55 protein-coding genes and 1 tRNA gene (2 of these 56 only partly in view) are annotated in these 55595 nt (G+C 67.8%); 26 read left to right on the forward strand and 30 right to left on the reverse strand.

The window, feature by feature from the left end:
- A protein-coding gene (locus ASC55_RS11350; RefSeq protein ID WP_162243053.1) for a GH92 family glycosyl hydrolase crosses the window boundary here: on the forward strand, nucleotides 1–4017 show its 3' portion. Its footprint begins 2010 nt before the window's first position; 4017 of the gene's 6027 nt are visible here — the last part of the coding sequence; the start codon falls outside the window, past its left edge; the stop codon is at nucleotides 4015–4017.
- Between the two features lie 69 nt (nucleotides 4018–4086).
- Here ASC55_RS11350 and ASC55_RS11355 read toward each other — a convergent pair whose 3' ends face one another.
- Together ASC55_RS11355 and ASC55_RS11360 are read right to left on the reverse strand one after the other, a co-directional pair.
- Complete coding sequence (locus tag ASC55_RS11355; protein ID WP_055875471.1) at nucleotides 4087–5205, reverse strand: M24 family metallopeptidase; 1119 nt, start codon at nucleotides 5203–5205, stop codon at nucleotides 4087–4089.
- 20 nt (nucleotides 5206–5225) lie between these two features.
- Entirely contained in the window at nucleotides 5226–5672 is a 447-nt protein-coding gene (locus tag ASC55_RS11360; protein ID WP_055875474.1) for a DUF1801 domain-containing protein, read from the reverse strand.
- 120 nt (nucleotides 5673–5792) lie between these two features.
- Between ASC55_RS11360 and ASC55_RS11365 the strand changes: the two genes are divergently transcribed.
- Both ASC55_RS11365 and ASC55_RS11370 read left to right on the forward strand, forming a co-directional pair.
- On the forward strand, nucleotides 5793–7388 hold the full coding sequence (locus tag ASC55_RS11365) for an amidohydrolase (protein WP_055875477.1): 1596 nt from the start codon (nucleotides 5793–5795) through the stop codon (nucleotides 7386–7388).
- Between the two features lie 44 nt (nucleotides 7389–7432).
- Entirely contained in the window at nucleotides 7433–7855 is a 423-nt protein-coding gene (locus ASC55_RS11370) for an NUDIX hydrolase (protein WP_055871579.1), read from the forward strand.
- Between the two features lie 49 nt (nucleotides 7856–7904).
- On the opposite strand, the gene ASC55_RS11375 is transcribed toward ASC55_RS11370, so the two are convergent.
- Nucleotides 7905–8360 carry an aminoacyl-tRNA deacylase gene (locus ASC55_RS11375; protein WP_017829936.1) on the reverse strand — a complete coding sequence of 152 codons (456 nt, stop codon included), beginning with the start codon at nucleotides 8358–8360 and terminating at the stop codon, nucleotides 7905–7907.
- A 56-nt stretch (nucleotides 8361–8416) separates the two neighbouring features.
- Nucleotides 8417–8917, reverse strand: a complete 501-nt coding sequence (locus ASC55_RS11380) for a hypothetical protein (protein ID WP_055871970.1) — start codon at nucleotides 8915–8917, stop codon at nucleotides 8417–8419.
- 147 nt (nucleotides 8918–9064) lie between these two features.
- Here ASC55_RS11380 and ASC55_RS11385 point away from each other — a divergent pair, with 147 nt between their 5' ends.
- Entirely contained in the window at nucleotides 9065–9622 is a 558-nt protein-coding gene (locus tag ASC55_RS11385) for a peptidylprolyl isomerase (RefSeq protein WP_021201367.1), read from the forward strand.
- A gap of 21 nt (nucleotides 9623–9643) precedes the next feature.
- Nucleotides 9644–10534, forward strand: a complete 891-nt coding sequence (locus ASC55_RS11390) for a rhomboid family intramembrane serine protease (RefSeq protein ID WP_055875480.1) — start codon at nucleotides 9644–9646, stop codon at nucleotides 10532–10534.
- 151 nt (nucleotides 10535–10685) lie between these two features.
- Here ASC55_RS11390 and ASC55_RS11395 read toward each other — a convergent pair whose 3' ends face one another.
- Nucleotides 10686–10925, reverse strand: coding sequence for a cell division protein CrgA (locus tag ASC55_RS11395; protein ID WP_017829940.1), 240 nt, complete (start codon nucleotides 10923–10925; stop codon nucleotides 10686–10688).
- A gap of 103 nt (nucleotides 10926–11028) precedes the next feature.
- On the opposite strand from ASC55_RS11395, the gene ASC55_RS11400 reads away from it, so the two are divergent.
- From ASC55_RS11400 to ASC55_RS11405, 3 genes are read left to right on the forward strand one after another with little or no spacing between them, the layout of a single operon-like run.
- Nucleotides 11029–11823, forward strand: a complete 795-nt coding sequence (locus tag ASC55_RS11400; protein ID WP_055875483.1) for a class E sortase — start codon at nucleotides 11029–11031, stop codon at nucleotides 11821–11823.
- A gap of 28 nt (nucleotides 11824–11851) precedes the next feature.
- Nucleotides 11852–12007, forward strand: coding sequence for a hypothetical protein (locus ASC55_RS17640; protein ID WP_017829942.1), 156 nt, complete (start codon nucleotides 11852–11854; stop codon nucleotides 12005–12007).
- On the forward strand, nucleotides 12004–12636 hold the full coding sequence (locus ASC55_RS11405; protein ID WP_055875485.1) for an anthranilate synthase component II: 633 nt from the start codon (nucleotides 12004–12006) through the stop codon (nucleotides 12634–12636). The genes ASC55_RS17640 and ASC55_RS11405 overlap by 4 nt, the downstream gene beginning before the upstream one ends.
- A 30-nt stretch (nucleotides 12637–12666) precedes the next feature.
- On the opposite strand, the gene pknB is transcribed toward ASC55_RS11405, so the two are convergent.
- From pknB to ASC55_RS11440, 7 genes are read right to left on the reverse strand one after another with little or no spacing between them, the layout of a single operon-like run.
- Entirely contained in the window at nucleotides 12667–14355 is a 1689-nt protein-coding gene (gene pknB, locus ASC55_RS11410) for a Stk1 family PASTA domain-containing Ser/Thr kinase (RefSeq protein ID WP_055875489.1), read from the reverse strand.
- A gap of 45 nt (nucleotides 14356–14400) precedes the next feature.
- Nucleotides 14401–16134, reverse strand: a complete 1734-nt coding sequence (locus tag ASC55_RS11415) for a protein kinase domain-containing protein (RefSeq protein WP_235563315.1) — start codon at nucleotides 16132–16134, stop codon at nucleotides 14401–14403.
- Nucleotides 16131–17585 carry a peptidoglycan D,D-transpeptidase FtsI family protein gene (locus ASC55_RS11420; RefSeq protein ID WP_055871591.1) on the reverse strand — a complete coding sequence of 485 codons (1455 nt, stop codon included), beginning with the start codon at nucleotides 17583–17585 and terminating at the stop codon, nucleotides 16131–16133. The genes ASC55_RS11415 and ASC55_RS11420 overlap by 4 nt, the downstream gene beginning before the upstream one ends.
- Nucleotide 17586: 1 nt before the next feature.
- Complete coding sequence (locus tag ASC55_RS11425; protein ID WP_017829947.1) at nucleotides 17587–18972, reverse strand: FtsW/RodA/SpoVE family cell cycle protein; 1386 nt, start codon at nucleotides 18970–18972, stop codon at nucleotides 17587–17589.
- Nucleotides 18969–20270, reverse strand: coding sequence for a PP2C family protein-serine/threonine phosphatase (locus ASC55_RS11430; RefSeq protein ID WP_017829948.1), 1302 nt, complete (start codon nucleotides 20268–20270; stop codon nucleotides 18969–18971). The genes ASC55_RS11425 and ASC55_RS11430 overlap by 4 nt, the downstream gene beginning before the upstream one ends.
- 7 nt (nucleotides 20271–20277) lie before the next feature.
- The gene (locus ASC55_RS11435) at nucleotides 20278–20796 is read right to left on the reverse strand and encodes an FHA domain-containing protein FhaB/FipA (protein ID WP_055875493.1); all 519 of its coding nucleotides are present in this window, start codon (nucleotides 20794–20796) and stop codon (nucleotides 20278–20280) included.
- Complete coding sequence (locus tag ASC55_RS11440; RefSeq protein ID WP_055875496.1) at nucleotides 20793–21518, reverse strand: FhaA domain-containing protein; 726 nt, start codon at nucleotides 21516–21518, stop codon at nucleotides 20793–20795. Before ASC55_RS11440 ends, ASC55_RS11435 begins: the two co-directional genes overlap by 4 nt.
- Nucleotides 21519–21662: 144 nt before the next feature.
- On the opposite strand from ASC55_RS11440, the gene ASC55_RS11445 reads away from it, so the two are divergent.
- Nucleotides 21663–21745 (forward strand) — tRNA-Leu (locus tag ASC55_RS11445).
- 91 nt (nucleotides 21746–21836) lie between these two features.
- On the opposite strand, the gene ASC55_RS11450 is transcribed toward ASC55_RS11445, so the two are convergent.
- Entirely contained in the window at nucleotides 21837–22334 is a 498-nt protein-coding gene (locus tag ASC55_RS11450) for a MarR family winged helix-turn-helix transcriptional regulator (protein WP_157559440.1), read from the reverse strand.
- Nucleotides 22335–22413: 79 nt separating this feature from the next.
- On the opposite strand from ASC55_RS11450, the gene ASC55_RS11455 reads away from it, so the two are divergent.
- The 3 genes from ASC55_RS11455 (at nucleotide 22414) to ASC55_RS11470 (ending at nucleotide 26121) form a co-directional block, all read left to right on the forward strand.
- The gene (locus tag ASC55_RS11455) at nucleotides 22414–24525 is read left to right on the forward strand and encodes an MMPL family transporter (protein ID WP_055875502.1); all 2112 of its coding nucleotides are present in this window, start codon (nucleotides 22414–22416) and stop codon (nucleotides 24523–24525) included.
- Between the two features lie 335 nt (nucleotides 24526–24860).
- Nucleotides 24861–25337, forward strand: a complete 477-nt coding sequence (locus ASC55_RS11465; protein WP_055875507.1) for a MarR family winged helix-turn-helix transcriptional regulator — start codon at nucleotides 24861–24863, stop codon at nucleotides 25335–25337.
- A complete protein-coding gene (locus tag ASC55_RS11470; RefSeq protein ID WP_055875510.1) occupies nucleotides 25330–26121 on the forward strand; it encodes a hypothetical protein in 792 nt (263 codons plus the stop codon). Before ASC55_RS11465 ends, ASC55_RS11470 begins: the two co-directional genes overlap by 8 nt.
- Before the next feature lie 81 nt (nucleotides 26122–26202).
- Here ASC55_RS11470 and ASC55_RS11475 read toward each other — a convergent pair whose 3' ends face one another.
- Nucleotides 26203–27396 (reverse strand): MFS transporter, encoded by a 1194-nt coding sequence (locus tag ASC55_RS11475; protein WP_055875512.1) that lies wholly within the window; start codon nucleotides 27394–27396, stop codon nucleotides 26203–26205.
- A 78-nt stretch (nucleotides 27397–27474) separates the two neighbouring features.
- On the opposite strand from ASC55_RS11475, the gene ASC55_RS11480 reads away from it, so the two are divergent.
- A complete protein-coding gene (locus ASC55_RS11480) occupies nucleotides 27475–27918 on the forward strand; it encodes a winged helix-turn-helix transcriptional regulator (RefSeq protein WP_055875518.1) in 444 nt (147 codons plus the stop codon).
- 24 nt (nucleotides 27919–27942) lie between these two features.
- Here the strand turns inward: ASC55_RS11480 and ASC55_RS11485 are convergent, their stop codons facing one another.
- A complete protein-coding gene (locus ASC55_RS11485; protein ID WP_055875522.1) occupies nucleotides 27943–28914 on the reverse strand; it encodes a GNAT family N-acetyltransferase in 972 nt (323 codons plus the stop codon).
- Nucleotides 28915–29060: 146 nt separating this feature from the next.
- Here ASC55_RS11485 and ASC55_RS11490 point away from each other — a divergent pair, with 146 nt between their 5' ends.
- Nucleotides 29061–29699: a hypothetical protein gene (locus ASC55_RS11490; RefSeq protein WP_055875525.1), complete on the forward strand. Its 639-nt coding sequence runs from the start codon at nucleotides 29061–29063 to the stop codon at nucleotides 29697–29699.
- A gap of 30 nt (nucleotides 29700–29729) precedes the next feature.
- Here the strand turns inward: ASC55_RS11490 and ASC55_RS11495 are convergent, their stop codons facing one another.
- The 4 genes from ASC55_RS11495 to ASC55_RS11510 all read right to left on the reverse strand — a co-directional run bounded on the left by ASC55_RS11495 (nucleotide 29730) and on the right by ASC55_RS11510 (nucleotide 32807).
- Nucleotides 29730–29990: a hypothetical protein gene (locus tag ASC55_RS11495; RefSeq protein ID WP_055875529.1), complete on the reverse strand. Its 261-nt coding sequence runs from the start codon at nucleotides 29988–29990 to the stop codon at nucleotides 29730–29732.
- Nucleotides 29991–30297: 307 nt separating this feature from the next.
- Nucleotides 30298–31101, reverse strand: a complete 804-nt coding sequence (locus ASC55_RS11500) for an SDR family oxidoreductase (protein ID WP_055875535.1) — start codon at nucleotides 31099–31101, stop codon at nucleotides 30298–30300.
- On the reverse strand, nucleotides 31098–31601 hold the full coding sequence (locus tag ASC55_RS11505) for a MarR family winged helix-turn-helix transcriptional regulator (RefSeq protein WP_055875537.1): 504 nt from the start codon (nucleotides 31599–31601) through the stop codon (nucleotides 31098–31100). Before ASC55_RS11505 ends, ASC55_RS11500 begins: the two co-directional genes overlap by 4 nt.
- Before the next feature lie 54 nt (nucleotides 31602–31655).
- Nucleotides 31656–32807 carry a calcium:proton antiporter gene (locus tag ASC55_RS11510; RefSeq protein ID WP_055875540.1) on the reverse strand — a complete coding sequence of 384 codons (1152 nt, stop codon included), beginning with the start codon at nucleotides 32805–32807 and terminating at the stop codon, nucleotides 31656–31658.
- A gap of 256 nt (nucleotides 32808–33063) precedes the next feature.
- Between ASC55_RS11510 and ASC55_RS17785 the strand changes: the two genes are divergently transcribed.
- Nucleotides 33064–33198: a hypothetical protein gene (locus ASC55_RS17785; protein ID WP_017829963.1), complete on the forward strand. Its 135-nt coding sequence runs from the start codon at nucleotides 33064–33066 to the stop codon at nucleotides 33196–33198.
- Between the two features lie 57 nt (nucleotides 33199–33255).
- Here ASC55_RS17785 and ASC55_RS11515 read toward each other — a convergent pair whose 3' ends face one another.
- The 3 genes from ASC55_RS11515 to ASC55_RS11525 form a co-directional block, all read right to left on the reverse strand.
- Nucleotides 33256–34239: a Clp protease N-terminal domain-containing protein gene (locus ASC55_RS11515; RefSeq protein WP_055875543.1), complete on the reverse strand. Its 984-nt coding sequence runs from the start codon at nucleotides 34237–34239 to the stop codon at nucleotides 33256–33258.
- Nucleotides 34236–34481, reverse strand: a complete 246-nt coding sequence (locus ASC55_RS11520; RefSeq protein ID WP_055871634.1) for a hypothetical protein — start codon at nucleotides 34479–34481, stop codon at nucleotides 34236–34238. Before ASC55_RS11520 ends, ASC55_RS11515 begins: the two co-directional genes overlap by 4 nt.
- An 88-nt stretch (nucleotides 34482–34569) precedes the next feature.
- Nucleotides 34570–35394, reverse strand: coding sequence for a shikimate 5-dehydrogenase (locus ASC55_RS11525; RefSeq protein ID WP_268775991.1), 825 nt, complete (start codon nucleotides 35392–35394; stop codon nucleotides 34570–34572).
- Between the two features lie 623 nt (nucleotides 35395–36017).
- Here ASC55_RS11525 and ASC55_RS11530 point away from each other — a divergent pair.
- Nucleotides 36018–36224: a cold-shock protein gene (locus ASC55_RS11530; RefSeq protein WP_017203899.1), complete on the forward strand. Its 207-nt coding sequence runs from the start codon at nucleotides 36018–36020 to the stop codon at nucleotides 36222–36224.
- A 134-nt stretch (nucleotides 36225–36358) separates the two neighbouring features.
- On the opposite strand, the gene ASC55_RS11535 is transcribed toward ASC55_RS11530, so the two are convergent.
- Nucleotides 36359–37024 carry an HAD hydrolase-like protein gene (locus tag ASC55_RS11535; RefSeq protein ID WP_055875546.1) on the reverse strand — a complete coding sequence of 222 codons (666 nt, stop codon included), beginning with the start codon at nucleotides 37022–37024 and terminating at the stop codon, nucleotides 36359–36361.
- Nucleotides 37025–37169: 145 nt separating this feature from the next.
- On the opposite strand from ASC55_RS11535, the gene ASC55_RS11540 reads away from it, so the two are divergent.
- Nucleotides 37170–37595 carry a hypothetical protein gene (locus ASC55_RS11540; protein WP_055875549.1) on the forward strand — a complete coding sequence of 142 codons (426 nt, stop codon included), beginning with the start codon at nucleotides 37170–37172 and terminating at the stop codon, nucleotides 37593–37595.
- A gap of 11 nt (nucleotides 37596–37606) precedes the next feature.
- On the opposite strand, the gene nucS is transcribed toward ASC55_RS11540, so the two are convergent.
- Together nucS and ASC55_RS11550 are read right to left on the reverse strand one after the other, a co-directional pair.
- Nucleotides 37607–38302, reverse strand: a complete 696-nt coding sequence (nucS, locus tag ASC55_RS11545; RefSeq protein ID WP_055871644.1) for an endonuclease NucS — start codon at nucleotides 38300–38302, stop codon at nucleotides 37607–37609.
- Between the two features lie 57 nt (nucleotides 38303–38359).
- On the reverse strand, nucleotides 38360–39235 hold the full coding sequence (locus ASC55_RS11550; RefSeq protein ID WP_055875552.1) for a GAP family protein: 876 nt from the start codon (nucleotides 39233–39235) through the stop codon (nucleotides 38360–38362).
- 115 nt (nucleotides 39236–39350) lie between these two features.
- Between ASC55_RS11550 and ASC55_RS11555 the strand changes: the two genes are divergently transcribed.
- Nucleotides 39351–40547, forward strand: coding sequence for a sensor histidine kinase (locus ASC55_RS11555; RefSeq protein ID WP_055871650.1), 1197 nt, complete (start codon nucleotides 39351–39353; stop codon nucleotides 40545–40547).
- Entirely contained in the window at nucleotides 40544–41191 is a 648-nt protein-coding gene (locus ASC55_RS11560) for a response regulator (RefSeq protein ID WP_055875555.1), read from the forward strand. Before ASC55_RS11555 ends, ASC55_RS11560 begins: the two co-directional genes overlap by 4 nt.
- Before the next feature lie 3 nt (nucleotides 41192–41194).
- On the opposite strand, the gene ASC55_RS11565 is transcribed toward ASC55_RS11560, so the two are convergent.
- Complete coding sequence (locus ASC55_RS11565; protein WP_055875558.1) at nucleotides 41195–42433, reverse strand: MFS transporter; 1239 nt, start codon at nucleotides 42431–42433, stop codon at nucleotides 41195–41197.
- A gap of 60 nt (nucleotides 42434–42493) precedes the next feature.
- Here ASC55_RS11565 and ASC55_RS11570 point away from each other — a divergent pair, with 60 nt between their 5' ends.
- Nucleotides 42494–43555 carry a LacI family DNA-binding transcriptional regulator gene (locus ASC55_RS11570; protein ID WP_055875561.1) on the forward strand — a complete coding sequence of 354 codons (1062 nt, stop codon included), beginning with the start codon at nucleotides 42494–42496 and terminating at the stop codon, nucleotides 43553–43555.
- Between the two features lie 21 nt (nucleotides 43556–43576).
- Here the strand turns inward: ASC55_RS11570 and ASC55_RS11575 are convergent, their stop codons facing one another.
- Entirely contained in the window at nucleotides 43577–45076 is a 1500-nt protein-coding gene (locus tag ASC55_RS11575) for a hypothetical protein (protein WP_055875563.1), read from the reverse strand.
- A gap of 119 nt (nucleotides 45077–45195) precedes the next feature.
- Between ASC55_RS11575 and ASC55_RS11580 the strand changes: the two genes are divergently transcribed.
- The 6 genes from ASC55_RS11580 to mnhG are packed head-to-tail and all read left to right on the forward strand — an operon-like array spanning nucleotide 45196 to nucleotide 51553.
- Nucleotides 45196–48165 carry a Na+/H+ antiporter subunit A gene (locus ASC55_RS11580; RefSeq protein WP_055875566.1) on the forward strand — a complete coding sequence of 990 codons (2970 nt, stop codon included), beginning with the start codon at nucleotides 45196–45198 and terminating at the stop codon, nucleotides 48163–48165.
- Nucleotides 48165–48764 carry a Na(+)/H(+) antiporter subunit C gene (locus ASC55_RS11585; RefSeq protein WP_055875570.1) on the forward strand — a complete coding sequence of 200 codons (600 nt, stop codon included), beginning with the start codon at nucleotides 48165–48167 and terminating at the stop codon, nucleotides 48762–48764. Before ASC55_RS11580 ends, ASC55_RS11585 begins: the two co-directional genes overlap by 1 nt.
- Nucleotides 48761–50311 carry a Na+/H+ antiporter subunit D gene (locus tag ASC55_RS11590; RefSeq protein ID WP_017829978.1) on the forward strand — a complete coding sequence of 517 codons (1551 nt, stop codon included), beginning with the start codon at nucleotides 48761–48763 and terminating at the stop codon, nucleotides 50309–50311. Before ASC55_RS11585 ends, ASC55_RS11590 begins: the two co-directional genes overlap by 4 nt.
- Nucleotides 50311–50901 (forward strand): Na+/H+ antiporter subunit E, encoded by a 591-nt coding sequence (locus tag ASC55_RS11595; protein ID WP_055875573.1) that lies wholly within the window; start codon nucleotides 50311–50313, stop codon nucleotides 50899–50901. Before ASC55_RS11590 ends, ASC55_RS11595 begins: the two co-directional genes overlap by 1 nt.
- The gene (locus ASC55_RS11600) at nucleotides 50898–51167 is read left to right on the forward strand and encodes a monovalent cation/H+ antiporter complex subunit F (RefSeq protein ID WP_055875576.1); all 270 of its coding nucleotides are present in this window, start codon (nucleotides 50898–50900) and stop codon (nucleotides 51165–51167) included. The genes ASC55_RS11595 and ASC55_RS11600 overlap by 4 nt, the downstream gene beginning before the upstream one ends.
- A complete protein-coding gene (mnhG, locus tag ASC55_RS11605; RefSeq protein WP_046748040.1) occupies nucleotides 51164–51553 on the forward strand; it encodes a monovalent cation/H(+) antiporter subunit G in 390 nt (129 codons plus the stop codon). The genes ASC55_RS11600 and mnhG overlap by 4 nt, the downstream gene beginning before the upstream one ends.
- Before the next feature lie 15 nt (nucleotides 51554–51568).
- Here the strand turns inward: mnhG and ASC55_RS11610 are convergent, their stop codons facing one another.
- From ASC55_RS11610 to argG, 3 genes are all read right to left on the reverse strand, one after another.
- A complete protein-coding gene (locus tag ASC55_RS11610) occupies nucleotides 51569–52330 on the reverse strand; it encodes an alpha/beta fold hydrolase (protein ID WP_141385580.1) in 762 nt (253 codons plus the stop codon).
- A gap of 60 nt (nucleotides 52331–52390) precedes the next feature.
- Nucleotides 52391–55057, reverse strand: coding sequence for a penicillin acylase family protein (locus ASC55_RS11615; RefSeq protein WP_055876142.1), 2667 nt, complete (start codon nucleotides 55055–55057; stop codon nucleotides 52391–52393).
- 329 nt (nucleotides 55058–55386) lie between these two features.
- On the reverse strand, nucleotides 55387–55595 hold the 3' portion of the coding sequence (gene argG, locus ASC55_RS11620; protein WP_055875579.1) for an argininosuccinate synthase. The gene runs 1237 nt beyond the window's last position; the window shows 209 of its 1446 coding nt (coding positions 1238–1446); its start codon lies off the right edge, out of view; its stop codon occupies nucleotides 55387–55389.

Below are 55595 nucleotides of genomic sequence, written 5' to 3' on the forward strand. Positions count from 1 at the left end.
GGGGCCAGCGACACCCAGCTCGTCACCCTCTACTCGAGTCTCTACCGACTGAATCTGTACCCGAACTCGCAGTTCGAGAACACGGGTACCGAGACAGACCCCGTCTTCAAGTACGCGAGCCCTGTGTCGGCGACGACCGGGCAGGCCAGCGACACCCAGACCAACGCCAAGATCGTCGACGGCAAGGTCTATGTGAACAACGGCTTCTGGGATACCTATCGAACCGCGTGGCCGCTGTACTCGTTGCTCTACCCCGAGGTGACAGAGGAGCTCGTCGACGGCTTCGTGCAGCAGTATCGCGACGGCGGCTGGGTCGCCCGATGGTCCTCCCCCGGCTATGCGGATCTCATGACCGGCACGAGCTCCGACGTCGCCTTCGCGGAAGCGTATCTCGCCGGCGCCCTCAGCACCGATACGGCACTCGAGGCGTACGACGCCGCGGTCAAGAACGCCACGGTGCTCCCGGCATCCAACGCCGTCGGCCGCAAGGGCCTCGGCCAGTCGATCTTCCTCGGGTACACCGAGGAGACGACGCACGAGAGCGCATCGTGGGGTCTCGAGGGCTACATCAACGACTTCGGGATCTCGGAGATGGCGAAGGCCCTCTCCGAGGACCCGAACACCCCGGCCGATCGCGTGGCGCAGCTCGAGGAGGAAGCCACGTACTTCGAGGCGCGCGCCGAGCACTACGTCGAGATGTACAACCCCGAGGCGGGCACGTTCACCTCCCGCAATGCCGACGGCACCTGGACCTCGGGCGCCGACTTCGACAAGAAGGCCTGGGGCGGTGCCTTCACGGAGGCGAGCGCCTGGACCTTCGGGTTCCATGCTCCGCACGACGTGGACGGCCTGGCCGCCCTCTACGGCGGGCGCCAGGGACTCGTCGACGTGATGCACGACTTCCTCACCACGCGAGAGAAGGCCGACTACTCCGGCATCCACGAGGCGAGGGAAGCGCGCGACGTGCGACTCGGGATGCTCGGCATGTCGAACCAGATCGCACATCACATCCCCTACGTGCTCGCCGAAGCCGGTGACCCGTCGGGGGCGCAGGAGCTGATCCGCGACATCCAGGACCGTCTCTTCGTGGGTTCCGACATCGGCCAGGGGTATCCGGGCGACGAGGACAACGGCGAGTTCTCGGCCTGGTACGTGTTCTCGGCGCTGGGCTTCTACCCGCTCGAGGTCGGCTCCGGCGACTACACCATCGGCTCACCGCTCTTCGACAGTGCGACGCTCTCGATCGGTGACAAGGAACTGGTGATCAACGCTCCCGGAGCATCCGCGGGCGACAAGTACGTCGCAGGCGCCAGCATCAATGGCACGGCGATCACCGAGACGACGTTCGACGGCGACCTGGTGCGCGACGGCGGCACGCTCGACTTCACCATGAGCGCGACGCCTTCGACCTGGGGCGCCAAGGACCTCGACGAGAAGCTCGACGTGCCCACCACGCTGGTGGATGCGACGAAGGTCGGCCGCGGAGTTCTGGCGGCGACTGACGGCACCCCCGTCGGTGCTCTGGCCGACGACAGCATGAACTCGAAGGTCTCGTTCTCGGGCGACACCGCCGAGCTCGTCTGGACCTCGCAGTCCGGACCCGTCTCCATCGGTCAGTACACGCTCACCAGCGCGGCGAAGACGAATGCCCCGTCCAGCTGGAAGCTGGAGGGTTCGCTCGACGGCAGCACGTGGACCGAGCTGGACAGTCGCTCCGGTGAGTCGTTCACGTGGGACTCGCAGACGCGCCCCTTCACGGCCGCGAACCAGGATGGCTACACGAGCGTGAGAGTGACGTTGAAGACGGATGCGGCGACGCTGGCACTGTCGGAGATCGAGCTCTTCGCCTCCGCCTCGGCGGCAGACGGATTGTCGATCGCGCCCGGTGCGCCGCAGCGTGTGGCGGTCGACCGCGAGTTCTCCGGCCCGCTCGCGACCGTGGTCGGGACGGAGACCGAGGCCTCCGGCTACACCGTCACCGTCGACTACGGTGATGGCGCTCCGGTGGATGAGGTGAAGCTGATGCGCGACGACCTCGGCGGATGGAAGGTGAGTGCGCCGCACACCTTCACGGTGCCGGGCACTTACTCGGCCGCCGTCACGGTGCGGGACTCGGCAGGTGCGGTGGCTCAGACCACCGCGACGGTCACCGTGTTCCGAGACGAGACGCTGAACGGCGCCTTCAACAACGTCTGCATCGGCGACCTCGGTGTCACGGCTGCGAACTGCGATTCACAGGGCCACGGCTACTTCCGCGACAAGATCAACGCCGACGGGTTCGTGCAGGGTCAGACCCTCACGGTCCCCGGGACGACGCTGACTTACGACCTCCCGGCGATCCCGGCGGGGGCTCCCGACAACATCACAGGTGAAGGACAGACGGTCAAGGTGTCGTTCGGTAGCGGCGCGAAGCAGATCGCGTTCATCGGAACGGCCACCGAGAGCAATCGCGACTCCATCGCGACGCTGCACTTCACCGACGGCTCGACGCAACAGGTGACGATCAGCCTCGGCGACTGGGTCGGTGCATCAGGGAATCCGTACAAGAGCAATACCGTGCTCGCCGTCTCGGAGGGACGCCTCTCGGGAACCGGTGCTGAGGGGTCGGTCAAGAACACCGCCATCTATGCCACGGCTCCGATCGATCTCGCGGTGGACGAGGACGGTGTCGCCAAGGTCGTCGAGTCGCTCACGATGCCGAAGGAGGCCGGCTCGCTCAACGATGGACGCGTGCACATCTTCGCGATCGCTTCCGATGGCGAGCGTGCGGCCATGGAGCCGTTGAGCGTCACGGCTGGCGCTGTGGGAGAGCAGATCGCGGGCGAGGAGTTCGAGGCGTCCCTCGCCGTCATCGCGGGCGGACAGGGTGAGACCTCGGCGGTCGTGAACTGGGGAGACGGCTCACCCGTCGCGCCGGTGTCGATCGTGGACGGCGCCGTCACCGGCACCCACACCTACTCCGTCGCCGGCGCCTATGCGGTGACGGTGACGGCGGACGACGGGGTGCGGTCGGCTGGGGCGCAACTCGAGATCGCGGTCGTCGATCCCGAGCCCGAGTACACACCCGAGATCCAGGTGACTCCCACGGCGACGCCGGGCGACACCGTGACGATCACCGGAACGGGCTTCGCGCCGAAGGAGAACGTCTCTATCCGCATCGACGATGAGACCCCGGTACAGACATCGGCCGACGAGAGCGGTCGTCTCGATGCCGACCTGATGGTGCCGGTCGATGCGATCGATGGTTCCCACCCGGTGATCGCGCTCGGCGAGGTCTCTCAGGTCGAGGCTCGTGCCTCTGTTCTGGTCGCTGCCGATCCGCAGGCCCCGCGCAAGACCTCGGTGGCGCTCGCGGCCGGGGCCGACGATCCGGTTGCCGGCGAGTCGATCCCCCTGGTGGCGACGGTGAAGCCTGCGGGTGCCGCCGGCAAGGTCGACTTCTTCGAGGGGGACGATGTCGTGGGCTCGGCCGAGGTCACCGGCGGTACGGCCACTGCCGATGTCACCATTGCGACCTCGGGCGTGCACACCTACGTGGCGCGCTTCATCCCGTCCGACGAGACGGCCTACCGTGGCTCGGAGTCGTCACCGCTCACGATCGACGCGCGCGACACCCCGGTGCTGCAGGCGGAGCTCGTGATCGGAGCGAGCACGGTGGCGCAAGGCGGCACCGTGCAGGTGACGGGGCGGGGATTCGGCTCCGGAGAGACCATCTCGCTCACGCTCCACTCCGAGCCCCTCCACCTGGCTGAGGTCGTCGCCGACGCGAACGGTGCGTTCCGCGTGGAGGTGACGATCCCGGCAAAGGCGGAGGTCGGTGACCACACGCTGATCGCCGTGGGAGCACGCACAGGACTGACAGCACAAGGAGACCTCACTGTCACGGCCGCGACTGGCGCAGGTGGCGGTCTCGCCGGCACCGGTGGTGCGGTTCCGGCCGCGGTGATCGCGATCCTGTTCCTGCTCGTGGTGACCGGGGGTGTGCTCGTGACCCGTCGGCGCCGCATGGAGTCCTGACCCCTTGCGAGAAGAGGCCGCCCTCCCCGTGATCGGGGAGGGCGGCCTCTCAGGCTGATCGAGCGAGGCTCAGATCACAGAGGTGAGCTCGTGCGGCGCGACGTTCAACCGCTCTCCCCCGTCGGCCGTGACCACGACGATGTCCTCGATGCGGGCACCCCATTCGCCGGCGAAGTAGATGCCGGGCTCGATGCTGAACGCCATGCCCTCGCGCAGCACCAGATCGTTGCCCGGGGCGATGTAGGGCTCCTCATGCACCGAGACGCCGATGCCGTGCCCCGTGCGGTGCAGGAAGGCCTCACCCAGGCCCGCCTCGGCGAGCACGCTTCGCGCTGCGGCATCGACCTCGGCTGCGGTGATTCCTGGACGCACGGCATCCACGGCCGCCTGCTGCGCCCGCACGAGAACTGCGATGCGCTCAGCCGCTGCGGCGTCGGGGGCGCCGACGGCGTAGGTCCTGGTGCTGTCGGAGTTGTAGCCGCTCGGCACCGCGCCGCCGATGTCGACCACGACCACATCGCCGCTCTCGATCACCCGGTCCGAGACCTCATGATGCGGGTCGGCGCCGTTCGGACCCGACCCGACGATCACGAACTCGACCGTGCGGTGGCCCTCGGCGACGATGGCCTCGGCGATGTCGGCGGCCACCTGGCGCTCGGTGCGTCCTGCCCGCAGCCACTCGTGCACGCGGCGGTGCACCGCGTCGATGGCGTCGGCTGCTCGACGCAGTTCTGTGATCTCTTCGGCGTCCTTGATCATCCGCCCCTCCCGCAGCACCGGAGTCGCGAGCTCGAGGCGCACGCCCAGTCGTTCGCCGATCGGGATGACGTGCAGGGCGGGAAGGGCGTCGGAGACACCCACGCGCGATGCGGTGCCCACGGTTGCGGTGACCAGTGCATACGGGTCTTCACCGTCGACCCAGTCGGCGATGGCGAGTCCGAGCTCGCCCACCGCGGTGGTGCGCACCTTCGCCAGCTCCATCCTCGGCACCACGACCGTCGGGGTGACGCCGGGTCCGAGCACCAGAGCTGTGAGTCGCTCGATCGTGTCGCCCTCGACGCCGACCAGATACTGCAGATCGGGGCCCGGTCCCACGATGATGGCGTCGAGCCCGGCCTCGGCGGCGAGGGAGGCGGCACGGGCGAGGCGGGCGGCGTAGACGGCGGCGGTGAAGGGCAGTGTGCTCACGGGCTCCACGCTACTGCGCGTCAGCTGATCGCGACACGGATGCGCTCGGCCAGGAAAGCGAGGTCTGCCTCCGTGAGATCGGTCACCGCATACGCGGTAGGCCAGACGGTGCCGTCGTCGAGGTTCGAGATCGGCTCGAAGCCGAAGGTGCCGTAGCGCACCTTGAACTTGCTCGCCGGCTGGAAGAAGCAGAGCACCTTCCCGTCGCGACCCCACGCCGGCATCCCGTAGTACGTGCGAGGGACGAGCTCGGGGGCGACCTCGGAGACGAGAGCGTGCAGCTTGTTCGACAGAGCCTGGTCTTCGGGAGTGAGCTTCTCGATGGCCTCCTTGAGGTCGGCCTCCCCCGCTGCCCGCAGCTCTTCCGGTGACTTCTTCGCCCCGGAACGCCGTGTGCGGGCCTCCTTCGCGGCAGCCTGCATGGCCTCGCGTTCCTCGGCGCTGAAGTTCTTCTCGTTCTCGGCCATGATCGGTCCTCTCGATGTGCTGCCGGTGTGGTGCTCACACTACGGAGGAAGGACACGGATGCGCTTCTCGATTCCTGATCGATCCCTCGCCGCGCCGCGCCCGAGTGCCAGACTGACGCCATGACGACAGTCTTCACCGGCCGCATCCGCCCGTTCGCGCCGAGCACAGACATCGAAGTCGAAGCCATGGCGGTCGACGACGCCACGATCGTGGCCGTGGGTTCGGCGGAGGAGATTCGCCGCACCTACCCCGACGCCGAGATGGTCGCACTCGACGGATGGGTCATGCCCGGGCTGATCGAGCCGCACGGGCATCCCGGGTTCGCCGCGATCCTGCTCTCGGACCTGGTCGTCGACCTCCGCCCCGTGGTCGTGCCCCGGGCCGAGGACGTCCTCGCAGCTCTGCGCACGGCGGTCGCGGAGGCCGACGGGGAACCCGTCTTCGCGAACGGATGGGACTCGCTGCTGCAGCGCGGACTCCCCGATCCCGACATCCGCTTCCTCGACGAGCTCGCCGGCCGTGTTCCTCTCGTCGTGATCCACAACTCCGGGCACTCGGTCTACTTCAACACCGCCGCCGCGCTCGCTGCGGGCATCGACCGCACCACACCCGATCCGGTCGGCGCCTCGTTCGGTCGTGATGCCGAGGGGGAGCTCACCGGCGTCGCGCTCGAGGCGGCTGCGGTCGAGATGGTCGTCGCCCCGATGCTCGCCACGGCGCAGGAGCATCTCCCCCGCATCCTTCCTGCGCACCTGCGCGATCTGGCCGCGCGCGGCATCACCACCGTGTCCGACCTGTCGTGGAATCGAGGACTCGATCCGCTCATCGACGCCCTGCGCGCGAAGGGTGCGATGCCGGTGCGCCTGCGGTGGTACGAGATGTCCCGTCCGGGTGGGATGCCCTCCTCACGAGGCGGCGGCGATGCGTTCTTCCGCCAGACGGGCGTGAAGACGTGGTCGGACGGCTCTCCGTGGGTCGGCAACATCGCCACGTCCTTCCCCTATCTCGACACCCCGGCGACCCGTGCGCTCGGACTCGAGCCCCACCACATCGGGCGGGCGAACTACACCTCGGACGAGCTCTCGGCCATCGCCGAGCCCTATGCCGCCGCGGGCTGGCAGCTGGCCTGTCACGCGCACGGGGACCGCGCGATCGATGCGACCCTCGACGTCTACGCGCAGATCATCGCGCGGCACGGACTCACCGATCATCGGTTCCGGCTGGAGCACTGCGGCGCCATGACGCCGGCGCAGTTCGAGCGCGCGGCGTCTCTGGGAGTCACGGTCAGCCTGTTCGTGGACCACATCACGTACTGGGGCGAGGTGCTCGTCGATGACCTCTTCGGTCCGGAACACGGGGGCGCATGGGCGGATGCTGGCGCCGCGTTCGCAGCCGGTCACCGCGTGACGTTCCACAACGACGGGTGGGTCACCCCCGACGAGCCCTTCCGCAACATGGCAGTCGCCGAGACCCGCACCACCCGCAACGGGTATCGCATGCCCGGCGGCTCACCGGTCACCAGGGATCAGGCGCTCCTCGCGCACACGGTGAACGCGGCCTGGCAGCTCTTCAGCGAGCACGAGGTGGGTGCCCTCGCCCCCGGCCTCTTCGCGGACTTCATCGTGGTGGATCGCGACCCGGTCACGGTGTCCTCCGAAGACCTCGCCGCGACGCAGGTGAAGTCCACGTACGTGGCCGGTGTGCGAGTGGTCTGACGCGCTGTCATCGAGCGTCTTCGCCGACGGATAGTGTGTGATCCATGGACCTGCGTGTCGCGGCGTACGCGGTCGTCACCGATGACGACGGGCGGTTGCTGCTCGCGCGCTGGACCGAGGGCCGCCGCGTGGCGTGGACGATGCCGGGCGGCGGGCTGGAGGCCGGTGAGTCGCCGGAGGACGCGGTGCGTCGCGAGCTTCGCGAGGAGACCGGCTACACGGTCAAGGTCGGCGAACTGCTCGGCATCCATTCCCGGGTGATCCCCGCCGGTCGTCGCGTGCAGAAGGCCGCGGATCCGCTGCATACCCTGCGCATCGTGTACCGTGCCGAGGTGACGGGTGGCAAGCTCCGGTTCGAGACCGGCGGTTCGACCGACATGGCCGAGTGGTTCCCCCTGAAGACGGTCGCGGAGCTGCAGCGCGTCAAACTGGTCGACATCGCGCTCAGGATGGCCGGCATCCTCTGACCGACCCTGTCGACGTGCGGCGCTCGTGCCGCGAACGCGGCGATGAGGATCAGCGCTCTTCGGGCACCGAGATGTCGGCGACGATGGCGCCGTATGCGGCGATCAGGTCGTCCGCCTCGACGAACAGGCTGTACCCATGGGCACCCGCGCCCATGGCGATCCGCTCACCGACGATCGACTCGTCGGCGTAGATCGGCCAATCCGTGGTGCTGCCGATCGGGACGATGGTTCCCCGTTCGTAGCCGGTCGCCGCGAGCGCCAACTCGGGCTCGGGCAGGCGCAGTTTGTTCACACCGACCAGAGCACGCAGCTTGGGCCAGGAGATCGATCGACCACCCGGCACGAGCGCGAACAGGAACGTGTCATCCGAACGCTTCACGACGAGGGTCTTCACGATGCCCGACGCCGGGATGCCGAGCAGTTCTGCTGCCTCGAAGAGGCTGCCGGCGGCGGGTCGTTCGCGGATCTCGATCTCGAGCCCCCGGGCCGCGGCCGCCTCCCTCACCCGGGCATGCTGATCGCCTCCGTCACCAGAGGCGACGGAGGCGGGGTCAGACGGCTTCACGCGTCGGGTGCGGCGAGCGGGTCGTCCGCGACCCAGAGCTCATCGTCCGCGCGCAGCGTCTGCCATGCGGCGTAGAGCACACCGACCGCCGCGGCAGCACCGAGGATGATCGCGATGATGGAGCCCAGGCCGGGGCCCGACTTCTGCGGCGCGGTCGCCTTGCGCACCTTCACGGCGACGCCGTGGCGCTTGGCGTTGGCGACGTCCCACGCGGTGAGAGCAGTTCCGACCACTCCGCCCACGATCGGCACGAACTTGTCGTCGACGACGTGCTTGCCGATCTTCACGCCGCGGTCGACGACCGGGGCGACACGGCGGTTGTACGTGTCCTGGATGACCGGCACGACCTGCTCACGATTGAGGTTGCCGAGCTGACGGCCGGCCTCACGGGCGACATCGGCGGCGTGACCGACGAGCACCTGCTGGTTCTCCCAGAGCTGGTTCGCGTCGTTCTGAAGACGACGCAGTTCCTTCTTCCGCTTGCGGCTGAGGCTCACGATGCTCTCCTGTCCATTGGAGTACGGGTTCCCCATCTTGCCACGAGAGGCTGGAAGCCGGGCGGGAATCGCCCGCCCCTTGCTTCTTCGACCGAACAGGGGTAGTCACCACGGCCAACTCACCGGAAGCTCTGCGAGAATGTTGACATGGCTCACGCTTCTCATGTCGCAACCCTGCACACCAACCACGGTGACATCGTCATCAACCTCTTCGGTGACCACGCCCCGAAGACGGTCAAGAACTTCGTCGGCCTGGCCGACGGCACCCAGGAGTGGACCGATCCCGCCACCGGCAAGCCCGGCGAGGGACCTCTCTACAAGGACGTCATCTTCCACCGCATCATCCCGAACTTCATGATCCAGGGCGGCGACCCGCTCGGACAGGGCGTCGGCGGCCCCGGCTACAACTTCGACGACGAGATCAACATGGAGCTCAACTTCAACGAGCCCTACATCCTCGCGATGGCCAACGCGGGCCTGCGTCGCAACGCCATCACGGGCAAGCCCGAGGGTACCAACGGGTCGCAGTTCTTCATCACGACCGACCCGACCCCGTGGCTGCAGGGCAAGCACACGATCTTCGGCGAGGTCGCCGATGACGCCTCCAAGGCCGTCGTCGACGCGATCGGCGCTGTGCAGACCGGTGCGGGCGACCGCCCCGTCGAGCCGGTCGTGCTGCAGTCGATCGACATCGTCGCGGCCTGACGACAGCTGCGGCCGATCCGGATGACCACGCCTGAGTTCACGAGCAATCGCGACAACTTCTGCTACCGGCATCCGGATCGGCAGAGCTTCGTGCTCTGCCAGCGGTGCATGCGCACCATCTGCCCCGAGTGCCAGACACAGGCGCCCGTGGGCGTCATCTGCCCGGAGTGCATGAGCGCCGATCGCAAGAACCGCACTCCCGCGCAGAAGAAGGCGGCACGACGCTGGCGCGGCGGCGGCGCCACCATGGCGATGACCCGCGGCGGCAAGCCGGTCGTGACCTACGCGCTGCTCGCGGTCACCTCGTTCATCGGCCTGGTTCAGTTGATCCCGGGGTTCAAGGAACCGATCATTCAGGCTCTGGGATTCTTCGCCCCGTTCCTGTACCCGAATCTCTTCGCCGTGCCCTTCGAGCCCTGGCGTCTTCTCACCGTGCTGCTCGTGCACGGGAGCTTCATCCACCTGGCGCTCAACATGCTCGCCCTGTGGATGCTGGGTCAGAGCCTTGAGCCCATGCTCGGCCGCACCCGGTACCTCGCTCTGTATCTGATCAGCGGTCTCGGGGGATCGGTGATGGTCGCCATCCTCGCGCCGGGTTCGTGGACCGTGGGAGCCTCCGGGGCGATCTTCGGACTCCTGGCTTCTCTGCTGATCATCGGCCGCCACATCGGCGCGAACGTTACCGGGATCCTCGTCATCCTCGGCATCAACTTCGCCTTCGGCTTCTTCGCCGGGGGTATCTCATGGCAAGCCCACCTGGGTGGAGCCATCGTCGGCGCCCTCGTCGCCCTCATCTACGTCAAGACGAAGCGCCGAGAACAGCGCACCCTGCAGATCGTGCTGCTGTCCGCGGTGGTCGTCCTGTTGATCGTCGTCGTGGCGTTCGTGCCGCCGCTCATCCTTTTGTCCTGATCCCGAGTTGTTAACAGGGTTGTTAACCCCTGTGAATAACACCGGTGTAATTCTCCCCAGGCTGTGGATGGACCTGTGGATAACTTTCGCTCCAGATATGAGAAAGGCCCTCTCGCATCGCGAGAGGGCCTTTCTGGAAGAAGGGGGAGGGTCAGCGCCAGCGGGTGGTCATGAGGAAGCCGATCAGCGCGATGCCGAGGCCGATGGCCAGGTTCCAGTTCGACAGACCCGGGATCGGGTACTGCATGCCCGAGATGTAGAAGACCAGGATCCACACGAGGCCCAGCAGCATGAAGCCGATCATCACCGGCTTGAACCACACGGCGTTGGGAGCGGCCTCGCCTTCGGCGCGCTCGACGGCGGGTTCTTCAGTCTTGCGGTCACGTGCCATTCCGTCATTGTACCCATCAGAGCTGTCCTCCGCCGAGGCACATATGCCCGCACAGACGGGGAGGCCTCGGCGTCCGCCCAGCGTTCCCGGATATGATCACCGCATGACTGCATCCGTCGTGCCTGGGGGGCGACGTCCGCGGCGGCAGCGACCACGCTCTCGCGCGACGTTCGCGAGTGTACTCGGCGAGCTCCTCCTCACCGCCGGCGTGGTGGTCCTCCTCTTCGTGGCCTGGCAGATGTGGATCGGCGACATCATCATCAGCGCCCAGAAGAACGATGAGGGTGCCGCTGTCTCGCAAGCCCTCGCACAAGCCGAGGCACCAGAGCTCCCGCCGGTCGTCGAGGGTGAAGACGGTGTCACCACATACGTCCCGCCGGTCCCCGCAGCTCCGGCCGACGCCCAGTGGTTCGGACAGATGCACATCCCGCGATTCGGCGCGGACTACAACTTCGGGATCTTCGGGGGCACGAGCCGCGCACGCACCCTGGATCAGCAGGGCATCGGCGTCTACACGAACTCGAAGATGCCCGGCGAGGTCGGCAACTTCTCTCTCGCCGGACACCGCACCACCTGGGGCAAGCCGTTCAACCAGCTCGACAAGCTGCAGCTCGGCGACGCCATCGTCGTGGAGACGGCCGACGGCTGGTACACCTACCGCTTCCGCACCCTCGAATACGTGAAGCCCACGCAGACGGACGTGCTCGCGGATGTGCCGCAGATGCCGGAGCAGCAGACCGGAGAGCAGTACATCACCCTCACCGCCTGCTCCCCGCTCTACTCCCTCGCCGAGCGCATCGTCGCCTACGGGGTCTTCGAGAGCTTCCAGCCGCGCGCTGAGGGCCCGCCGACCGCTCTGACCGACCCGCCGCCCCCGCCGGCCGCACCATCGGTGTGATCGTGGACGTCGACAAGGGAGAAGACTGATGTACGCCGCAATCTGGCGCCTGCTGCCCGGTCCGTGGTGGCTGCGTGTGCTCATCCTCGTGGTCGTCATCGCCGCCGTGCTCTACGGACTGTTCTGGTATGTCTTCCCCTGGGTGAGCCCGATCATCGCTCCGGGCGAGGTCGACGTCGAATGACGCGAGTGCTCGTGGTCGACAACCACGACAGCTTCGTGCACACCCTGGTCGGATACCTGAGCGAGCTCGGCGCCGAGACCGTGATGATCGAGTCCGACGCCACCGACGCCGCACAGCTCGAGCACATGCTCCCCGCATACGACGCGGTGATGCTCTCACCCGGGCCGGGCACCCCGGCCGACGCCGGTGCCTCGCTCGACGCGGTGCGCATCGCCACGCGGCTGCGCATACCGACCCTCGGTGTGTGCCTCGGGCATCAGACGATCGGTGAGGCCTTCGGGGCACCGGTGATCGCCGCGCCGGAGCTCATGCACGGCATGGTGTCGGCGGTCACGCACGACGGCTCCCCGCTGTTCGACGGCGTCCCCTCTCCGTTCGACGCGGGTCGCTATCACTCGCTGGCGCTCGCGGCGTCCGACCTGCCCTCCGATGTCATCGTGACCGCCTGGACCGAGAACGGCACGGTGATGGCCCTGGCGCACCGTGACCTGCCGCTGTGGGGTGTGCAGTTCCATCCGGAGAGCGTGCTCACCGAGGGAGGCTACCGGCTTCTGGCGAACTGGCTGGAGCTGTGCGGGGACGAGAATGCCGTGGCGCGCGCAGAGGACCTGCACCCGCTGTCGAGGTGACGGCGGGGTCGGCTCCCCGATCTGCGACCGCTATCCGGTGCAGAAGAAGATCTGCACCGACGAGCCGACGGGAACGTCACCCGGAGCCACCGACATCGAGTGGACGGTCGCCGGCTGTGTGGCCGGGCACTCCGCCGTCTCGGCCGGCACGGCGACCAGACCGAGATCGCCGAGGTTGGTCGTGGCGGCATCGACGGTCCAGCCGACGAGGTCGGTCAGCGTCACCTTGCCGCTGGCCACGACCAGGTTGATGACGGTTCCCGGATCCAATTCGGTCTCGGCCTTCTCACTGGCGGAGATGACGGTGTTCGCCGCCAAGGCCTTGTCGTTGCGTTGGATGACGGTGCCGAGCTCGAGCCCTGCCGCCTTCAGCGCGTTTGTGGCATCGCTGAGCGCCATGCCCTCGATCTTGGGCATGACCACGGTCTCTTCGCCCGCGGAGACGTACAACGTGACCGTGGATCCCTCCTCCACCGAGACGCCCGCTTCGGGGTCGGTGCGGATCACGTTGCCTTCGGCGACCTCGGAGCTCGTCTCGATCACGATCTTCGACGAGAGGTCGAGCCCTGCGAGGTCGTCCTGCGCGCGTTCCGAGGAGACGTTGACGAGGTTCGGGATGATCCGTGAGCTGCTCGACACCTCAGGGGGCCGCATGCTGATCGTGACGACCCAGAACAGCACGGAGGCCAGCAGCACGGCGAGCAGAGCCACGCCCGCCCAGATCCACGCGACCGGCGGACCGGACTGGGTTCTGGTCATGGTCGTGTCGGTGCTGAGCTGACGCAGCGACCGCGCGGTCTCCTGCGCCTGCCGCGGGCTCGCGCCGTAGAGCTCGCTGGTCAGCGCTCCGAGTTCCTTGCGGGTCGGAGCGTTTCCCGTCATGGCGGAATCCAAGGCCGCGCGGAAGTGCGCGGCATCCGGGTATCGCTGGTACGGGTCCTTCGCGAGCGCGCGGAGCACGATCGGGTCGAGGGTGCGGGGAGCTTCCTCGTTCACCTCGGTCGGAGGAACGGGGGTCTCGCTGACGTGCTGGTAGGCGACGGCCACCGGTGACTCGCCCCGGAAGGGCTGGCGGCCCGTCAGCAACTCGTACAGGACGACACCGGTGGAGTAGAGGTCGGCTCGAGCGTCGACGGGCTCGCCCTTCGCCTGCTCCGGCGAGAAGTAGGCGGCGGTCCCGATGATCTGGGTGGTCTCCGCCACGGTCGACGACGAGTCGGAGACGGCTCGGGCGATCCCGAAGTCCATCACCTTGACCTGACCCTTGTCGGTGACCATCACGTTGCCCGGCTTGATGTCGCGGTGCACGACACCGGCGCGATGCGAGTAATCGAGCGCCTCGAGGATGCCGTCGACGTAGCGCACCGCGTCGGCCACCGGCACGGGGCCGGCGGAGATGATGTCCTTGAGCAGGGTGCCCTTGACGAGCTCCATGACGATGTAGGGCGGCTCGTCGGAGCCGATCTCACTCGTCGACGGGTCGCCGGCGTCGAAGACGCGGACGATCGACGGATGCGACATGCGCGACGCAGCCTGCGCCTCGAGCCGGAATCGGTTGCGGAAGGCGGTGTCACGCGCCAGTTCGGGGTCGAGGACCTTGATCGCGACCTCGCGCCCGAGCGTCAGGTCGTACCCCCGGTACACCTTCGCCATTCCGCCATGCCCGATGAGCTCGTCGACGCGGTACCGGCCCGCGATGACTCGTGGCTCTGTGGACACGGATGACCCCCCTGGAAACTACTCTTGCTGAAACTGAACTACAGGTTACCCGTCGGTGCCGGTGTCCCCATCGCCGGGATTCGCTGCCGCGGTGATCGTGACCGAGAGCGGCGGAGAGGCGGCCGAGGTGCGCTGGTCGCCACCGGAGCACATGCCCTGGTAGGTGACGATGAGCTGCTGGCCCTCGGCGTCGGCGATCTTCACCTGCGTGTTGCGCTGGGTCGGCTGGAAGTTCGGTCCGCCCGAAACGAACGAGCCGTTCTGCACCGAGACGACGTAGCCGGAGAGGGTCGTGCCGCTGGGGCAGGTGAAGCCGGTACCCCAGGAGATCGTCACCGTGGAGCCGGCGACGGGGTCACCGGTGATGGTCGGGGCATCGCTCGGCGTCGGCAGACCGGCGCGAGCGGCGTAGACCGTCAGGGTGATCGGCTGGGTGGTCTCGACGTTGCCGGAAGGCGCGACGCGGTACACCGTGCCGACCTCGGCATCGGTGGGCGCCGGGTCGCCGTCGACGCAGGTGATCTCGCTGTTGAAGCCGGCTTCGGTCAGCGTGGCGGTGGCCGCCCCGCAGTCCTTGCCGTTCAGGTTCAGCGCGGTCACATCGACGCGGGTCACCTCGGGTGTCGGAGTCGGCGTCGGCGTCGGGGTGCGGGATGCCGACGCGCTGGGCGAGGCCGAGGGCTTGTCGTCGCCGTTGCCCTGGTTCGCCAGCATCGCCCACACCGTTCCGCCGAGCACGATGACCAGCAACGCGATCAGGGCGATCAGCGGCCAGGTCCACGGGCTGCGCTTCTTCTTCTTCTCCTCTTCCGCAGCGTCCTCGGTGGGCAGCTGAGCGGTGGTGGGGAGGATGCGCGTGGTGCCGTCGTCGCCAGAAGCGTTCAGAAGCCTGGTCGCGTCGTCGCCGCCGGCGATGCCGCCGGTCGCGATGGCGGGAACGGCGATGGCCGCCGAGTTCAGATCTCCGCGACGCAGGGCCTGGGCCGCGCGTGCCACCGTCGCCGATGACGACGGACGGTCACTGGGCTTCTTGGCGATCATGGCCATGACCAGGTTCTGCACCGGGATCGGAACGGTGGGAGGCAGGGGCGGCGGCTGCTCGTTGATCTGCGCCATCGCGATCGCCACCTGCGACTCGCCGGTGAACGGACGCTTGCCTGCCAGGCACTCGTACGCGACGATGCCCAGCGAGTAGGTGTCGGTCGCGGGCGATGCCGGGTGTCCTGATGCCTGTTCGGGCGAGAGGTACTGCACGGTGCCCATGACCTGACCGGTCGCGGTGAGCGGCACCTGGTCGGCGATGCGGGCGATACCGAAGTCGGTGATCTTGACGCGGCCGTCGGGCGTGATCAGCAGGTTGCCCGGCTTGATGTCGCGGTGCACGAGGCCGGCGGCGTGAGCCGCCTGCAGAGCGGAAGCCGTCTGGGCCACGATGTCGAGCGTCTTGTCGGCGCTCAGCGCGCCGTCGCGCTCGAGCACGGTCGAGAGCGCCTCGCCGGGCACCAGCTCCATCACGAGGTAGGCGCTGCCGTTCTCCTCGCCGTAGTCGAACACGCTGGCGATGCCCTCATGGTTGACGAGAGCGGCGTGACGGGCCTCGGCCCGGAAACGCTCGAGGAACCCGGGGTCCCCCATGTACTCGTCCTTGAGGATCTTGATGGCGACGGTACGTCCGATGACGTGATCCGTCGCTTCCCACACCTCGCCCATGCCACCGATCGCGATACGCGACTGCAGCTCGTAACGACCACCGAACGACACACCCTGCGTCGGCCTCATCTGCCCAGCACCGCCTCTATGACCTTCTTCGCAATCGGAGCGGCGATGGTGTCGCCGCTACCTGATTGTCCCTGTCCGCCGCCGTCTTCGACGACGACCGCTACTGCGACCGCGGGGTCGTTCGCCGGCGCGAAGCCGGTGAACCACAACGTATGCGGCCTGTTTCCGTTCTCTGCGGTGCCCGTCTTACCGGCCACGTCGATCCCGTCTATTCTTGCACCCTGGGCCGCGCCCGTAGCGACGCTCGCGACCATGGCCGCGGTCACGTTGTTCGCCACGTCGGCCTCCATCGCCCGTCCGAACTCGCTGTCCTGGAACGCCTTGATGACGGAGAGGTCGTTCCCGATCACGGCGTCGACCATGCGCGGGTTCATCACGACGCCGTCGTTCGCGAGTCCGGCAGAGACCATGGCCATCTGCAGCGGGGTCGCGGTGACCTTGCCCTGGCCGAATCCGGTCAGCGCGGTCTGGGCGTCATCGAGGGCGCGCGGGTAGCTCGAGGCCGTCGAGGTCAACGGCGTGTCGAACGTCTGGTTGAACCCGAGCTTGTCCGCCATCTCGCGGATGGTGTCGTCGCCGAGCTCCACGGCGAGCTCGGCCATCGGGATGTTGCAGCTGAGCCTGATCGCCTCGGCGATGGTGACCGTCTCGCCGGGGCCGCAGGTGCCGCCCCAGGCGTTGGAGACGCGGTTCGTCGAACCGGGCAGGGTGTAGGAGATCGGGTTCGGCAGCGTCGAGTCGGGAGTCCAGTTGCCTGTCGCGTAGGCAGCGGCCGCGACGACGACCTTGAACGTCGAACCGGGAGGGTTCAGATCTCCCGCGATCGCCCGGTTAGACAGCGGCTTGTTCGCATCGGCGACAAGCTGGTCGTACGTCGCGTTCGCCGCATCCGCGTCGTGCGTCGCCATCAGGTTGGCGTCGAAACCCGGGGTCGAGACCATCGCCAGGATGCGTCCCGTCTTCGGGTCCATCGCGACGACCGCGCCCTTGAGCCCGTCGAGGGCCTCGTAGGCAGCCCGCTGCGCCGCGGTGTTCAGGGAGAGCTCCACGCTGTAGCCGCGCTGCGGCTGGCCGGAGAGGATGCGCTCGACCTCGCCGAGGAACGCGTTCGAGCCGGTGCCGGAGAGCTCGGCGTTCATGGCCCTCTCGATGCCGGTGCTCGAGCCCAGAGCCGGGTTGAAGTACCCGGTCACCGGCTCCCACATCGGGGCATCGGTGTAGACGCGCTGGAACTGGTACCGGTCGTCGCTGGGCACCGAGCTGGCGATCGCGACACCGTCGACGATGATCGACCCTCGCTGGATCTCGTAGCTGTCGAGCCGGGTGCGCTTGTTGTTGCTGTTCTGGGCCAGCGCGTCCGCCTCGACGACCTGGATCCAGCTGGTCGCGGCGAAGAGGGCGATGAACATGAACAGCATGATGATGCTGAGACGGCGGAGTTCCTTGGTCATGTCAGCCGATCACCACCCGGGGCTGACGGCGCACCCCGTCGGAGATGCGCAGCAGCAGCGCCACGATGAGCCAGTTGGCCACGAGGGAGGAGCCGCCCGCCGCGAGGAACGGTGTGGTCAGACCGGTCAGCGGGATGAGGCGGGTGACACCACCGACCATGATGAACACCTGCAGCGCGATCGTGAACGAGAGCCCGGTGGCCAGCAGCTTGCCGAAGTCGTCCTGTCCCGCGAGGCCGATGCGCATGCCACGGCTCACGAACACCATGTACAGGCAGAGGATCGCGAACAGCCCTATCAGTCCGAGCTCTTCGCCGAGGCTGGTGATGATGTAGTCGCTGTGGGCCAGAGGTGTGACCTCCGGGCGGCCCTGGCCCCAGCCGGTGCCCATGAGTCCACCGCGTGCAAGCCCGAAGAGCCCCTGCATGGGCTGGTACCCGGCGCCGTCGGGGTCGACCTGATCGGCATCGAACAGGAACAGCCAGTTGATGAAGCGGCCCTGCACATAGCTGAGGATCTGCGTCGCGAGGGCGACACCGGCGACCACGAGGGCGAGGCCGATGAGCACCCAGCTGGTCTTGCCCGTCGCGACGTAGAGCATCGCGACGAACATGCCGAAGATCAGCGTTCCCGTGCCGAGGTCGCGCTGGAACACGATGATCCCCAGCGAGATGAGCCAGACGACGAGCACGGGGCCGAGCTCGCGCATGCGGGGCCAGGTGATGCCCATCACGCGCTTGCCGACGGAGGTCAGGCTCTCGCGGGTGCGCACCAGATAGCCGGCGAAGAAGATGGCCAGGCAGATCTTGGCGAGCTCACCCGGCTGGAAGGCGAACGCACCGCCGAGCGACACCCAGACGGCCGCGTTCGCGTCCGGGATGCGCAGGCCGGGCACGAACGGCAGCAGCAGGAGCAGGATTCCGGCGAGGCCGAAGATGTAGGTGTACCGGAACAGGATGCGGTAGTTGCGCAGCAGGATGACCACCGCGATCGCACCCGCGAGCGAGATCGCGGTCCACGCGAGCTGCTTGGTCGAGTAGGCGTTCCAGCCGGTGTTCTTGAAGGCGATGTCGATCCGATAGATCATCGCGATGCCGAGGCCGGTGAGCAGGGTCGCGATGGGCACGACGAACGGGTCGGCGTCTGACGCGACGAAGCGCAGCACGATGTGCAGGGCGAAGGCGAGAGCGGCGAGGCCGCCACCGATCGCCAGGATCATCGGGTCGATCACGCCGAGTGCGCCCAGCTGCACGAGCGTCAGGGCGGCGCCGCTGATCGCGCACGCGAACAGCAGCAGCCAGAACTCGCGGTTGCGCTGGTTCTGCGGCATCCGGATGCGCTTGAGGGCCTTGATGACACTGGTGTCGGCCGCGACGTCGGTGCTCATCCCTCACCGCCTTCGGGGGTGTCGACAGGCGTCGGCATGGGCGTGGGCAGCGGGGTCTCGATCGTGTTCGCGTCGGCACCCGCCTTGAGGCGGTCCACGATCGCCATCGCGTCGGAGAGGGAGCGCGCGGTGATGGTGCGCTCGACCGATGCCCGCTGGTACGGCGGCAGGTTCGCGAGGAGGATGTCGGTGTCCTGGATCGGGGTCGACAGCGTGATCGGTCCGATGTTCTGCTGCACGCCCTGGAAGATCACCACGCTGTCCTCGTCGGCGCCGATGAAGTAGCGCGTCTGGGTCCAGCTGTACGCGGCGAAGGCGGTCACGCCCAGCATCGCGATCACCACGAGAGCACCGGCGATCCAACCGAGTCGGCGGCGCTTGGCTCGACGACGATCCTCTTCGATGAGCTCCTCGAGGTACTCGGGGGCGGGCTCGAAGTGGCTCGGCTCGTTCGCGGCCTGGCGCACCGGGTGCAGCCAGTTGCCGCGGGGAGGGCGCACCGGGGGCACGTACACGCCGTCGGGGTTCGAGGCCGAGCCCACGATCGTGGGCGTGCCCGAGTGGATCGGGTGCTGACCGCCGACGTCGACCAGGACGATCGTGACGTTGTCGGGCGCTCCGCCGTCGAGCGCCTGCTTGAGGAGGTTGTCGGCGGTGCGTCCTGGAGCGAGGCCGAGCTGCATGGCCTTGAGGATGTGGGGTTCGTCGACCACGCCGGAGAGTCCGTCGGAGCAGAGCAGCCAGCGGTCGCCGGGTTGCGTGTGCATGACGAACATGTCGAGCTCGGGGTCGGAGTCCATGTCGCTGAGCACGCGCATGAGCACGGAGCGGCGGGGGTGGTAGCGCGCCTCTTCCGGGGTGATGCGGCCCGAGTCGACCAGGCGCTGCACGAAGGTGTGGTCGGCGGTGATCTGCGTCAGGGCGTCGTCGCGGTAGAGGTAGATGCGCGAGTCGCCGATGTGGCCGATGACCGCGTACTCGTCGACCATGATGATCGCGCTGACGGTGGTTCCGAGACCGGCGAGCTCCGGTCGATCCTTCGCGGCACGGATGAGGTCGCCCGCTGCCGTGGTGGCCGCGGCCTGCAGTGAGGCTTGCGCGTCTTCCGTCGACGCATACGGCTGGTCGAGGGGCTCCAGACGCTGGATCGCGATGCTCGAGGCGACGTCACCACCGGCGTGGCCGCCCATGCCGTCGGCGACGACGAAGAGGTTCGCTCCGGAGTAACCGGAATCCTGGTTGTTGGAGCGGACCTTCCCAGTGTGGGAGATCGCGACGCTCGAGCCTTCGAAGACCATGCCGGCGTCAGGCTCGCAGCTCGAAGGTCGTGGCGCCCACCTTGATGGGCGTGCCGAGCGAGAGGGCGACGGGCGAGCCGGAGACGCGCTGGCCCGCGACGAAGGTGCCGTTGGTGGAGTCGAGGTCCTGGATCGCCCAGCTGTCGCCGCGCAGCATCAGGCGCGCGTGGTGACTGGACGTGTAGTCGTCACGGATCACGAGAGCGGACTCACTGGAGCGGCCGATCGTGAGGGAGTCGGCGCTGAGCGGCAGCTCGAGGCCCGCCTTGGGGCCTGAGGTGATCACGAGGCGCTTGGCGGTCGCGACCGTCGCCGGTCCGGTCGACGGGCGGGCGGATGCCGGCTTCGAAACGGGGGCCGCGGGTGCACCCGCCGCCGCAGGTGCCCCTGCCGTCGCCTCGACGGGGAGCTTGCGCACTCGCACACCGAAGAGGTCGGCGCGCAGCGAGTACACGACACCGAACACGAAGAACCACATCAGGAGGAGGAACCCGATGCGCAGGAGAAGAAGGATCAGTTCACTCAACCGAGGGCTCCGAACGCTCGGGTGGCGTCGTCGCCTCTGGTCGCAGGACGCGAGGGTGCGGCCACGGGGACGATGCGGAACACCAGGTCGGTGCGTCCGATCGTGATCGTCGTGTCTGTCGGGAGGGCGGCTTCGCGCAGCTTCTGCCCGTTGACCTTCGTGCCGTTGGTGGAACCGAGGTCGCGCATCATGGCGCGCTCGCCGTCCCACAGGATCTCGACGTGCTTGCGGCTCGACCCCGCGTCAGCGATCGTGATGTCGGCATCCGAGCCTCGACCGATCACGGTGCGGGCGCGGGAGATGGAGTGGCGACGACCGTCGACGTCGACCACGGCCTGCCAGCTGACGCGGCCCTCGACGGTGCCCGAGCTCACGCGCACCGTGCCGGTGGCGACCTTCTCGTCGGCTTCGAGGCTGATCGAGAGCGGGCCCGCGAAGCTGTAGCCCTGCGACGTGGCGTGCGTGGTGAGAAGAGCGTGCAGCTCGTCCGTAAGGGCGCCGCCGAGCCCGCGCATCCGCTCCGCATCGTCGGCGCTCAGACGCACCACGAAGCTGTTGGGCGCGATGATGCGATCGCGGCTCACGACCGCGGCCTTCGTGTCGGCTTCACGCCGCAGCGCCGAAGCGATCTCCACAGGCTGGATGCCGCTACGGAAGGTCTTGGCGAACGCGCTGTTAACTGCGCGTTCGAGACCCTTCTCAAAGCTGTCAAGTAGTCCCACTGGGCTCCTCTGGCATGCCGACTGGTAGACACATCGTAGCCAGGTGTCCTGGGGGAACGCCGCCGATGGCCCTCCAGGCATGTGCAACGAGGCCGAAAACGCATGATATCTTTGGGAAGTTGAGTTCTTCGGAACGAGACACTCGCGCGAGTGGCGGAATGGTAGACGCGCTGGCTTCAGGTGCCAGTGTCCGTAAGGACGTGGGGGTTCAAGTCCCCCCTCGCGCACAGCGAGATGAAGGGCCCGGTCCATGGATCGGGCCCTTCGCTTTTCCGGAAACGCCGATCGATCGGGGCCACCCTGCGGCTTCGGCGCCCTTCATTCGGAGTCCGATGATCCCGAACGGGCGTGCCGCCGCAGAGACTCGCTGACCTGCCGCAGGTAGCGGGTGATCACGTCTTGTTCGGCCGGCGTGAAGGCGTCCAGTTCGGCGTCGATCCCCATGATCATGGGGATCAGGCGACCCATCGCCTTGTCACGCGACGCGCGCCGCGGAGCTACGAGGATTCCTCGGCGGTCGTTCGGGTGGGGTTCTCGGGAGACGTGATCGAGCGCGACGAGGCGGTCGACGGACGTGGTGGTCGCGCCCGCAGAGAGCCCCACTCTCCGCGCGAGCTCGGTCGGCGCCAGAGGACCGCTCATGAGCAGGTGCTCCATCACCTGCAGATCGGTGGGGTTGACCCCGAGTTCATCCGCGAGGGAGGACTCGAAGAGTTCGCTGAGTTCGATGAAGTCCCGAAGCAGGGCCGTCGCCGGACGGGCAGGGATGAAGTCCGCCCCGTCGGCGTCGAAAGGTGGCACCCCGCTCGATTGCATGACCTCCACGATATCGCTACTATCTTTCGATAGTCATATAGTTTGATGATCGAACTACTATCCAAGGTTGGGACTTTTCATGGGCGTACTCACACGGTTCCTGACGTCGGCGAAGACATCGTGGATCATTCTCGTGATCACGGCGCTCGCCGCAACCGCGCTGTTCGCCCTCGCCGGCAGCGAGGAGTCCGAGACAGCCCCGTCGGTCGGTCTGCCCTCTTCCGCCGAATCCGTCAAGGTCGATCAGTTGCTCGAAGAGTTCCCCAGCGCCGACGCGACCTCGGCGCTGCTGGTCTTCGCCTCCGAAGACGGCGTGCTCGACGAGAAAACGCTCTCCCTCATCGATCAGAAGGCATTCGGCGATCTTGCCGCGCTCGCCCTCGACGGCGCCGTACCGCCCGCTCAGGTCTCCGACGACGGAACGGTCGCCCTCGTGGTGGTGCCTCTCGAGCCGGAGCCCGACGTCGCGGAGCAGACTGCGCGCGCGCAGGAGATCCGCGACATCGCCGCGGCGGATCTGGAGGGAGTTCGCGTCTATCTCACGGGCGCTGAAGGCTTCGAGGTCGACATCGCCGCCGTGTTCGACGGGGCGGACTTCACCCTTCTCCTCACCACCGTCATCGTCGTCGCCGTTCTGCTGCTCATTACCTACCGCAGTCCATGGCTGTGGATCGTCCCCCTCGTCGTCATCGGCCTGGCCGACGCACTCGCGGGGATCGTCGCACGACAGGTTGCCAGCGCCGTCGGCATCCAGCTCGATGCGTCGATCACGGGCATTCTCTCTGTGCTCGTCTTCGGCGCAGGGACGAACTATGCGCTCCTCCTGATCGCCCGCTACCGTGACGAACTGCGTCTGCATGAGAGTCGCAGAGAGGCTATGCAGCGGGCCCTTCGCGGAGCCGGTCCCGCCATCATCGCCAGCGGCTCGACGGTCGCACTGGCACTGCTCACCTTGCTCCTCGCCGAGATCGCGGGCAACCGTGCGCTGGGGCTGGCCTGCGCCGTCGGCATCGTCGTCGCGATGTTCTTCGCGCTCTTCGTGCTGCCCGCTGCTCTCGTGCTCTTCGGCCGCGGCCTGTTCTGGCCCTACATCCCGCGGTTCCAGTCGCCCGACGCGATCTCCCGCAGCGTCTGGGGGAAGCTCGGTCGCGGAGTGTCGAAGCGTCCGGTCGTGGTGGCGACGGTCGGGTTCGTCGTTCTCGGCGCGATGGCCAGCGGGTTGCTGTTCGTGCAGACCGGACTCTCCCAGAATGACCGCTTCCTGCAGAAGCCCGAAGCGGTGCAGGGCCAGGAGGTCCTCGCCGAGGCGTTCTCCGCTGGAACCACCTCCCCCGCCATCGTCGTCGTTCCTGTCGAGGACGCCGAGGCGGCGACCACCGCTCTCGCGGATCTCGACGGTGTCGACGCGGCGAGGCCGGGAGAGGCGACGGATGAGTTCGCGCGGATCGATGTCACCCTCGACGCCAGCGCCGAGACCGACGCGGCTTTCGCCACCGTCGAACGCATGCGCGAAGCGCTCGACGACGTCGGATCGGGCGAAGGGCTCGTCGGAGGGCTCGACTCGCAGGCGCTCGATGTCGCCGAAGCCCAGGCCCGGGATCAGGCTCTCCTCATCCCCCTCATCCTCGCGTTGGTCTTCGTCGTGCTCGTGCTCCTTCTTCGGGCCTTCGTCGCGCCGCTGCTACTCCTGATCGCCGTCGTCGCCAGCTTCTTCTCGGCGATCGGGGTGAGCTGGTGGTTGTTCCAGTCGCCACTCTTCGGATTCCCCGCCATCGATACGAACGTGCTGCTGTTCAGCTTTCTGTTCCTCGTCGCGCTCGGTGTCGACTACAGCATCTTCCTCGTCACCCGTGCGAAAGAGGAGGCCGCCCGACTCGGCACCAGCCAGGGCATGATTCGTGCTCTCGCCGCGACGGGCGCCGTGATCACCAGCGCCGGCATCCTCCTCGCCGCGGTGTTCGCCGTCCTGGGCGTTCTCCCCCTCATCACGCTGACGCAGATCGGCGTCATCGTCTGCATCGGCGTGCTCATCGACACACTCCTCGTGCGAACGGTCATCGTTCCTGCACTCGCGTTCATCACTCGGGACAGGTTCTGGTGGCCCCGCCGACCCGCTCTGACCGATGCCGAGGCCGCCCGACAGGGCGCCGACGCACTCGCGCCTGAACAGCCCCACGCGCTCTCCCGTTGACGGGGGACGCCCATGCGCGGTGGTGGAACATCCGCCTGCGGTACGACGACGCCCCTCCCTCAGACCGATGCGTCGAGCAGTCGGCCCGGCGACGATGGGAGGGTCCCCTCCCCTAGAGAAGGCGTCCCGTGACCTCACGCACCCCAGCCCTCGATTCGCTCGCGCTCGCCGCCGTCGGTCTCAGCACCTCGGCGCTCGCGCTCGCCGCCTGTGCTTCCCCCGCCCCTGCCGAAACCTCCCCTGCGGGTGTCGGATCGTTCGATGCCGAGAGGGTCGGGAACTCGCCGGAAGAGGCGCGGTCCGAGATTTCGTAAGCCGCCTAGTAATCTGGGGGGATGACGGATGCACTGGGGACCAAGCAGGCGCTCCTGCTGTCGCGACTCGGCGGCGACGAGTCTGCGCGCTTGGTGATGACGGTGCTCACGACCGCGCGGCGGATCGACGCGGCCTGCGCGGAGCTGCTCGCTCGACACGATCTGTCGGAGGGGCGGATGGCGGCCCTCCTCGCGGTCTCCGCCGAGGAGGGGATCACGCCACGGCTGCTGGCGACCCGGCTCGCCGTGACCTCGGCGACCGTCACGGGACTTCTGGATCGACTCGACCGCGACGGGTTGATCGAGCGACACCCGCACCCGACAGACGCGCGCACGCACACGCTCGTGACGACCCTCGCCGGGGAGCGGCTCATCGCCGAGCTGGTCCCGGTCTACGCCGAATGGCTCCGTCAGCTCGGGACCGGGATCAGTGCCGCCGATCGCGACCACGCTGCCCTCGTCTTGGCTGCGATGCAGCGGAACCTCGGCGATGAGTAGAACAGTGGGAGGACGGGCGGCCCGCACATCGCCCGGGGTCGACGCGGAGCACCTGAGCGCACTCGACGCGGGCCTGGCAGCGTCGAGGACGCTGTCCGACGCTCTTGCGATCGATCACACGACTCTGTTCCGCAACGTCTTCCCGGACGCCGACGCTGCCCTGAGTGCCGAAGTCGCCGCGGCGCAGCAGCTGGGCATCCTCAAGCGGATGACCCGCATCGGTGCCGCCCTCGCGATCCGGTGTGATTCCGCCGAGGTCGACGACATGGCCGCGCACCCGTCCGACACCGTGCGCGGGTGGGCGTGCTTCCTCATCGCTGCGCAGCCGTCCGCCACCCCGGTCGTGTTGCTCGATCGACTCCGACGGTTCGCCGACGATGAGCACTTCGCGGTCCGCGAGTGGGTGTGGATGGCAGCGCGCCCTGTGCTCGTCACCGACCTCGACGCCAGCATCGATATGCTCGCCGCGTGGACCGGCGACCCTTCCGAGCGCGTTCGCCGATTCGCCAGCGAAGCGCTGCGGCCGCGAGGCGTGTGGGCCGCCCACATCGCTGCGCTCAAGAAGCAGCCGGAGCGCGGAGAGCCGATCCTGCATCCGCTGCGCGACGATCCATCCCGCTACGTCCAGGATTCCGTCGCCAACTGGATCAACGACGCGGCGAAGACCCGTCCGGACTGGGCCGTTGAACTCTGCGACCGCTGGGGCGCCGCCAGCGACGATGTCGCCACCGCTCGCATCATCACGCGCGCGCTGCGCTCTCTCGATCGTTCTTCCGCGGGGTGAACGGCGAGGGGGCCTCTTCGAATCCGACCGATTCGTTGCGTGCCGATCCCCGCTGTGGCCGGAGTCGTGCACGAAACGCGATCAGCGCGATGCCCGAGCCGGCTCGGACTCACCCCGTCGAGTGTCGCGCACAGAGAGGGTGCCGAGAGCCCAGGCCGCGAGGCCTGCGGCAGCGAAGGCCGCGCCGAGAACCACGGAACCCGTCCACCCCGATGTGCTGAAGGCCAAGGTGGTCGTGGCCGCGCCGACGGCTGATCCCAGGGAGTAGAAGATCATGTACCCGCCGATGGCCGTCGAAACGCGGTCGGGGTGCAGCACGGTCAAGATGTGTTGGTTGCTCACATGGGCGGCCTGCACGGCGAAATCGAGCACGACGATGCCGACGATCACCATGGTCAACGACCAGGGGAGCTGCCCGATCAGCGCCCAGGATGCGACCAGGGCGAGGAGTGCGAGACCGGTGACCCTGTTGGCCTTGCCGGCGTCTGCCCAGTGGCCCGCGCGCACGGCACCCAGGGCGCCCGTCAGGCCGGCGAGGCCGAAGAGTCCGATCTGGGTCTCGGTGAGATGCCAGGGCGCAGATGTCAACGGAAGCGCCATCCCGCTCCACAGTGTTCCGAACGACGCGAAGAGGAAGAACGCGATCGCGCCGCGACTTACGAAGACAGGGTCGCTGAGGAGGCGACCGAGACCGCTGACGAGCTCTGTGTACGGACGGGCGGGCCGGCGCGCATCACTCGGAAGGGCGAGGAGGGCCATGGTTCCCAGAATCACGGCCAGCAGCGCCAGAGAGATGTAGACGCTGCGCCATCCCCAGATGTCGGTCAGTGCCCCGGCGATCAGTCGCGAGCCGAGAATGCCGACCACGACCCCCGATGTCACGAATCCCAGGTTGCGCCCTCGTTCCGCGGGGTCGGAGACCGCCGCAGCATAGGCCACGGTCGTCTGGACCACGACCGCGAAGAGTCCGGAGAACGCCAGCCCGGCGTAGGCCGCCCATGCCATCGGGGCGGCGGCGACCACGATCATGCCGATCCCCACCAGGCCGAGATGGAATGCGATCAGTCGTCGTCGGTCGAGTCGGTCGCCGAGTGGGACGAGCACGACGAGTCCGACGAGGTAACCCAGCTGTCCGACGGAGACGAGCCAGCCCAGCGCGTCGGGCGCAACACCGAGATCTCGCCCGATCTCGGTGAGGATGGGCTGCGCGGCGTACACGGACGCGACGGCGACGGCACAGATCGCGGCCAGCAGAATCTTGGTCTTGAGGTACACAGGTGTCCTTTGGTTGCATATTGCTACCGAATGAACCGTAGGGCATAATGGTTTCAAATCGCAACTCTTGGAGATGTCATGGGTGAATCCACCGGAATTCCGCAGTGGACCGATCCGAACTGCCCGGTCGCTCGGGCGACCGACCTGGTCGGCGACCGCTGGAGCATGCTGATCATCCGGGATGCGATGGACGGAGCCCGCACGTTCACCGACTTCCAGCAGCGCACGGGTATCGCGCGCAACATGCTCGCCGATCGCCTCCGCAGACTCGCCGGGTACGGGATCATGACTCGCGTCGAGGCCCCGGCCGGCAAGCGGAAGCACTACGAGCTGACCGCTGCCGGAGAGGAGCTTTTCCCTGTCATCCTCGCCCTGCGACACTGGGGAGAGGAGCATGCTTTCGCCGAAGGAGAGGCGCATTCGGTCCTGGTCGATGCCGCCGGTGCGACCGTGGCTGCGACCGAGCCGGTCGGTACAGACGGCAACCCGCTGACGAGCCGGAACACCCGCGTCGTGAGGTGAGTGCGTCCTGAACCGGGGAGATCGTCAGCCCAGCGGGCCCTCGAGGATGGTGAGTACATCGACCTCTTCGAATCCGACCGATCTGTTGAGGGCGAGCATCGGCGCGTTCGTCAGGGCCGTGTAGGTCTGCAGAAACCGCGAGTCCGAGCTCTCCGGGAGGCTCATGAGACGACGGAGGTTGGCGACCTTCAACGCGCGGCCGATCCCACGACCACGAACCCGTTGCGCGACGAAGGTGTCGTCCTGAAGGACGATCTTCGGATCCGGCCGCGACAGCAGGATCTCGGTGTACCCCACGGCCTCCCCGTCCGCGCGCGCCACGCTCCGCACCAGGGCATACCCCTGTTCGGACATGCGCTCCTCGTTCCGGCGAACGGCCGCGACGTCGGCGGGCGCGGGGGTCCGTGTCAGGTCGCCCATCGGCACGTCCTCCGACATGTGAGCGCGAAGCCTCGCCCAGTCATCGAGCAGCTCATCCGGACACGCGCCCACCCAGGAGACGATGTCGACGTCTGCGAGTGCAGTCGGGAGCCGGTCGAGTGTCTTCGTGGAGACCGGGAGATCGACCACCTGGCGACTCTCGCGGACGCCCACCTGGAGCCCTTCGGAGCGTGCGAACGAGACCCCGGCATCGGAGTACGTCTCGGTGCGCATCATCGTGGCGGTGCCGCGCAGCGCGTTGCGGATTGCGTGGAGCAGTGCACGGGCGACGCCGCGGTGGCGGAAGGCGTCGAGAACCGCGATCTCGACGTCGGCAGGTTCGCCAGGATGCACGTGCGCTTCGGCCGCCCCGACCGGCACCTCGTCGATCTCCGCGAGCAGCAGCACTGAGCGGCGAGTCGGATGCGGGCTCTGGAACTGCAGGCGCGTCGCCTCGTCGCTGCGGGACCACACCTTCTGCCGCCCGGCCGAGTAGCCGTCTCGGAGGATGCCGTTCCACCTCAGAAGCTCAGCGACGTCGCGAGGATCGACATCCCTGATCCGGATGTTGCTCAAAGGTCACGACGCTCTCGGTGTTCGCAGACGGACAGGTGCACGATCCAGGTTGCCATACCGCCGAGTCGTTCTCCCCTCTCGTGCGGCCGCGGGGTATCTGAGATGGTGGATGCGGGATGTGCCCCTGAGTGACGAAAGGGTGAGCGATGAGCGGACCTGATCTCCCGGTGATCGGGGTCGAGGACGCGTCATCACGGTGGTCGACGTGGTGGCTGGCATCCGGAGCGCTGTTCATCACGTCGGCCCTGTTGGCCGCGTTCCGCAGTCTTCCCGGGACGCTCGACGTCGATGCCCTCGCGATCATCTCGACCGCATCGACCTTGGCCTTCAGTCTCGCGCTGGTCGCCGCTGGTATCGGTGCTGCGCGCCGCGATGGCACTCTTCGACTTTCCAGAGGGGGGATCGTCGCCTTGTTCCTCCTCGCCGTCTGGCTCCCTGTGGGGCCGCCACTTCTGATGGTTTCGTTCGACTTCACCTCGGCGGTGCCGGTCTACGTGAACGCCCTCGTGAAGTTGGGGCTGTGCGGTGCGATCGTCGCCGGGGTGCTCCGCAGTTCGCTGGCGAAGCCGTGGCGGTTCATCCCTGCGATCGCGCTCGCCGCCGTGGTGCTGGGGTCGTTGATGGAGGTCGCGATGATGTCGGGCAGTGTCTCCGACCAGAACGCGATGATCCTCGTCTCCAATGTGCTGATCCTGACGTGCATCCTCGCCACCGGGGCGCTGGGTGCCGTTGCGCTCAGGGCTGCTCGCGCACGGGCGGGCTCGGTGGCCGTGTTCGGAGGATGACCGTCCTCACGGCACCCGCTCGTAACCCGCTCAGGGCGAGGTGCGCACACCCAGCTCGCTGGTGTCGCGGAGCCCGTGCGCGTCGAGGTAGGCACGGATCGTCTCGTGGACGATGCGGATCTGTGCTTCGTTCCCCATCGCGGCCCGCATGGCGTCCATCGTGGGTGCCGGCTTGCCGTTCACCCGGTCCAGCGCCTCCCAGACGATGTCTTCGCGGGAGCCGCGGCCCATCGAATGCGGCATCGAGCTGAACACCGGGTTGGGCTTCCAGTCGTTTCGGTTCTCCTCCATCAGTGATTCCTCTCCTGTCTTCGGGTGCCCCTGAATGCGGGCGCACTCGGTCCTGTGCGCGGGCACGCCGAACACACGCGGGGTGGCGATGCTGCCCCCGGTGGACGACGCGCTGTCCGGCGGCCAGGCCCTTCCCCAGTGAGGCCGGATGCCGGTGGGAAGAAGGGGATGTGGTCGTCCGGTTCTCTTCGAGAGTACACCTTATTTTGAGTCGCTAAAAATAAGGAGATGACGGGACAAGAGGAGGATGCTGAAAAAGGCCCGGTCCGCAGCGGGATCGGGCCTTTTCGTCGCGTGGCGTGGCGGGTCAGTCGCGCGGGGCGTCGTTCCAGGACCAGATGTCGTCACCGCGCAGCACCGCGTCGGCGCCGCCGTCGCAGTAGATGGTCTGGCCGGCCATGTGGGTGTTGGCCGGGCTCGTCAGCCACACCAGCAACTCGGCGATCGAGGATGCCGGCTGGTGGTAGTTCAGCGGCATCGGCACGGCGGCGTCGACCTGCGCCAGACCCTCCGGGCTGGCCAGCAATCCGGCGGTCATCGCCGTGGTGACGGTGCCGGGGGCGACGGCGTTGAGGGGGATCCCGGCGCCGGCCCAGGCTTCGGAGACGGATTCGCGGCGGACCCAGCGCGACAGGGCGCGCTTGCTGGAGGAGTAGTTGAGGAACCCGCCCTCGGCCGTGACGGCGAGCTGGTCGCCGATCTCGAGGGCTCGTCTCTCGTCGCCGTCCAGGGCCGCGTCGACGAGGTCCGCCGACACCGGCTGCAGCGATGCCATCGATGAGACCACGGCGGCGCGCGGCTGGTCCGCCAGACTCAGTTTCGGCAGCAGCGCGGTGAGGAACTCTGTCACGCCGAAGTAGTTGATGGCCATGGTCTTGGCGATCGGTGCGGCGATTCCGGCGCAGGCGATGATCGCATCGATGCCGCCGTCGGCGGCGGCGAGAACGGCGTCCGCCGCAGCGATCCGGCCGGCGGGTGTCGAAAGATCACCCGTGACCTCCACTCCGCCCAGGTCGACCCCGATCACGGTGTGTCCCTGGGCGCGAAGCAGTTCGGCGGTCGCGGCACCGATGCCGGATGCGGCGCCGGTGACGACGTAGGTGCGGGTCATGTTTCCTCCTGGGGTGATGAGACGTGGTCGGATGACGACGGGGATGCGGTGGCCCTGGATGTCGATTCGGGAAGGGCGGCGACGAAGCGGCTGAGATGGGCCTGGAACTGGGTGATCTCGTGCGCGGACCAGCCGGTGAGCGCGCCGCCGACCATCTGCTGCCCGGAGGCGACGAGGCGGGCGTAAGCGTCTCGGCCCGCATCCGTCAAGCGCACCTCGACCGTCCGCCCCGTTCGTACGCGATCGAAGAGCCCCCACGCCGACATGCGCGACACCAGCTTCGACGTCGTCGGGCGTGACATCGCCGCTCGGTCGGCCAGTCGACTGAACCCGAGGGAGCCGCCGTGCATGCCGACCACGTACAGGGCTCGTACCTCGATGGCCTCGAGGGAACCTCCGACGCTCGCGGCCACCTGTGTCTGCAGCTCGCCCTGCGTCCACTCCGCGACCACGCGAACCAACGCTTCGCGGATGTCTTCGATCTCGTCATCGACCGCCATAAGACAAAGGATATCAGTTCAGTTGCGTGGGGCAACTATGCGAATGGGCCGCGCTCAGCTGAAGAGGACCACCAGGTAGACCGCGAATGTCACGAGGTGTGCAGCGCCGTGCATCGCGGTCACGCGCTTCGCGGCGAAGGTCGTCACAGACAGCAGCAGCGTGACGCCGAGCATCAGCAGGTTCGCCGGCGATTCCGCGAGCACGACGGTCTGGCCGGTGAACATGCCGATGATCAGCACCGCCGGGATGGTCAGGCCCACGGTCGACACCAGCGCGCCATGGCAGAGGTTGCTCACGCGTTGGGCTTCACCGCCGAGCGCGGCGCGCACCGCCGTGATCGACTCCGGAAGGAACACGATGCCCGCGATGAGCACACCGGCGAGGGCGACCGGGGCGCCGAGGCGGCCCAGCCCGTCGTCGAGCAGCGTCGCCATGTCGTGCGACAGCAGCACGATGGGGATCACGGTGACCACCAGCAGCGTGAGGCGCACGACGATTTCCGTGCGGTGCGCGGACAGCACCTGGCGGATTCCTCCCCCGGCCTCGCCCTTCTCCTGATCCTTCACGGTCTGGAGGAGACGCGGATCGACCTCGGTGAAGTCGCTCGCCTGCGCGCCCATCTGCCGGTAGAGGAAGAAGGCGTAGAGCACGATGGTGAGCACGATGATCGGGATCTCCTGCGCCGTCGTGTACGAGCCGTCCGTTCCGATCAGAGCGGGGAGGCCGAACGCGAGCGCGACCAGCACCACCAGCATCGACAGATACGCCGACGTGCCGGTGCGGTTGTGCGCCATGCCGCGGTGGCGGAGTCCGCCGAGGAGGAGCGCGAGCCCGATGACGAGATTGAGGATGATCATCGCGACGGCCATGACCGAGTCGCGGGCGATGGTCGCGTGCTCACCAGGACCGAGCATGACCGCGGAGATGAGGATGACCTCGATCAGCACGATAGACAGGGTCAGCACGAGTGAGCCGTACGGGTCGCCGAGCCTGTGGGCGAGAGCCTCGGCCTGTTTGACGACACCGAACGCGCAGACGAGGATCACGACGATGATCGCCCCGAGCGCGATCACGAGTACCGGCACGGGCACAGGGGGCTCCAGAACCGGGTGGAAGAGGAGGAGGGCAGCGAAAGCGCCCCACCCCAATGCGACGCGGACGATATCGGTGACGCCGATCAACTGCTTAAGCTCCGTGCGTGACATCGCCGGACTCCTTCGAGGTGGGGCCGTCCCCGATCTGCCTCACCGTCGGAGGTCGTCCTCCGTCGTCGTTTCCCGCCCCACGGTAGCAAACCGCGTCGGCGCTGTGGTGTTGCGGCGGGAACATTCCGAAAACGGCATGAAAGCCACGAGCACTGAGCGGTGTGTGTTTTTTCCCGGTCAAAAGGAAATTTGACTTCCCCTAGTTCCGGGCTATGGTCGGAGGTTACGCCAGCCACCGAAGGGGAAGCGAGTAACCATGTCCGGAAAGTCCATCCAGGGTCGCGACAGCAAGAAGGCGCCGCAGCTCTCGCTCAAGGAGAAGCGAGCTGCGAAGCGGGAGAAGAACGCCCCGGCCGAGTTCATCAAGCCTCGCAAGGGCGCGAAGGGCTGATCGGATTCGGTCCGGCGGGCGCATCCGCGTGGTGCGCCCGCCATGGGGGTCGCAGGGTCAACGGAAGACGCGGGTGATCCCACTCTCCATCTGCGTGAGCTGGATGTAGACGAGGAGACGAAGGGTCGGGCCCAGTACAGCGCGGAGAACCTGACGCACGACACGACGGCGACGCCGGGTGCCCGCCCAAGTAAGGGTCATATGAAGTTGCATTCCACCCGCGGCATGTTCGAGTGCGAAGGTGACGACCCTTGCTGTGTCGTTGCTAGAGTCCGGATAAGTGAAGCGCCAGGTCACGTACGCGCTGTCTTCGAACCGATCAAGGTAAATCTGCTGACGACGGCTGGAATCCCTGACTGCTACCGGTTTTCCGTTGCGACTGGTGGCCGTCGCCGCCTCCCAAGGGCCGACACCCGTGGCGCTTGCATGCACCTCGTCGACCACGTGGTCCCACTCGGGGATGCGCGTCGCGGACGACAGCAGCTCCCATACGTCATCGACGGGGGCGGGAACGAAGATCGATCGCTTGCCGGAGAAGCTGTTCTTCTCGAACATCGCAGGCCGCGAGAGGCCGAGGTTCTGTGCATCATCCAGGCGGGACTTCAGTGCGTCGGGGTCGAGGCCGAGTCGTCGTAGGATCTCATCGATAAGACCGCTTGGTTCGTCGACGAGTGCACGCAGCACTGCGGCGGAGTTGCCGCGACGGCCTCCGCTCGATGCCTCGGTCCACACAGCGAGCGCCCGTTCCGTCCACTCGTATCCCGAGGTTTCGTGGAAGACGATGCGACCGAGACCGTCGGTGTCTGAGGCGATGCCCACGAGCTCGAGTTGAGCTGCGTGCTGTGCCGCGACCGCCGCGCGGGCCGTATCGAGGCCGGCGCCCATGCCGCGCAGGATCTGCCCTCCCGTGTCGGGATCGATGGTCAGGGCGAGGAGCAGATGATCGATGTCGGCGTCGCGCACTCCGAAGCGTGAGGCCTCCTCCATGGCGGCCAGCGACAGGGTGTGCATCGTGGCGGCGGCGTGGGTGAATCTGCTCATGAGCTCCTCCGGGGAACGGCGATGGTCGGATCGATCCGCTTCGCGTGCTTCTTGTGCACTGCCTGGCGGGTGACGCCCAGGGCATCGGCGATCGCCTGCCAGCTCATGCCGGACCGCAGTGCGGCTTCGACCTGGCGCAATTCGAGTGCGTCCGCGAGCGTGCGCAGCGATGCCACCGCACGCAGGCCTGCACGCGGGTCGGTCGTGTCCGCGGCGATCTGTGCGACATCGAGGGATTCCATGTCGTCAACCTACGTTGCTAACGAGGCGCTGTCAACTTACGTTGCTACGCGTGCGTCAGACGCGGTCTCCGCGATCAGAACGCTCCGATCATGCGTTCCCGGCGCGCATGAACTCCTCGGCCTCGCGCACCTGCTCCGCCGACGGCCGGATGCCGGTGTACAGCACGAACTGCTCCAGTGCCTGCAACGTCGCGACCTCGGCCCCTGTGATCACGGGGGTGCCTGCGGAGCGCGCGGCGGCGATCAACGGCGTCTCCGCGGGAAGAGCCACGACATCGAACACCACGGATGCCGCGGCGATCGCCTCTTCCGAGAACGCGAGCGTGTGCTCCTCCGCGCCACCGGCCATGCCGATCGGGGTGACGTTGACGAGGATGTCTGCGGTGGCGTCTCCGACCTCGGCCAGCCAGGAGAAGCCGTAGAGGTCGGCGAGCATACGGCCGTTCCGCTCGTTCCTGGCGACGATCGTCACGCGCGTGAATCCGGCGTCGCGGAACGCGGCGGCGGTGGCCTTCGCCATCCCTCCCGACCCACGCAGCAGCACCGAGGCCGCGGGATCGAGGCGATCACGTTCGATGAGCTGCGCGATCGCGGAGTAGTCGGTGTTGTGTGCGGTGAGCACGCCGTCATCGTTGACGATGGTGTTGACGGAGTCGATCGCGCTCGCCGAGGGGTCCATCCGGTCGACGAGGGAGATGACGTCCTCCTTGTAAGGCATCGAGATCGCGCATCCGCGGATGCCGAGTCCGCGCACGCCTGCGATCGCCTGGGAGAGGTCAGTGGGGGCGAAGGCCTTGTAGATCCAGTTCAGCCCGAGCGCCTCGTAGAGGTGGTTGTGGAAGCGCGTGCCGTTGTTGCTCGGCCGTGCCGAAAGCGAGATGCACAGCGTCATGTCCTTGTTGAGCAGAGTCACGGGATCAGGCTACTCGCGAGCCGGTCGTCGCGTGCGATGTCGCCGACGCGACCATCCGTGACACACCTGGACGAGACCCGCGGACCCCTCAGGGTCAAGTCCCGACCGCGCCGGTCTCGCCCGGGTGAAATTCGATGGCAGGACGGCGCTTCCTCCCCTATGGTGAAGGTGCATGCACGAGGGGATTGATCGTCTACGTCTCTCCCCACGAGGCGGAGGCCCACCCCAGGGGCAGACGATCTGTGCGTGCGATTGGGCCCTCTCGAGTAGTTCAGTCCCCAATGGGCTACTCGAGGGGGCCGCTATCGTTCGCCCTCGCGACGAAGCTCAGATTTGTCCCCCAAAAGGGGGACAAGGACGTCGAAAAGGAGCTAAGCTGTCTCTGACGCACCCTCCGGTCGTCTTCGGCCCTCATCGCTCCCCCCGCGGTGAGGGCCACACCATTTTCTGGGCGCCTTCTGGGCCGTGCGCCTCCGAACGCGCCGGATGACGGCCGCGTGCCGCTCGTGCAACATTTGGATTACCTTCTTGCAGGTGCTATTCCGCTCGGGGCCTCCTCCACTAGCGTTAGCGATGTCGGGGCATCCCTGCGTCGGCTTCTTCACCAGCAGAACAGGCAGTACATGAGCACCCAGGGCACGGTTAAGTGGTTCAACTCGGAGAAGGGCTTCGGCTTCATCTCCCCCGACGACGGAGGCGCTGACGTCTTCGCGCACTACTCCGCCATCCAGTCATCCGGCTACCGGTCTCTCGAAGAGAACCAGCGAGTCGAGTTCGATGTGGCGCAGGGTCCGAAGGGCCTGCAGGCAGAGAACATTCGCCCCGTCTGAGACGGGCGAGACACAGAACTCCCCACCGGATCGCGTCCCGATGCGTCATCCGGCGGGGAGTTCTGTGCTTTCCGGGTCCGATTCGGCTCCCTGCACGTGGCGTGTGGTCTGCAGGTCGCGCACCAGCGCGCCGGTCAGGTCAGCAGCAGAGAGCGGAGTTCGGCCACGGAGGCCACCCGGAACGCGGCTTCGTCACCCTCGTGGGCGTCGCTGAAGCCCCACTCGACGAAGATCACCGGGACGTCGTTGGCGTTGCCACCCTCGACATCGTGGTGCCGATCGCCGATGAGGACGGGGCGTGAGGTGTCGGCGCCGTGCTCGCGCAGCCGACGAAGAGCTTCGGCGACGATGTCGGTCTTCGAGGCGAGGGTCGACTCGTCGGGCGTTGCCCCGACGGTCGTCAGGAATGCGGGCCGGAGTCCGAAGTGGTCGACCAGTGCGTCGACCTGGTTCTCGGGCTTCGAGCTGGCTGTCGCCTGCGGCACTCCCGTAGCGTGCAGTTCGTTGATGAGGTCCACCACGCCGGGGTAGGTCGCGGCGTCGGTCGTGTAGCCGTCGGCCTTGCCGAGCGTGCGGTAGAAGGCGACCGCCTCGGCGGACTGCTCCGGCGTCATGCCCGCCTGGTCCTGGAAGGACTGGAACATGGGCGGGCCGATCCAGTGCACCAGTTCCTCGCGTGTCGGTGCCGGACGCCCGAAGTGGGTGAGCGCGACATTCAGCCGGCGAAGGATGCCGACGGACGCGTCGACGATGGTGCCGTCGACGTCCCACAGCACGCAGGAGTAGGGGGAGTGAGGCATCTCTCCAGCCTATGGGCCGGGACGGCGATGGCCGCTCTTCCTGCACAGGTGTGCAACTGAGTCACTTCTGCACGCCTCATGTGAACGCCTAGTGTCCACATATAAGGTCGTGACAACGGTGGATTCGCGGGCGAGAATAGGGGGCATGTACGTGTCGGTGGAAGTCATCACGATGCTGGCGACAGCAGTGACGCTACTGGTGGCGATCATCAGCGGTTTCGGTTGGATGATCAACCGGATGGACGCGCGATTCGCGGAGGTGGTGGCGACGTTCAATGCGCGGTTCGAAACGCAGGACGCGAAGCTCGATTCGCGGTTCGAAACGCAGGACGCGAAGCTCGATGCGCGGTTTGAAGCGCAGGACGCGAAGTTCGATGCGCGGTTTGAAGCGCAGGACGCGAAGTTCGATGCGCGGTTTGAAGCGCAGGACGCGAAGCTCGGTGCGCGGTTCGAAACGCAGGACGCGAAGTTCGATTCGCGGTTCGACCGTATCGAGCAAGAGATCGTCGAGGTGAAGATCGCGATCGCGCGCCTTGAGGGCCCGACACCCCGGCTCATCGCCGCGCGCTGACGGGCGACGCCTCAGAACAGGCGGGGGATGCCCGACTCGATGCCCTTCATGTCGTCGTAGTCGAGCACCAGGCAGCGGATTCCGCGGTCCTCAGCGAGCACGCGTGCCTGCGGCTTGATCTCCTGCGCGGCGAACACACCCTGCACGGGGGAGAGGTGCGGGTCGCGACCCAGAAGTTCGAGATAGCGGGTCAGCTGCTCCACGCCGTCGATGTCGCCGCGTCGCTTGATCTCGACCGCGATCGCGGCGCCGTCGGCATCGCGCACCAGAAGGTCGACGGGGCCGATGGCCGTCGGGTATTCGCGGCGCACGAGCGTGGCGCCCTCGGAGATGCGCTCGACCTGCTCGGCGAGAAGTCGCTGCAGGTCGGCCTCCACGCCATCTTTCTGGAGCCCGGGATCGATGCCCAACTCGTGCGAGGTGTCGTGGATGATCTCGTAGATCTGCACACGCAGCGCATCGCCGGTCTTCTTGTGCGTGACGCGCCAGACTTCGACCACGCCGGCGCTGGCCTCTTCCTCGCCCGGCTCTTCGCTCGAGAGCGAACACGGCGGGCTCATCCAGTTGAGCGGCTTGTAGCTGCCGCCGTCGGAGTGCACGAGCAGACTCCCGTCTCCCTTGTGCACGAGCAGACGCGTGGCGAGCGGGAGATGGGCATTGAGCCGACCGGTGTAGTCGACCGAGCAGCGGGCGATGACGAGACGCACCCGTCGAGCCTACTTCGTCGGGGGGTGCGCCGCGGTCGCACTCCGCGGGCGCGGCGGTCATCGGTCGAGGAAGGATCCGATCGCCTGGAAGAGCCCGAGCTCGGTGGCGGCGGAGCGCGCGATGAGGAATCCGATGATGCCGATGATCCATGCGGTGTTCTCGGCGCCGGTGCGCTCCATCCAGGCGGCGAATCGTTCGAGCGGCCTTTGCACCAGCGGGGCGGCGACCAGGCGGAGGACGAGCAGCACGACAGCGGGCAGGATCATCAGCGCGCAGTAGCCGACGAGCGAGAGCACGCGCAGCGGGGTGTCGATTCCGGCATCCGCGAGCATCGTCATCGCGACGATGTAGGGAAGCATGGTGGCGACCTCGACTAGCCCTGCCGCGACAGCCACGGCCATCACCGCGGTGCCGCGGGTGCGGGGGTCGAGCAGTCGCTCCCGCCACCGGGTGATGCGACCGGTGCGCGCCCGAGGCTCCGCCACTGCGGCTGGCGCAGGAGGCGGGGTCGTGATCGACGATCCGCTCGCCTCGTGTGCGGTCGGCAGGTCCGTTCCCGGCAGGACCGACGCGGAGGCGGGCAGCGAGGCGGACAGGGAGGCCGCTGCGGCACTCTTGTCACCGGTCGGCATCACGAAGGCGGTGATGAGGAGCGCTCCGCCCACGAGGAGGCGGATGATCAGTCCGGCGGGCGAGGCCAGGAAGTCGGACGCGACGTCGACGAGGTTCACCAACCCCCAGAGGAACAGGAGGCCGACGAGCAGGTAGAACGCGGCGATCGTCACCAGGTACAGCAGGATGCGTCGGGCGTGCACCCGCCCCGGATGCAGGAGCAGGAAGACGGGGATGAGGAGTGTGCCGACGCTCAGCCCGTCGATCAGCGCCAGGAGAGCGAGAGAGAAGGGGAGCGGCAGTCCGCCGAAGAGTTCCATGTCTCCACGCTCGCCGAGCCGGGGCCGCGGCGGATCGGGCGAAAGTACCGTTCCCTCCGACCTCCTCATCCCTTCGTCGGATGCGCGGTGGCGCGCACCGTGATTGCATGAGGGCATGCACGAGCAGGTCGAAGGCGGATTCGGCGCCTGGTACCGTCGGCACCGCTGGTGGGCGGACCCGTTGGGGATGGCGCTCCTGTCGGTCGTCATGGCCTGGTTCGGGTTCCGCGGGATCTGGGGTCCGTTCTCGATCCTCCAGGAAGCCGTCTCCCCGTGGTGGTCGCTGGCGCTCGCCCTGCCCGCCTGCGCCCTCGCCCTCGTCAAGAGGCGCCTGCCCGTGACGGTTCTCGTGCTCGTCACGCTCCTGTTCGTTGTCGATCTGCTCACCGTCGGGGGCATCGGCACCCTGGTGGTGCTCCTGGACGTGCTGTGGACGGCGTCTTTCCTCGCGGGGCCGCAGGGGCGACGGGTGCTGCTCATCGCGCTGGCCCTGTCGACGGCCGTGCTGTTCCTCGTCGCCTGGCTCTTCACCGATGTGTCGCTCGCCGTGGCCTTTCTCATCGGGGTCCAGTTCGGTGCGATCTTCGGTACCGACTACTGGTGGGCGGTGGCCGTCTCCCAAGCGCACGAGCTCGCCGAGCTGCACCGCCAGCGTGCGGAGGCCGCGGCTGCCGTCGCCGAGCGTGACCGCGCCGAGGCGGTGCAGCGGGAGCGCGAGACGATGGCGAGGGAGCTGCACGACGTGGTCGCAGGTCACGTGATGGCGATGGCGATCCGGGCCGAGGCCGCACTGTCGACCGTGCCCGACCGCACGGCGGACCGAGAAGCCCTGCAGGCCGTGCGTGATGCGGGGCTCGATGCCCATGGGGCGCTGCGATCCATGATCTCGGTGCTTCGGCGAGGCGACGGCACCCTCGCCCCCACGCCGCGGTGGGCGGATCTCGGGGCAATCGTGCAGGAGGCGGAACGTGGAGGGCTGGTGGTGCGCATGGTCGTCGATGACGTCGACGATCTCGGAGCGGCACGCGAACAAGCCGTCATCCGCATCGTGCGGGAGGCGCTGAACAACTGCGTCCGCCATGCGAGCGGTGCCGACGTCGAGGTCGGGATCCGTGGGAGCAGCGCCGAGGTGCGGGTGGAGGTGCGCTCGCGTGGTGGCGTCGCCAGCCGTGCAGCCGCCCACGGCGACGAGGGCTGGGGGCTGCAGATGCTGCGGGAACGCGTCGGCGCACTGGGTGGTGTCTTCGCAGCGGGTCCGGTCGCCGGCGGATGGTCGGTCCACGCCCGGATCCCGAGGGAGGCGACGGCATGACGGCTCCGACTGTGCTGCTGGCGGATGATCACGGCGCGATCAGGGCGGGGCTGCGCATCATGCTCGAGGCGCAGGGGATCACCGTGGTCGGGGAGGCCGCCGACGGCGACGTCGCTGTGCGCAATGCCGCGGCGCTGCGTCCCGACGTCGTCCTCATGGACCTGCGGATGCCGGGGCGAGACGGGATCTCAGCGACCAGGGAGATCGTCGAGCGCGGTCTGGGCGATGTCCTGGTCCTGACGAGCTTCGACGAGGACGACCTCGTGTTCGGAGCGATCCGTGCCGGCGCGGTGGGCTTCCTGCTGAAGACGGTCGACGCTCCCGCTCTCGCACAGGCCGTGCGCGCGGTCGCGGCGGGGGAGGGCGCGCTGGATCCGCGGGTGACCCGACGCGCGCTCGCCGCGGTCGCCCAGAGTGCGATGCCGTCGGTGCCCGTCTCGCGTCGGGGGGATTTCTCCGACCTGACGGTGAGGGAGCAGGAGGTGCTCGACGGGATACTGCAGGGGTGGTCCAACGCCCAGCTCGCCGCGAGGCTGCGCATCTCGGTGCCCACGGTCAAGACGCATGTCTCGAACGTTCTCACCAAACTCGGAGCGCGCAGCCGCTCGCACGCCGCAGCCCTCGTGCGGGGTCGCGAGGGCTGAACGTCAGTCCTGTGACGCCGCCGTGACCGGGATCTTCTCGTCTTCGCGCAGCGGACGCGCTGCACCTGAGAACAGTCCGGACATCACGACCAGAGCGACCAGGATGAACAGGGTGTTCAGCAGGCCGATGTGCTCGCTGATGATTCCGAGGACGGGCGGTCCGCCGAGGAACGCGATGTAGCCGATCGTGGCCGCAGCGCTCACCCGGGCCGCCGCCTTCGCGGGATCGTCCGCCGCGGCGGACATGCCCAGCGGGAAGCCGAGCGATGCGCCGATACCCCACAGCGCCGCCCCGACGAGCACGAGCGGGAAGGTGGGAGCGAGGATGAACAGCAGGATGCCCGAGGCCGCCGCCACCGCGAGGACGCGCAGCACCAGGACGCGTCCGAACCGGTCGACGAGGGGTCCGCCGAACAGGCGCACGACGGTCATGCCGACCGAGAACACGGCGAGCGAGACGGCGCCGGTGCCCTCGGCGAAGCCGTGACCCTGTTCTGTGCCCAGGGCGATCCAGTCGTTCGCGCCGCCCTCGGCGAACGACATGCCGAGCATGACCACGCCGATCAGGTAGGTGCGTGGTTCGCGCCAGGCTTCGAGCGCGGTGTGCATGCGTGCGCGGAACGCCGGCTTCTCGTGCGGCGCCGGGTCGAGGGCGGCCTCGCGCACGGGCACCTGGAAGAAGCAGACGACGGCGATCACGGCGATCAGTGCGCCCATGATCGCGGCGTGGGTGGCGACGTCGATCGTGAGCTGCGCCGCGAGGGCGCCGATCCCCGCGCCGATGACCGTGCCGAAGCTGAAGAACGCATGGAAGACCGGGAGGATCGTCCGGCCCATCTGCTGTTCGATCGCGGTCGCCTCGACGTTCATCATGACGTCGACCGATCCGTTGCCGAAGCCGAAGAGCACCATGCCGATGAGGACGACGGGGACCGAACCGAAGACGTTGGCGCCCAGACCGACGAGCACGATGCCGAGCGCGAACGTCAGCATCGTCAGCAGCATCCCGCGTCGAGCACCCAGGCGTGCCATCACGGCCGGGCCCGTCGAGATGCCGACGATCGACGACACGCCCATGCCGAGAAGGATGAGACCGACCTGCGCGTTGTCCAGACCCAGCGCCTCTTTGATCCCTGGGACGCGTGACGCCCAGGTCGCGATCGAGAGGCCGCTCGCGAGGAAGATGGCGAAGATCGCGGCGCGCCAGCGCACGAACTGCGAACGGGAGAGGGCTGTTTCCATGTCGGACAGCCTATCGAATCGATTCGACCCGAGGGAAGCGAAGGGAGCTATCCTCGAAGTATGAGCAGTCAGGAGACGCCGCGTCGGCCCACGATCGCCGACGTCGCACGCGAGGCGGGCGTGGCGACATCCACCGCCTCGGTCGTCTTCAGCGGCAAGGCGAACGTGGCGGCTGCCACACGGGAGCGTGTGCTCGCCGCCGCTGCCGACCTCGGTTACGCCGGTCCGGATCCTCGCGCGGCATCCCTGCGCCGCGGACGCAGCGGCATCGTCGCCGTCGTTCTCGAAGGGCATCTGCGCGCCGCATTCCTCGACCCGGTGACCACGGCCATGATGGACGGGCTCACCGACGGGCTCGCCGACCTCAGCGCCGGCATCCTTCTGATGCGGGACGAGCCGGGGGAGGAGGGTGCCGCGATCACGCACGCACCCGTCGATGCCTTCGTGCTGATCGGCTGCTCCGGGCGGACGAAGGCCTCGCTCGAAGTGGTCGTCGGTCGTGGTCTGCCTGTCGTCGTGATCGAAGGCGATGCCGGAGGGGAGATCCCGCGCATCACCCTGGACAACGTCGCCGCCTCCGCCGACGTCGCGCGACACGTTCACGATCTCGGCCACCGCGATGTCGCCCTGGTCACGCTCCCGCTCGACAGCGAGCGGGAGCGGGCCGCGGTGAGCCCGGAGCGGATCGCGAACGCCACCGTCGACGTCACCGTGCATCGACTCGAGGGGATGCGCCAGGTGTTCCCCGACGCCCCGGCGATCTCGGCATCCGGCAGCCTCATCGACGAGGGGGTGCTGGTCGGCAGGATGCTCCTGACGGACCCCGCCACTCGACCGACCGCCGTGCTCGCACAGAGCGACCTGCTCGCCGTGGGGGTGATCCGCGCGGCGGAGGAACTCGGGCTGCGCGTGCCCGAAGATCTCTCCGTGGCCGGTTTCGACGGCATCGAGGTCGATGGACTCGGCGGTCTCACCCTCACCACCAGCGTGCAGCCGGCCGTCGAGAAGGGCCGCGCGGCGGGGGAGCAGGTCGCCCGCATGCTCGGCGGTGAGCCCGGGATGACGCAGCACCTCACGTGTGTGTTCCGCGCCGGCACGACGACCGGCCCCGTTCCCCGCTGAGCGGCTGCGACGACCGTCGCCTCAGCTGTGCTGCGGGCCGAGCGGCACAGTGGCGTCGCCGAAGTCGATGATGCGATATCGACCGCAGCCGATCACCTCGTCGGGGATCTCCGATGTGGGAAGACGCCACTCGACGGTCTGCGCATCCTCCACGAGGAACGACACCTCGCGGGCCTCGAAGTCCTCTCGGTTCACGAGCCATGCATAGCCGTTGAGCTCATGATCGACCTGCACGAGACGGGCGGGATCCTCCACATGCAGCTTGGGCAGGCGCACCGTCCAGAACTGGCCGGCACCGGTGCGACCCGAGGCGTTCACCCAATCGGTCACGCACGTCAGATCGGGATCGGGGCTCGCGCTCGCGCCGACCAGCCGGGGAACGCTGAGCGCGCCGCCGATCAAGAGAAGCGCGGACACGGTGGCCGCGACGACGGACTGCACCCGGAACGGCGCTCGCCAGGAACGCGGCGCCGCCACCAGGGCGAGCACCGGGGCGAACGCGAGGGGCTGCAGGTAGCGGGCGGCGTGCGTGCCCAGGACGATCGCGCCGATGATCACGAGGACGGGCATGGTCCACGCGACGGTGGAGACGAACCGCGACCCGAAGTCTTCCGCCCGTGCCGTGCCCACGACCGCGAGCACGATGAGCGCGATCACGATCAGAATGCCGATCACCCCGGCCGGCGTCCCCGCGCGCGTGGTGAGGAGGGATCCGTAATACCCCACCGACTCCGTCCACTGCTCGGGCTGGATGTAGTCGGCTCCGGTGTTGCTGATCCATGCCCGAAGCGGAATGCGACCCAGGAAGCCGAGGGCGGTGCCGGTGATGAGAGCGACGAGGATCATCGTCGGGCGGATGCGGTGGGGCGCGCGAGGGAGCATCAGGGCGAGGACCAGGGTGATCGGAACCGTCGCCCAGACGGCGTAGAGCGGGTTCGAGAGCGTGGCGATCGCGGCCGTGGCACCGAGGACGACCAGGAGCGCTCCACCGAATCGATCCCGGTCGACGAGCCGCCGCACCAGGCCGACCGACAGCACGACGGCGACGACGGTCGCCGAGTAGTAGGTCGTCGTCAACACGAGGGATGCGAGGTCCAGAGCGTCCCTCGATCCCGACACGTCGGTCATGGCCAGGACGCCGAAGGTCACCAGTCCCACGAGAGCCCACGCGACCGGAGCCGTGCCTTTCCGCCGCCGGCCCGCGACCAGCCGGAGGGCCCCGTAGAGCGCGAGTATGTTGATGACGGCATTGACGGCGAGCAATCCGTTCACGTCGAGCGGAAGCAGCGTGTCGAGGCCGGCGAACACCGCGGACTCTGGCAGGAACAGCACGCTCGACATCGCCCAGTCGAGGGGTGCACCTGAGAGGACGGATCTCGCGAAAAGAGCCACGATCAGGGAATCCCCGTCACGGAACAGCAGCTCAGAGCGAGCGGACGAAGCGACCTGTGCCGCCGTGATCAGCGCGACGGCCAGCGCCCCCGACCAGCCCGCGAGCTCTCGAACCCAGACCCGCCGCATGGGGCTACTCTCGCACGATCGTGCAACGGTGGACCTCAGGAACCTCTCGCGCCGGTAAACTGTATGTACACCCGCCCGCCTGAGCCAAACGGCCGACGAGCCCTGAGGGAGCCGCGTATATGCTGATGCTCCTCGCTGTGTTCCTCCTCGGGTCGCTGTTGATGCCCGTTCTGGTGCGCTGGCTCGGAGCTCAGGCCTTCGCGATCGCCGCCCTCGTTCCGACCGCCGCCTTCGTGCACGCGCTGGTCATGACGCCGCAGGTGCTCGACGGGCCGGTACCGTTCGAATCGGTCGAGTGGATCCCCCAACTGGGTCTGAACCTCTCCATGAACATGGACGTGCTCGGGTGGGTGCTCACCCTGATCGTCACGGGCGTCGGCGCACTGGTTCTCCTCTACTGCCGCTGGTACTTCTACGAGGACTCGGCGGGCGTCGGGCAGTTCGCCGGGGTGCTGCTGGGCTTCGCGGGCGCCATGTACGGACTCGTCCTGACCGACGACCTGGTGATCCTCGTGATGTTCTGGGAAGTCACGAGCATCCTCTCCTATCTCCTCATCGGTCACTACCGCCGTCGCGCGGCCAGCCGTCGTGCGGCGCTGCAGGCCTTGCTCGTGACCACGCTCGGCGGCCTCGTCATGTTCGTGGGCGTCGTGCTGCTCGTGGTCGACACCGGAACCTCGAGCATCCGCGAGATCCTCGCGATCGCGCCCAGCGGGCCCCTCGTGGATGCCGCGATCGTGATGCTCTTGATCGGAGCGATCAGCAAGTCGGCGCTGTTCCCCTTCCACTTCTGGCTTCCCGGCGCCATGGCCGCTCCCACGCCGGTGAGCGCCTATCTGCACGCGGCCGCGATGGTCAAGGCCGGCATCTACCTCATCGCCCGCTTCGCACCGATCTTCGCTTTCAGCACGACGTGGCGCCCGATCGTCATCACCCTCGGCATCGTGACGATGCTGCTCGGCGGCATCCAGGCGCTGCGCGAGACCGACCTCAAGCGCATCCTCGCGTTCGGCACGGTCAGCCAGCTCGGCTTCTTCGCCATCGTGGTCGGCTACGGCACGCAGGCCACCGCGCTCGCGGGACTCGCCCTGGTCATCGGGCACGCGCTGTTCAAGTCGGCGCTGTTCCTCATCGTCGGCGTCATCGACCGTCAGCTGTCGACGCGTGACATCAACGAGCTCTCCGGTGTCGGGCGGCAGGCGCCGGTCATGGCGACAGCGGCATTCATCTCGGTCGCCTCGATGGCCGGCATTGCCCCCACCATCGGCTTCGTCGCCAAGGAGTCGACTCTCACGGCCCTCCTCGACGACGCGCAGGGCGGTTCTCCCTGGGGCCTCGTCGCCCTGATCGGGATCGTCCTCGGATCCATGCTCACTGCGGCATATGGCGTGCGCTTCCTCTGGGGGGCGTTCTGGAAGAAGCGCGACGAACAGGGTGGGCAGCTGCCGGACACGGCGTGGCCTGACCCGCCGGTCGGCTTCCTGTCCGCACCGATCATCCTCGCCGGCGTCACACTCGCCGCGGGTATCGGCGCCCCCGCACTCGACACGGCTCTGCAGGGCTACGCCCTCACCGCGACACCCGGGCTCGACCACGCCGGTGAGGCCGTCGAGGGCCCCGGCCACCTCGCGCTCTGGCACGGATTCGAACCCGCGCTGGGCATCTCGATCCTGTCGATCGTCCTCGGCATCGGGCTCTTCCTGCTCACTCGGAAGACCGGTTGGGACCGCAAGGCGCGGTTCCTGCGCTTCACCGCGGCCGACGTGTACTACCTCGTCATGCGCGGGGTCGACCGGCTCTCGGTGCTCAGCACCACGCTCACGCAGCGCGGTTCGCTGCCGGTCTACGTCGGCACGATCTTCGTCGTGTTCGTCGCCGCCGAGGTCACGGCGCTGATCGCGAGCGACATCGATCGGTACCACTTGTCGGCCTGGCACACCCCGGCGCAGATCGTGGTCGCGCCGATCATGGCGATCGCCGGCGTCTTCGCCGTCCGCGCGCAGAAGCGGTACACCGGGGTGGTGCTGGTCTCGGTCACCGGCCTCGGCATGGTGGTGCTGTTCGCGACGAGCGGCGCCCCTGACCTCGCGCTCACGCAGATCCTCGTCGAGACGGTGACGATGGTCACCTTTGCGCTCGTGCTCCGTCGCCTCCCCGCACGCATGGGTGAGCACAACGCCTCGGTCGGACGCATCCCCCGGGCGCTGCTGGCCATCGGGGTGGGCGTCACGATGGCCTTCGTCGCGGTCGTCGCCACCCAGTCCCGTGTGGCCACCCCGATCTCGGAGGCCTTCCCGAAGCTCGCGTACGAGATCGGCCACGGCAAGAACGTCGTCAACGTGGCGCTGGTCGACCTGCGTGGCTGGGACACCATGGGCGAGCTCTCGGTGCTGGTGCTCGCCGCGACCGGTGTGGCCTCCCTCGTGTTCGTCACGCACCGCGCCGATCTGCTCGCCGCCACCAAGAACCTCCCGCGCGCCACGCGCAAGGCCGCGCGCAGCCGTCCGCTCGTCGAGACCACCGAGGGCATCCGCTTCCAGACCTCCGAGAACGAGAGCAGCCCCCGCGCCTGGCTCGTCGGCGGGCAGAAGATGAAGCCCGAGAACAGGTCGATCCTGCTCGAGGTGATCGTCCGCATCCTGTTCCACACCATCATCGTGGTGTCGATCTTCCTGCTGTTCGCCGGCCACAACCTGCCCGGCGGCGGCTTCGCCGGCGGTCTCGTCGCCGGCATGGCCCTGGTGATGCGCTACATCGCCGGCGGTCGCTGGGAGCTGGGCGCCGCGGCCCCCACCGATGCGGGTCGGCTGCTCGGCACCGGCCTCATCCTGGCCGTCGGCACCGCCGTCGTCCCGCTGTTCTTCGGCCTGGCGCCCCTGACCAGCACCTTCTGGGAGTGGGAGATCCCCGGCATCGGGCACATGGAGTTCGTCACCTCGACCATCTTCGACGTGGGCGTGTATCTCGTCGTGATCGGGCTCGTGCTCGACGTGCTGCGCAGCCTCGGTGCCGAGGTCGACCGTCAGGCGGCACTTCGCACCACGCCGGGTCCTGAAGGATTCCTCTCCCGGGGCGGGAGGAGCAGCTGATGGACGTCTCCCTCACCCTCATCGTCATCATGGCCATCCTCTTCGCGTGTGGTGTGTACGCGATGCTGGAGCGCAGCCTGACCCGCGTGCTGATCGGCTTCCTGCTGCTCGGCAACGCCACGAACCTGCTGCTGCTGATCGTGATGGGCGTCCCCGGCAATGCCCCGTTCTTCGGCACGGAGGGCGAGATGAGCGATCCGCTCCCGCAGGCGCTCACCCTCACCGCCATCGTGATCACGTTCGCGGTCTCGGCATTCCTCCTCGCCCTGATCTACCGCTCCTGGCAGCTGGGCCAGGCCGACACGGTCGAGGACGACGAGGCCGACATCGCGCTCCGCGAGCGCACCGACGCCGACGAAGACCTCATGGACGACGAGTCCGAGACCGACGACGACGAGGCGACGACGGACTTCGTCGGCGTGCAGACCGCGCCGATCACGGTTCTGCACATGCGCGACCACCCGTCGATCCACGACGACGCTCCCTTCGACGCCCCGACCGGATGGGGGAGCGAACCCGCTGCGCCCTCAGACGAGGGCCGTGAACCGAGCCCCGACGAACCCCATGACCGCGACGAGAACGAGGAGGGCAAGCCATGACCGCCCTCGTCCCGCTGCTGGTCGCACTGCCTCTGCTCGGGGCCGCCGTCACGCTCGTGTTCGGTCGGAACCCGCGCCTGCAGGTCGTCGTCACGGTCGCGACCCTCGCTGCCGTCTCGGTGATCGCCGCCGTGCTCCTGGTCGTGGTCGACTCCGGTGCGCCGCTGGCGGTGTCGGTCGGCGGCTGGCCCGTGCCCTTCGGCATCGTGCTCTACGTCGACAGGCTCGCCGCGCTCCTGGTTCTCATCTCCAGCATCGTGCTTCTCGCGGTGCTGCTCTTCTCCATCGGCCAGGGCGCCGCGGACGGCACCGACGAGACACCGATCTCGATCTTCAACCCCTCGTACCTGATCCTTGCGGCCGGCATCTTCAACGCCTTCATCGCGGGCGACCTCTTCAACCTCTACGTCGGCTTCGAGATCCTGCTCGTCGCCTCGTATGTGCTGATCACTCTTGGCAGCACCGAATCCCGCATCCGCACCGGCGCCGTCTACATCGTCGTCTCGCTGGTCTCGTCGATCCTGTTCCTCGCCTCGATCGCGATGATCTACGGGGCTCTCGGCACGGTCAACATGGCTCAGATCGCCGAGCGGATGTCGGAACTCCCGCAGGAGACCCAGCTGGTGCTGCACCTCATGCTCGTGGTGGCGTTCGGCATCAAGGCGGCCATCTTCCCGGTGTCGTTCTGGCTGCCCGACTCGTATCCGACCGCACCGGCTCCGGTCACGGCGGTGTTCGCCGGCTTGCTGACGAAGGTCGGCGTGTACGCGCTGATCCGCACGGAGACGCAGCTGTTCGCGTCGAACAGCATCGACACCGTGCTGCTGATCATCGCCCTCGCGACCATGATCGTCGGTGTGCTCGGCGCCGTGGCGCAGGCCGAGCTCAAACGAATCCTGTCGTTCACTCTGGTGAGCCACGTCGGCTACATGATCTTCGGTCTCGCGATCGCGACGCCCGCCGCGATCGGCGCCACGGTGTACTACATCGTCCACCACATCGTGGTGCAGACGACTCTGTTCCTCGCCGTGGGGCTCGTGGAACGTCGAGCGGGAAGCACGTCGATCCTGCGCGTCAAGGGACTGCTGAAGGTCGCGCCCCTGATCGCCATCCTCTACTTCGTGCCCGCGATCAACCTCGGCGGCCTGCCGCCCTTCTCGGGGTTCATCGGCAAGTTCGCGCTGTTCGAGGCGGCGGCGTCGGTCGGCACTCCGATCATGATCGTGCTGATCTTCGGCGGCATCGTCACGTCGTTGCTGACCCTGTACGCCCTGATGCGCGCCTGGAACCTCGCCTTCTGGCGCGAGGAGGAGGACTCCACCGAGACCGAGGGGCGCATCTCGTACCTCGGCAACGCACCGGCCGCCGATGAGCAGCAGGAGCGTCGCCGCATCCCGAAGATCATGACCCTGGCGACCGGCGGCATGGTCGCGGTCACACTGGCCCTGACGATCTTCGCCGGCCCTCTCTACGCACTGTGCGACCGCATCGGCGCCTCGTTGCTGCAGCCCGTGAGCCTCGTGCAGCTGGAACAGGAGGTGGGCTGATGGCGCGTGACACCCGACGTCACCTCTGGCGCGACATCCGCGTGCAGCTGCCGTTCCTCGCGTGGCTCGTCGTGCTCTGGATGCTGCTGTGGGCGCAGTTCACCGTGCTGTCGTTCCTCACCGGACTCGTCGTCGCGATCTTCGTCACCCGCGTCTTCCGCCTGCCGACCGTCGCGCTCTCGGGCCGGATCAACCTCTGGTACGCCGCGCTGTTCGTGGTGCAGTTCCTGTTCGCCGTGCTGAGGGGCGCCCTCTCGGTCACGGTGCAGGTGTTCGACTTCCGTCGTCAGCCGGGCACGGCCATCATCGCGGTGCCGCTGCGCTACGCCGACGACCTGGTGATGACGCACGTCGCTGTCGTGTCGTCGCTGATCCCCGGATCCCTGGTCGTCGACACCGATCGCGATCGGCAGATCCTCTACCTGCACGTGATCGGCGTGCGCGACCTCGACGACGTCGAGAAGCAGCGCGCCGGGGTGCTCCGCTGGGAGCGACGCGTCGTGCGAGCCCTCGGCGACCCTGCTCAGTACCGCGCCCTCAAGGCTGACGAGCGTGCGGGCGTCGGAGCGACGAAGGGCAGTGCCCGATGAACATCCTGCTGCTGCTGATCATGGCGGTGTTCGGCCTCGCCGCCGTCCTCGCCCTGATCCGCATCGTGCGCGGGCCGTCGATCCTCGACCGCGCCGTCGCCTCCGACGTGCTCCTCACCGAGGTGATGTGCGTGATCGGTGCCGAGATGGCCATCAACGGCCACACCCGCAACATCCCCGTGCTCCTGATCATCGCGGCCGTCGGAGTGTTCGGGTCGATCGCCGTCGCCCGGTTCGTCGCGAGAAGGGACAACACGACACCATGAACGTGTTCGGTCTCATGATCCCCGATGCCGTCATCGACGTGGCGGTGCTGGTGCTCATCCTGCTCGGCGCCGTGCTGTGCCTGTCGGCGGCCGTCGGGCTGCTGCACTTCCGGGATGTGCCGTCTCGTCTGCACGCGGCGACCAAGCCCCAGGTGCTCGGACTGCTGCTCATCTGCATCGCGATCGCATTGTCGCAGCGTTCGATCGGCGGTATCCTGCTCGGCTTCGTGCTCGTCGCCCCGGTCGTGCTCATGCAGTTCGCGACCGCCCCGCTCTCGGCGCACATGGTCGGGCGGCAGGCCTACCGCAACGGCACCATCGAACAGCGGGGCCTCGTCGTGGACGAGCTCGCCGAGTCGAAGCAGACCCCGCCCGCCGCAGGCTGACCCGCGGCCACCATCTCAGAGGCGGGCGGTGAACTCGTGGATCAGCCGCGCCGCCGGCTCGGAGTCGCTGATGAGCGTGCCGTGACCGTGGTCGGGGATGACCTCGAGGTCGGCGCCCGGGATGGCGTCGATGATCTCGCGGCACCAGCTCATCGGGGCGAGCGGGTCGCTCTCTCCCCGCAGCACGAGCACGGGGCACTCGATGCGCACGAAGGCGTCTTCGGGCTCGTGCACGATGGTGGCGCGCATCTTGCGGAAGAGGTGGGGGCCGCCGCGGAGGTACTCCCTGGCTCCGCGCCAGAGGACGAGCGGTCGTTCTCCGACGAGGTCGGTCAGCAGATACCGCGCCTGCGCGCCGATGTTGCGTGCCGCCTTGTTGACGGTCGGGCCGGCGAGCACCACCGCCTCGACGAGGGACGGATGCCGCGCGGCGAGCTCGGCCGCGATCTGGCTGCCCATCGAGTGACCGATCACCACGACGGGGCCTGAGTCCACGTGTCGGAGGTAGGCGGCGACGAGGTCGGCGTGCCGTTCCATCGTGAGGGTCCGCGTGGGCTCGGGCGCTTCGCCGAAGCCGGGCAGATCGACCGCGATGACCCGCCCCTCCAGGCGCTGCACGACGTCGAGGTAGACGCTGCGACCCATGCCGATGCCGTGCAGGAGAAGGTACGTGTGCGGTCCGTCGCCGAACGTCTCGGCGATGAGCGTCGCACCTCCGTGCTCGAACTCCAGGAGCGTGACGGAGGTGCCCTTGGGGGCGAGATAGCTGGATGGCACCCACCAACGGTAGCCGAGCATCCTGAGGCGCCGCTCGGGACGCCGTCGCGCGCCCTTCGCTCAGCCGGCCGGAGTCAGCACCAGAGTGTCGACGGCAGCCGCCTTCACCGCCTTCGCCGAGTACGCCCACGGCTTCTGGATGCCTGCTGCCCAGTCCGCCGTCTGATCCGTGTAGTGCTCGTTGTAGGCATGGCCGGAGGCACCGGTGAGGTGGTTCCACGTCGACGCGTCGAGATCCGACAGATCGATCACCATGCGCATCGACGGCACGGTGGTGGTCGCGTACGAGACGCCGAGCTCCCACCCGGTCGCATTCACCACGGACGCACCTCCGCCCACCGGGAACGGCCCTCGGTTGAAGAGCGCTTCGATCGGCGCGATGCCCGACGAGCCGAGCGTGTCGCTGGTGAGGGTGATCGCGTGCAGGTCGCCCCAGTTCCAGCGTGAGACGGTGGTTCCCTGCAGTGCCGCGAGCTCGTCGTAGGCCTCTTGCGCCGACAGCGCCAGCATCTGCTCCATCCCGTCGACGTCGATCTGCTCGTTGACCCAGAGCGGGTCGGAGGGATCGGCCAGCATCGCGGAGACGACCGTGAAGAGGCGGGCCTGACCGTCGATGGGGAGGGGCTGGGCGCGCTCGGCGAAGATGTTCTGCACCAGGTTCGACCACAGCACGTTCGCATAGGCCGCGGCAGGCGACGATGCCGTGTTCTGGGCGTCCCATCCCTGCAGCAGTTCGACGGCCTCGGTCGGACCGGCGCCGGACACGTCGACGTCGCCCATGACGCTCGCCAGCTGCGTGCCGATCCACATCTCGTTGTCCATCTGGATCTCGCGCATGTCTTCCGCGGTCAGGGGCGCGACGGCCGACCGCCGTTCGATGAGGTGGGCGATCCGTGCCGCTCGGTAGCCGTAGTCCCAGTCCCGGGAGAGGAAGTACTCGTAGTCGTCGGTCACGATCGCGTTGTTCGCGGTCACGATGTACCCGGAGTTCGGGTTGTACGACACCGGCAGTTCCTCGAACGGGATGAAGCCCGTCCAGTCGTAGTTGCTGTCCCACCCGGGCTGAGGCATCCATCCGTCCCCGGCACCGCGGATGGGCAGGCGACCGGGCGTCTGGTACCCGATGTTGCCCTCGGTGTCGGCGTAGATGAGGTTTTGGGCCGGCACATCGAAGAGCGAGGCGGCGTAGCGGAAGTCCTCGAAGTCCTGCGCGGTGGAGAGCGCGAAGATCGCGGTCGCCGCGGTGCCGGGGTCCAGGGCCGTCCACCGGAGGCTCACGGCGTACTCGGCGTCGTCCTCGGAACCGGGGACCGGGGCGGTCGGGGCGGCGGCCTCAGCCTCGAGCGCGGGTTCGGGGTCGCCGGCGATCGCGGTGAAGTCGTCGGTGAGGCCCGAGATGAGGGGCCCGTGCACGGTCGAGCGGATGGTGAGCTCGATGTCGTCACCGCCCGCGACCTTGATCGTCTCGGTGCTCTCTTCGAGGGGTACCAGTGCCCCGTCGCGCCAGTACTGGTCGCCTTCGACGCGCTCGATGTAGAGGTCGGTGACGTCGGTGGTGAGGTTCGTGAACCCCCAGGCCACCTTCTGGTTGTGGCCGATCACGATGCCGGGGAGCCCCGAGAACGAGAAGCCTCCGACGTCGAACGGGCATTCCTCGTCCACCGTCGAGCACTTCAACTGCACCTGGTACCAGACCGAGGGGAGGGATGCTCCGAGGTGCGGGTCGTTCGCGAGCAGGGGCATCCCGGTCTCGGTGAGGGCGCCGGAGACGACCCAGGAGTTCGAGCCGATGCCCTCGCCGACGTCGCCCACCAGAACGCTCGCTGCCTCGATGACGCTCGACGTCTCCTCCCATTCGATGGTCGTGGAGGCCTGCTCGACTTCTCCCTCGGTCTCGGTGGGGGTGAACGCCGCAGGCTCCGCGTCGGTGCCGAGCGTCGGAACGGTCGAGATCTTCGGGACGATCACGGGGTTCTCGTCGAACGGGTAGTCGGGGTAGAGCTTGGCGAGAGTGTCTTCGGTCGCCGTGGGATCCGTGCCCTCGCCATCCGTGTCGCCGCTCAGCTCGGCTGCCAGGAGCGATCGTTCGGTCTCGTCCTCGATGTTGCCGCGGAGGTCCCAGGCCATGGCCTTGAGCCAGGCCACGGAATCCGCGGGCTCCCAGGGCTCGGGCGCGTAGTCGGGATTCTGCAGGCCGATCACGGCGTACTCGAGCGACAGTTCGGCGCCCGACCGCGAGGCCAGATAGGCGTTCACACCATCCGCGTACGCCTCGTAGTAGCTACGGGTGGTGTCGTCCATCGCCTCGACCTCGGCCTCGGCGACCTTGCGCCAGCCGAGCGTGCGCAGGAACGCGTCGGTCCCCGCCTGCGACTCCCCGAACATCTCGGCGACGCGGCCGGCGGTGACATGGCGACGGAAGTCCATCTCGAAGAAGCGGTCCTGCGCGTGCACGAACCCCTGAGCGTAGAACAGGTCGTCGGTCGAGTCGGCGGTGATGGTCGGGATGCCGCGGTCGTCGCGCTGCACCGTGACCTCGGCCGTGAGTCCGTCGAGTTCGACGGATCCGTCGGTCTGCGGGAACGAGCGCTGGATCGTCCACGTGACGAAGAACGCCGCAGCAACGGCGATCACGATGATTCCGGCGACCACGAGGAACGCGATGCGTCCGATGCGAACGCCCAGCGAGGGGCGAGAAGGTACGGCGGATTCCTGCGAATCGGTCATCATCGTCGAGAACTCTTTCGGGTAGACAGGTGGAACTCAGTCCCACCGAGCCCCAGTGCGCGTTTCAGGGTCGCGCCTTCGCATCATATCCGCACCGGCGCTCGCCGCGAGGCGTTCGGCGACGGGTGCCCCGCCGGCTCCGTCCGCGTCGTGTGGTGTCATGCGTTGCGCGATGGGGGCGTGCCGCGCTCCTGTTCCTGTTCGACGATGTGCTCCCGGGCATCATCGATCGCTCTGCGACGCGGATCGCCGAGGCGAGCAGAGTGGCCTGACGCACGAATGCGCCGACACCCTCAGGGCGTCGGCGCATCCGTCGTTCGTTCGTCGGGTCAGTCGGTGCCGGAGTCGAAGGCCGCGCCCTCGGATGCGGAGTCGACGGCGCCGGCCAGAGTCTCGTCGGCTTCGGAGATCGAACCGGGGACCGAGTCGGTGATCTCACTCGACTCGCCCGCCGTCACGCGGCCGACGAGCTCACCGGTTGCACCTCCGACGAGACCGAGGCCCGCGTACTGCTCGAGGCGTGCGCGCGAGTCGGCGA

This window comes from Microbacterium sp. Root322 (genome assembly GCF_001425645.1).
Lineage (GTDB): Bacteria > Actinomycetota > Actinomycetes > Actinomycetales > Microbacteriaceae > Microbacterium > Microbacterium maritypicum.

Bases quoted from the DNA above. Each gene is read 5' to 3' on its own strand.
- ASC55_RS11575 (WP_055875563.1), bottom strand. From the start codon at position 45,076: ATGCGGCGGGTCTGGGTTCGAGAGCTCGCGGGCTGGTCGGGGGCGCTG.
- ASC55_RS11480 (WP_055875518.1), top strand. From the start codon at position 27,475: ATGGGTGAATCCACCGGAATTCCGCAGTGGACCGATCCGAACTGCCCG.
- ASC55_RS11615 (WP_055876142.1), bottom strand. From the start codon at position 55,057: ATGACCGATTCGCAGGAATCCGCCGTACCTTCTCGCCCCTCGCTGGGC.
- ASC55_RS11555 (WP_055871650.1), top strand. From the start codon at position 39,351: ATGCACGAGCAGGTCGAAGGCGGATTCGGCGCCTGGTACCGTCGGCAC.
- ASC55_RS11565 (WP_055875558.1), bottom strand. From the start codon at position 42,433: ATGGAAACAGCCCTCTCCCGTTCGCAGTTCGTGCGCTGGCGCGCCGCG.
- ASC55_RS17640 (WP_017829942.1), top strand. From the start codon at position 11,852: ATGTACGCCGCAATCTGGCGCCTGCTGCCCGGTCCGTGGTGGCTGCGT.
- ASC55_RS11505 (WP_055875537.1), bottom strand. From the start codon at position 31,601: ATGGCGGTCGATGACGAGATCGAAGACATCCGCGAAGCGTTGGTTCGC.
- ASC55_RS11530 (WP_017203899.1), top strand. From the start codon at position 36,018: ATGAGCACCCAGGGCACGGTTAAGTGGTTCAACTCGGAGAAGGGCTTC.
- ASC55_RS11490 (WP_055875525.1), top strand. From the start codon at position 29,061: ATGAGCGGACCTGATCTCCCGGTGATCGGGGTCGAGGACGCGTCATCA.
- ASC55_RS11600 (WP_055875576.1), top strand. From the start codon at position 50,898: ATGAACATCCTGCTGCTGCTGATCATGGCGGTGTTCGGCCTCGCCGCC.
- ASC55_RS11430 (WP_017829948.1), bottom strand. From the start codon at position 20,270: ATGGTCTTCGAAGGCTCGAGCGTCGCGATCTCCCACACTGGGAAGGTC.
- ASC55_RS11400 (WP_055875483.1), top strand. From the start codon at position 11,029: ATGACTGCATCCGTCGTGCCTGGGGGGCGACGTCCGCGGCGGCAGCGA.
- ASC55_RS11580 (WP_055875566.1), top strand. From the start codon at position 45,196: ATGCTGATGCTCCTCGCTGTGTTCCTCCTCGGGTCGCTGTTGATGCCC.
- ASC55_RS11455 (WP_055875502.1), top strand. From the start codon at position 22,414: ATGGGCGTACTCACACGGTTCCTGACGTCGGCGAAGACATCGTGGATC.
- ASC55_RS11365 (WP_055875477.1), top strand. From the start codon at position 5,793: ATGACGACAGTCTTCACCGGCCGCATCCGCCCGTTCGCGCCGAGCACA.
- ASC55_RS11470 (WP_055875510.1), top strand. From the start codon at position 25,330: ATGAGTAGAACAGTGGGAGGACGGGCGGCCCGCACATCGCCCGGGGTC.
- ASC55_RS11405 (WP_055875485.1), top strand. From the start codon at position 12,004: ATGACGCGAGTGCTCGTGGTCGACAACCACGACAGCTTCGTGCACACC.
- ASC55_RS11495 (WP_055875529.1), bottom strand. From the start codon at position 29,990: ATGGAGGAGAACCGAAACGACTGGAAGCCCAACCCGGTGTTCAGCTCG.
- ASC55_RS11585 (WP_055875570.1), top strand. From the start codon at position 48,165: ATGGACGTCTCCCTCACCCTCATCGTCATCATGGCCATCCTCTTCGCG.
- ASC55_RS11415 (WP_235563315.1), bottom strand. From the start codon at position 16,134: ATGAGGCCGACGCAGGGTGTGTCGTTCGGTGGTCGTTACGAGCTGCAG.
- ASC55_RS11535 (WP_055875546.1), bottom strand. From the start codon at position 37,024: ATGCCTCACTCCCCCTACTCCTGCGTGCTGTGGGACGTCGACGGCACC.
- ASC55_RS11500 (WP_055875535.1), bottom strand. From the start codon at position 31,101: ATGACCCGCACCTACGTCGTCACCGGCGCCGCATCCGGCATCGGTGCC.
- ASC55_RS11420 (WP_055871591.1), bottom strand. From the start codon at position 17,585: ATGACCAAGGAACTCCGCCGTCTCAGCATCATCATGCTGTTCATGTTC.
- ASC55_RS11385 (WP_021201367.1), top strand. From the start codon at position 9,065: ATGGCTCACGCTTCTCATGTCGCAACCCTGCACACCAACCACGGTGAC.
- ASC55_RS11515 (WP_055875543.1), bottom strand. From the start codon at position 34,239: ATGAGCAGATTCACCCACGCCGCCGCCACGATGCACACCCTGTCGCTG.
- ASC55_RS11560 (WP_055875555.1), top strand. From the start codon at position 40,544: ATGACGGCTCCGACTGTGCTGCTGGCGGATGATCACGGCGCGATCAGG.
- ASC55_RS11590 (WP_017829978.1), top strand. From the start codon at position 48,761: ATGACCGCCCTCGTCCCGCTGCTGGTCGCACTGCCTCTGCTCGGGGCC.
- mnhG (WP_046748040.1), top strand. From the start codon at position 51,164: ATGAACGTGTTCGGTCTCATGATCCCCGATGCCGTCATCGACGTGGCG.
- ASC55_RS11550 (WP_055875552.1), bottom strand. From the start codon at position 39,235: ATGGAACTCTTCGGCGGACTGCCGCTCCCCTTCTCTCTCGCTCTCCTG.
- ASC55_RS11360 (WP_055875474.1), bottom strand. From the start codon at position 5,672: ATGGCCGAGAACGAGAAGAACTTCAGCGCCGAGGAACGCGAGGCCATG.
- ASC55_RS11390 (WP_055875480.1), top strand. From the start codon at position 9,644: ATGACCACGCCTGAGTTCACGAGCAATCGCGACAACTTCTGCTACCGG.
- ASC55_RS11465 (WP_055875507.1), top strand. From the start codon at position 24,861: ATGACGGATGCACTGGGGACCAAGCAGGCGCTCCTGCTGTCGCGACTC.
- ASC55_RS11510 (WP_055875540.1), bottom strand. From the start codon at position 32,807: ATGTCACGCACGGAGCTTAAGCAGTTGATCGGCGTCACCGATATCGTC.
- ASC55_RS11425 (WP_017829947.1), bottom strand. From the start codon at position 18,972: ATGAGCACCGACGTCGCGGCCGACACCAGTGTCATCAAGGCCCTCAAG.
- ASC55_RS11395 (WP_017829940.1), bottom strand. From the start codon at position 10,925: ATGGCACGTGACCGCAAGACTGAAGAACCCGCCGTCGAGCGCGCCGAA.
- ASC55_RS11595 (WP_055875573.1), top strand. From the start codon at position 50,311: ATGGCGCGTGACACCCGACGTCACCTCTGGCGCGACATCCGCGTGCAG.
- ASC55_RS11540 (WP_055875549.1), top strand. From the start codon at position 37,170: ATGTACGTGTCGGTGGAAGTCATCACGATGCTGGCGACAGCAGTGACG.
- ASC55_RS11570 (WP_055875561.1), top strand. From the start codon at position 42,494: ATGAGCAGTCAGGAGACGCCGCGTCGGCCCACGATCGCCGACGTCGCA.
- ASC55_RS17785 (WP_017829963.1), top strand. From the start codon at position 33,064: ATGTCCGGAAAGTCCATCCAGGGTCGCGACAGCAAGAAGGCGCCGCAG.
- ASC55_RS11370 (WP_055871579.1), top strand. From the start codon at position 7,433: ATGGACCTGCGTGTCGCGGCGTACGCGGTCGTCACCGATGACGACGGG.
- ASC55_RS11450 (WP_157559440.1), bottom strand. From the start codon at position 22,334: ATGCAATCGAGCGGGGTGCCACCTTTCGACGCCGACGGGGCGGACTTC.
- ASC55_RS11520 (WP_055871634.1), bottom strand. From the start codon at position 34,481: ATGGAATCCCTCGATGTCGCACAGATCGCCGCGGACACGACCGACCCG.